50 protein-coding genes (2 of these 50 cut by a window edge) are annotated in these 57,671 nt (G+C 58.4%); 35 read left to right on the forward strand and 15 right to left on the reverse strand.

Features of this window, described 5'->3' with window-relative positions; translation table 11 throughout:
- The 4 genes from ACWGXE_RS02765 to ACWGXE_RS02780 form a co-directional block, all read right to left on the reverse strand.
- Positions 1-324, reverse strand: partial view of an ATP-binding protein gene (locus ACWGXE_RS02765; protein ID WP_447601131.1) — the 5' end (the start) only. The gene continues 2,220 nt to the left of window position 1, outside the view; only the first 324 of its 2,544 coding nucleotides appear in the window; the start codon lies at positions 322-324; its stop codon lies off the left edge, out of view.
- Between the two features lie 35 nt (positions 325-359).
- Positions 360-2,000 (reverse strand): c-type cytochrome, encoded by a 1,641-nt coding sequence (locus tag ACWGXE_RS02770; protein WP_447601132.1) that lies wholly within the window; start codon positions 1,998-2,000, stop codon positions 360-362.
- A gap of 174 nt (positions 2,001-2,174) precedes the next feature.
- Positions 2,175-7,538, reverse strand: a complete 5,364-nt coding sequence (locus ACWGXE_RS02775; RefSeq protein WP_447601134.1) for a peroxidase family protein — start codon at positions 7,536-7,538, stop codon at positions 2,175-2,177.
- 800 nt (positions 7,539-8,338) lie between these two features.
- The gene (locus tag ACWGXE_RS02780; protein WP_447601135.1) at positions 8,339-8,971 is read right to left on the reverse strand and encodes a helix-turn-helix transcriptional regulator; all 633 of its coding nucleotides are present in this window, start codon (positions 8,969-8,971) and stop codon (positions 8,339-8,341) included.
- A gap of 153 nt (positions 8,972-9,124) precedes the next feature.
- Here ACWGXE_RS02780 and ACWGXE_RS02785 point away from each other — a divergent pair, with 153 nt between their 5' ends.
- From ACWGXE_RS02785 to ACWGXE_RS02870, 18 genes are all read left to right on the forward strand, one after another.
- Positions 9,125-9,760 (forward strand): hypothetical protein, encoded by a 636-nt coding sequence (locus tag ACWGXE_RS02785; protein WP_447601136.1) that lies wholly within the window; start codon positions 9,125-9,127, stop codon positions 9,758-9,760.
- Between the two features lie 718 nt (positions 9,761-10,478).
- Positions 10,479-12,026, forward strand: a complete 1,548-nt coding sequence (locus tag ACWGXE_RS02790) for a GMC oxidoreductase (protein ID WP_447601138.1) — start codon at positions 10,479-10,481, stop codon at positions 12,024-12,026.
- A 42-nt stretch (positions 12,027-12,068) separates the two neighbouring features.
- Positions 12,069-13,556: an NAD(P)/FAD-dependent oxidoreductase gene (locus tag ACWGXE_RS02795; RefSeq protein WP_447601140.1), complete on the forward strand. Its 1,488-nt coding sequence runs from the start codon at positions 12,069-12,071 to the stop codon at positions 13,554-13,556.
- Between the two features lie 69 nt (positions 13,557-13,625).
- The gene (locus ACWGXE_RS02800) at positions 13,626-16,055 is read left to right on the forward strand and encodes a sigma 54-interacting transcriptional regulator (RefSeq protein WP_447601142.1); all 2,430 of its coding nucleotides are present in this window, start codon (positions 13,626-13,628) and stop codon (positions 16,053-16,055) included.
- A 214-nt stretch (positions 16,056-16,269) separates the two neighbouring features.
- Positions 16,270-17,406, forward strand: a complete 1,137-nt coding sequence (locus ACWGXE_RS02805; RefSeq protein ID WP_447601143.1) for an ABC transporter permease — start codon at positions 16,270-16,272, stop codon at positions 17,404-17,406.
- Between the two features lie 11 nt (positions 17,407-17,417).
- A complete protein-coding gene (locus ACWGXE_RS02810) occupies positions 17,418-18,194 on the forward strand; it encodes an ABC transporter ATP-binding protein (RefSeq protein WP_447601145.1) in 777 nt (258 codons plus the stop codon).
- A 19-nt stretch (positions 18,195-18,213) separates the two neighbouring features.
- On the forward strand, positions 18,214-19,299 hold the full coding sequence (locus ACWGXE_RS02815; protein WP_447601147.1) for an MlaD family protein: 1,086 nt from the start codon (positions 18,214-18,216) through the stop codon (positions 19,297-19,299).
- On the forward strand, positions 19,296-19,952 hold the full coding sequence (locus ACWGXE_RS02820) for an ABC-type transport auxiliary lipoprotein family protein (RefSeq protein ID WP_447601148.1): 657 nt from the start codon (positions 19,296-19,298) through the stop codon (positions 19,950-19,952). The genes ACWGXE_RS02815 and ACWGXE_RS02820 overlap by 4 nt, the downstream gene beginning before the upstream one ends.
- Before the next feature lie 281 nt (positions 19,953-20,233).
- On the forward strand, positions 20,234-20,503 hold the full coding sequence (locus ACWGXE_RS02825; RefSeq protein ID WP_447601150.1) for an STAS domain-containing protein: 270 nt from the start codon (positions 20,234-20,236) through the stop codon (positions 20,501-20,503).
- Positions 20,500-21,216: an RNA polymerase sigma factor gene (locus ACWGXE_RS02830; protein WP_447601151.1), complete on the forward strand. Its 717-nt coding sequence runs from the start codon at positions 20,500-20,502 to the stop codon at positions 21,214-21,216. Before ACWGXE_RS02825 ends, ACWGXE_RS02830 begins: the two co-directional genes overlap by 4 nt.
- A 58-nt stretch (positions 21,217-21,274) precedes the next feature.
- Positions 21,275-21,550, forward strand: coding sequence for a hypothetical protein (locus tag ACWGXE_RS02835; protein ID WP_447601153.1), 276 nt, complete (start codon positions 21,275-21,277; stop codon positions 21,548-21,550).
- 138 nt (positions 21,551-21,688) lie between these two features.
- Positions 21,689-22,168: a YkgB family protein gene (locus ACWGXE_RS02840; protein ID WP_447603856.1), complete on the forward strand. Its 480-nt coding sequence runs from the start codon at positions 21,689-21,691 to the stop codon at positions 22,166-22,168.
- Positions 22,169-22,257: 89 nt separating this feature from the next.
- Complete coding sequence (locus tag ACWGXE_RS02845) at positions 22,258-23,367, forward strand: glucose 1-dehydrogenase (RefSeq protein WP_447601155.1); 1,110 nt, start codon at positions 22,258-22,260, stop codon at positions 23,365-23,367.
- A gap of 69 nt (positions 23,368-23,436) precedes the next feature.
- Positions 23,437-23,709 (forward strand): hypothetical protein, encoded by a 273-nt coding sequence (locus ACWGXE_RS02850; protein ID WP_447601156.1) that lies wholly within the window; start codon positions 23,437-23,439, stop codon positions 23,707-23,709.
- A gap of 148 nt (positions 23,710-23,857) precedes the next feature.
- On the forward strand, positions 23,858-24,805 hold the full coding sequence (locus ACWGXE_RS02855) for a cytochrome b/b6 domain-containing protein (RefSeq protein ID WP_447601158.1): 948 nt from the start codon (positions 23,858-23,860) through the stop codon (positions 24,803-24,805).
- A gap of 35 nt (positions 24,806-24,840) precedes the next feature.
- Positions 24,841-25,614 carry a molybdopterin-dependent oxidoreductase gene (locus ACWGXE_RS02860; protein WP_447601159.1) on the forward strand — a complete coding sequence of 258 codons (774 nt, stop codon included), beginning with the start codon at positions 24,841-24,843 and terminating at the stop codon, positions 25,612-25,614.
- A 421-nt stretch (positions 25,615-26,035) separates the two neighbouring features.
- On the forward strand, positions 26,036-26,476 hold the full coding sequence (locus ACWGXE_RS02865) for an outer membrane protein (protein ID WP_447601161.1): 441 nt from the start codon (positions 26,036-26,038) through the stop codon (positions 26,474-26,476).
- 153 nt (positions 26,477-26,629) lie between these two features.
- Positions 26,630-27,232, forward strand: coding sequence for a hypothetical protein (locus ACWGXE_RS02870; RefSeq protein WP_447601163.1), 603 nt, complete (start codon positions 26,630-26,632; stop codon positions 27,230-27,232).
- Positions 27,233-27,271: 39 nt separating this feature from the next.
- Here ACWGXE_RS02870 and ACWGXE_RS02875 read toward each other — a convergent pair whose 3' ends face one another.
- From ACWGXE_RS02875 to ACWGXE_RS02885, 3 genes are all read right to left on the reverse strand, one after another.
- Entirely contained in the window at positions 27,272-27,646 is a 375-nt protein-coding gene (locus tag ACWGXE_RS02875; RefSeq protein WP_447601165.1) for a hypothetical protein, read from the reverse strand.
- Positions 27,647-27,744: 98 nt separating this feature from the next.
- Entirely contained in the window at positions 27,745-29,472 is a 1,728-nt protein-coding gene (locus ACWGXE_RS02880) for an MASE1 domain-containing protein (protein ID WP_447601166.1), read from the reverse strand.
- A 228-nt stretch (positions 29,473-29,700) separates the two neighbouring features.
- Complete coding sequence (locus ACWGXE_RS02885) at positions 29,701-29,991, reverse strand: hypothetical protein (RefSeq protein ID WP_447601168.1); 291 nt, start codon at positions 29,989-29,991, stop codon at positions 29,701-29,703.
- Positions 29,992-30,294: 303 nt separating this feature from the next.
- Between ACWGXE_RS02885 and ku the strand changes: the two genes are divergently transcribed.
- The 14 genes from ku to ACWGXE_RS02955 all read left to right on the forward strand — a co-directional run bounded on the left by ku (position 30,295) and on the right by ACWGXE_RS02955 (position 45,245).
- A complete protein-coding gene (gene ku, locus ACWGXE_RS02890) occupies positions 30,295-31,149 on the forward strand; it encodes a non-homologous end joining protein Ku (RefSeq protein ID WP_447601169.1) in 855 nt (284 codons plus the stop codon).
- The gene (locus ACWGXE_RS02895) at positions 31,146-31,958 is read left to right on the forward strand and encodes a tetratricopeptide repeat protein (RefSeq protein ID WP_447601171.1); all 813 of its coding nucleotides are present in this window, start codon (positions 31,146-31,148) and stop codon (positions 31,956-31,958) included. The genes ku and ACWGXE_RS02895 overlap by 4 nt, the downstream gene beginning before the upstream one ends.
- Positions 31,959-32,359: 401 nt before the next feature.
- On the forward strand, positions 32,360-33,895 hold the full coding sequence (locus tag ACWGXE_RS02900; protein WP_447601172.1) for an alpha-amylase C-terminal beta-sheet domain-containing protein: 1,536 nt from the start codon (positions 32,360-32,362) through the stop codon (positions 33,893-33,895).
- A gap of 284 nt (positions 33,896-34,179) precedes the next feature.
- The gene (locus ACWGXE_RS02905; protein WP_447601173.1) at positions 34,180-34,530 is read left to right on the forward strand and encodes a hypothetical protein; all 351 of its coding nucleotides are present in this window, start codon (positions 34,180-34,182) and stop codon (positions 34,528-34,530) included.
- 45 nt (positions 34,531-34,575) lie between these two features.
- Entirely contained in the window at positions 34,576-36,660 is a 2,085-nt protein-coding gene (locus tag ACWGXE_RS02910) for a hypothetical protein (RefSeq protein ID WP_447601174.1), read from the forward strand.
- Positions 36,661-37,447: 787 nt separating this feature from the next.
- Entirely contained in the window at positions 37,448-38,104 is a 657-nt protein-coding gene (locus tag ACWGXE_RS02915) for a glycosyltransferase (RefSeq protein ID WP_447601175.1), read from the forward strand.
- A 144-nt stretch (positions 38,105-38,248) separates the two neighbouring features.
- Entirely contained in the window at positions 38,249-38,932 is a 684-nt protein-coding gene (locus ACWGXE_RS02920; protein ID WP_447601176.1) for a response regulator, read from the forward strand.
- A gap of 105 nt (positions 38,933-39,037) precedes the next feature.
- Positions 39,038-40,141 (forward strand): deoxyhypusine synthase family protein, encoded by a 1,104-nt coding sequence (locus ACWGXE_RS02925; protein ID WP_447601177.1) that lies wholly within the window; start codon positions 39,038-39,040, stop codon positions 40,139-40,141.
- Positions 40,138-40,803, forward strand: a complete 666-nt coding sequence (locus tag ACWGXE_RS02930; RefSeq protein ID WP_447601178.1) for a DsbA family protein — start codon at positions 40,138-40,140, stop codon at positions 40,801-40,803. Before ACWGXE_RS02925 ends, ACWGXE_RS02930 begins: the two co-directional genes overlap by 4 nt.
- 43 nt (positions 40,804-40,846) lie before the next feature.
- Positions 40,847-41,125 carry a hypothetical protein gene (locus ACWGXE_RS02935; protein ID WP_447601180.1) on the forward strand — a complete coding sequence of 93 codons (279 nt, stop codon included), beginning with the start codon at positions 40,847-40,849 and terminating at the stop codon, positions 41,123-41,125.
- A gap of 21 nt (positions 41,126-41,146) precedes the next feature.
- On the forward strand, positions 41,147-42,583 hold the full coding sequence (locus ACWGXE_RS02940) for an aldehyde dehydrogenase family protein (RefSeq protein ID WP_447601182.1): 1,437 nt from the start codon (positions 41,147-41,149) through the stop codon (positions 42,581-42,583).
- Between the two features lie 187 nt (positions 42,584-42,770).
- Complete coding sequence (locus tag ACWGXE_RS02945) at positions 42,771-43,346, forward strand: pyruvoyl-dependent arginine decarboxylase (protein ID WP_447601184.1); 576 nt, start codon at positions 42,771-42,773, stop codon at positions 43,344-43,346.
- A gap of 83 nt (positions 43,347-43,429) precedes the next feature.
- Entirely contained in the window at positions 43,430-44,362 is a 933-nt protein-coding gene (gene speB, locus ACWGXE_RS02950; RefSeq protein WP_447601185.1) for an agmatinase, read from the forward strand.
- A 175-nt stretch (positions 44,363-44,537) separates the two neighbouring features.
- Positions 44,538-45,245, forward strand: a complete 708-nt coding sequence (locus ACWGXE_RS02955) for a pseudouridine synthase (RefSeq protein WP_447601187.1) — start codon at positions 44,538-44,540, stop codon at positions 45,243-45,245.
- 20 nt (positions 45,246-45,265) lie between these two features.
- On the opposite strand, the gene ACWGXE_RS02960 is transcribed toward ACWGXE_RS02955, so the two are convergent.
- From ACWGXE_RS02960 to ACWGXE_RS02975, 4 genes are all read right to left on the reverse strand, one after another.
- Positions 45,266-46,063, reverse strand: coding sequence for an MCP four helix bundle domain-containing protein (locus ACWGXE_RS02960; protein ID WP_447601189.1), 798 nt, complete (start codon positions 46,061-46,063; stop codon positions 45,266-45,268).
- Positions 46,064-46,147: 84 nt separating this feature from the next.
- Positions 46,148-47,818 (reverse strand): ATP-binding cassette domain-containing protein, encoded by a 1,671-nt coding sequence (locus ACWGXE_RS02965; protein WP_447601190.1) that lies wholly within the window; start codon positions 47,816-47,818, stop codon positions 46,148-46,150.
- Between the two features lie 122 nt (positions 47,819-47,940).
- The gene (locus ACWGXE_RS02970) at positions 47,941-49,443 is read right to left on the reverse strand and encodes a TolC family protein (protein WP_447601192.1); all 1,503 of its coding nucleotides are present in this window, start codon (positions 49,441-49,443) and stop codon (positions 47,941-47,943) included.
- Positions 49,444-49,509: 66 nt separating this feature from the next.
- Positions 49,510-50,946, reverse strand: coding sequence for an HlyD family secretion protein (locus ACWGXE_RS02975; protein ID WP_447601193.1), 1,437 nt, complete (start codon positions 50,944-50,946; stop codon positions 49,510-49,512).
- Between the two features lie 160 nt (positions 50,947-51,106).
- Between ACWGXE_RS02975 and purE the strand changes: the two genes are divergently transcribed.
- Together purE and ACWGXE_RS02985 are read left to right on the forward strand one after the other, a co-directional pair.
- The gene (purE, locus tag ACWGXE_RS02980; RefSeq protein WP_447601195.1) at positions 51,107-51,661 is read left to right on the forward strand and encodes a 5-(carboxyamino)imidazole ribonucleotide mutase; all 555 of its coding nucleotides are present in this window, start codon (positions 51,107-51,109) and stop codon (positions 51,659-51,661) included.
- Positions 51,658-52,836: a 5-(carboxyamino)imidazole ribonucleotide synthase gene (locus ACWGXE_RS02985; protein ID WP_447601197.1), complete on the forward strand. Its 1,179-nt coding sequence runs from the start codon at positions 51,658-51,660 to the stop codon at positions 52,834-52,836. The genes purE and ACWGXE_RS02985 overlap by 4 nt, the downstream gene beginning before the upstream one ends.
- Positions 52,837-52,852: 16 nt before the next feature.
- Here the strand turns inward: ACWGXE_RS02985 and ACWGXE_RS02990 are convergent, their stop codons facing one another.
- From ACWGXE_RS02990 to ACWGXE_RS03005, 4 genes are all read right to left on the reverse strand, one after another.
- The gene (locus tag ACWGXE_RS02990; protein WP_447601199.1) at positions 52,853-53,554 is read right to left on the reverse strand and encodes a rhomboid family intramembrane serine protease; all 702 of its coding nucleotides are present in this window, start codon (positions 53,552-53,554) and stop codon (positions 52,853-52,855) included.
- Between the two features lie 30 nt (positions 53,555-53,584).
- Positions 53,585-54,439 (reverse strand): phosphoesterase, encoded by an 855-nt coding sequence (locus tag ACWGXE_RS02995; RefSeq protein ID WP_447601201.1) that lies wholly within the window; start codon positions 54,437-54,439, stop codon positions 53,585-53,587.
- A gap of 83 nt (positions 54,440-54,522) precedes the next feature.
- Positions 54,523-55,578, reverse strand: coding sequence for an LOG family protein (locus ACWGXE_RS03000; RefSeq protein WP_447601202.1), 1,056 nt, complete (start codon positions 55,576-55,578; stop codon positions 54,523-54,525).
- Between the two features lie 110 nt (positions 55,579-55,688).
- Positions 55,689-56,399, reverse strand: a complete 711-nt coding sequence (locus ACWGXE_RS03005) for a CBS domain-containing protein (RefSeq protein WP_447601204.1) — start codon at positions 56,397-56,399, stop codon at positions 55,689-55,691.
- A 259-nt stretch (positions 56,400-56,658) separates the two neighbouring features.
- Here ACWGXE_RS03005 and ACWGXE_RS03010 point away from each other — a divergent pair, with 259 nt between their 5' ends.
- Positions 56,659-57,671: the 5' portion of a multinuclear nonheme iron-dependent oxidase gene (locus ACWGXE_RS03010; protein WP_447601206.1), read on the forward strand. It continues 472 nt past the right edge of the window; only the first 1,013 of its 1,485 coding nucleotides appear in the window; the start codon lies at positions 56,659-56,661; its stop codon lies off the right edge, out of view.

Genomic DNA, 57,671 nt, shown 5'->3' on the forward strand with positions numbered 1-57,671 from the left:
AATATCGGAACAGAATTGGGTGAAGAACGCGGAGAACTCGGCGGCATAGCTGTTCCAAGGGTTTTTGAGAAAATCTTCCGTCACATGAAAGGCGGGGTCCTGAATCCGAGCGTTAAGGCTTTGGACAAGTTCCTGCACCGCTCGTTTTCCCGCCGGGACGTCCTTCGTCCCGGTCACGTATTCCTCCAGATGTTCCACGCAGGCGCGAATGACGACACCGCTGAGGTCCCGAATAATTGCACCATCCGGTTCCTTTCCGAAGGGCTGGAACTCCATCATGCCCTTTTCGGTGATCGGGTGGTCTTTGGTCAGAAGAACCGTCATGACAGTTGGTCGTGATGGAGTTGTTTGCCCATGGGTTACAGCCTTTTCAGATACTCGATCAGATCTCTTTTGTCTGAATCGCCGAGGTCAGTTCCATATAAGTGACCGCCGTTACCGTTCCCCGGCAATCGGGTGTCGTAATAGTGGAAAGATTTGCAATGGTCCGTCTTGCCTTCCTCCCACTCGAAGCCCATATTTTTCCAGTCATACACATCGTTGCCACGACAAAATGTCGTCGGACGGCTCTCCGGCTTCTGCAATAAATGCCAGAGCGTGGGAACCGATCCGTTGTGCAGGTACGGAGCCCGCAACCAGATACCCGTGAGCAACATGTTGGCATAGCCGTGCGTTTTCCGGTAATCCTCGAGCCTCCACATGGAAAGGTGGCGGATTTCGTTCAGCTTGTCGCGCAGTTCCTCCGTGAATGCCAATAATCGCTCAGGATCAGTCCCGATGTACATTTCAGATTGGCCTGCGGCGCCCTCTTGGGCCGCTTGGCAAGCTGGAGCGCCGGGAGGCAGACATACGGGTTCAAGCGATCGTATGCGGGTCCCCGTTTCGCCATGGCAATCATAGCAGAGATTCTCGAAGATAGACTTGCCGCGTCCTTGGTCGTGGTTCCCCGCGAAGTCGTTCGGAGCCACCTCGTGATACGCGACAGGCTTCAAATCGGATTGTATCCACCGTCCGATTCTTTTTAAGCTTTCCCAATCCAGCGTGGCGGGTGTCACGCCCGCACCTAAGGCGGCGGTAATGTTTCGTTCGCCTGGCGCTCTCGTATTCCCGTCCCAATGAAGGGCGCCACCATCCACTTTTTCTCGCCACAGCGCCGGGAAATCGGCGAGCCCTGCGACAGGGCCTGCATCCATATCGATATAGGGCCCAAACCATTCAGGAAGATACTCCATGAACCAGACAGGCTCCTGAAGCGCCAAGACTTTATAGGCGGCCCACGTATCCACACGGCCGGGACCGAACGGCGTGGGTCGCCGATCCAAAAAGCTGAACGTGTGTTTCAAATTTTTGAGGCCTCGTATGAAAAAGGGGACGACGATCCGGCGTTGGATGAATCCTTGCCAATATCCCAGTTCTGGCTGCCTTTGTTTGATGCGCGCCATGATCTCTTCAACAGTGAATTGCGGATCTTCCGACACGTCAAAAAGAAAGCGAAAGAAGGCTTCCACGTTTACTGTATTGGCCGGCATGCCGAGAATGATCTCTTGCGAGCCCTCCGGAAGCCTGCGCACTGTTGAAACATGACAGAACGCGCAGTTCAGACCCACGACATCTCCTACGCCGAGATGCCAGCGTTTGGAGAATCCGATGGGGCGGTCTTGCTTGTCTGCCGTATCTGTGATCAGCCCAAACGCTTCATAGTTGTGCGGTTTGCCTTCGGGCAGGTGTTGAGGGAACATCTCCGGCAAGACTCGCCAGATGTCATAGGGTATGCCTCGCCTGAGATTGTCGGACCCGATTGAGCCGTACTTGAAATGCATCGATTCGTTTTCATAGGTCTGGGGGGAGCCCAGAACAACGAGGCGTAGGAGCCAGCAGCAGATGCCAAGAATGACGGCGACAAGGAGCCATCGCGGAATCGCCGGCGTCTTCTTGTCTTCTATTCCAAGACCGACATTGCCTTGGGACGATCCTTCCCATTCTTCCGTAGCTGCCCCCACGACAAGGTCCGCCTGTGGCCTTTCGGGCCTTGTCTCCAGGGAATCCTGTAGTAGATGCGCCGGACTCGAATCCTCCGATACCATCGCAGCCTCCGAAGCCGGAATAGATTGGAAGCAGTCGTGTGATCCACCGATCGTGTGTTTATAGGCACCTAGGAAACGTCAAACGAGATATCAGGCGTTGATATTTGCCTCCAGCATTCTGGGATACAATTTCCACACAGCCCAAGGTTTCTTTTCCATTTCCTTTTGCAGTGTCTCAAGATCTCGCCGGAACTCGCGGAAAGCTGCGGCGCCCTCGTCATCGAGCGCCAAATACGAGAAGTCTTCCATCAGAGACAGGCGGGTCACATTCAGGTTGAAATTCGCATTGACCAACCGCTGGTACACATCAAGGGGCTCACGAGTTCCCTTCTTGTAAACCCGGCACGGTTGCCGGTGCGACCAAAGTTGATAATTCCAAAGTGACGAGCCGCATTTGTCATGCTCGACGGTCACTAAATAGATCAGTTGGGCGAGCAAACGGGCAATCTCGGCCAGGGAACAGGGCTTGATGTGATTCTTGTGCGGCGGCATCAGGACACTAAGCTGTCCAAGCCAGTCCTGAAGGGCCTTATCCTCTTGCCACCGCGTTTTGTCGGCGGTGAGGGTCTGTTCAAGACCTCGGAACCAAGTCTCCAGACGCTCATCCCGCGCGATGCTTCCATCATCCGTATAATAGAGCAGGAGATATCGTTTTGCGTGTCGATGCATCACCTCGAAGAGGTCTTCCAGATTCTCCTGGCTCGTTTCGATTCCGGCCGACCGGAGGTAGTCACGTACCCCACGCCGCCTGGCATCCATTTCGGGATCGTTCACGATCAGATCGAAGTCACCGTAGGTTTTGCTAAAGAGGTCACACATCCCCTCATGAGTGAAACTGAAAATCTCCTCAAAGTCTCCTCCCTTCACCATCTGCCCGCGGGTCACCACCGTATTGGACTGCTGTGTCCCATAAATATGCGGCCACAGGAATCGGCAGAGGAAATGATCGGACGGCAGGGTTCTGCGCGTGGCAATGGCGAATGGTTCTCCGCCGGCCAGATGGACCCAATTAAAATGACGCACGAGCGACTGATGCGTGGTTACGGCGCAGAGAGCCAGCTTTTTGGCAAACTGCCAATCGGGCGCCGACGGTCTGCTAATACACGGATTGTTTTCGGCTGTTTGATACTCGATCTGATAGGGAGCCAGCCGGCTGATTGCTTCGATTGTGTCGCGCTTGGTCTTGAATAAGACCCGCACTCCGAGTGAATAAAGCTCGGGGTGGGATTCAAACCGATGCAGATCATCCCTGAGATCCCATTCGAAAAGCGGATCTTCATCAGAACTGTCCTTTGCTTGTTGCAGGAAGGCGCTATAGGGGCCGCGCACCGCAAGCGCTCCAAGGTCGGGGCTGCCCTCATATTCCGGCGGCAAGTCCGGAGCATCGAACGCGCGCCTGTGTAAGAATCCATACGCATGCGTCAAGGCTTTGTGCGGATCAGCGGAAATCGGAGGCAATTCTTTCGGCTGCATGGGTGGAAAGACGGAATAGAGGTGGACTTGGATGCGATAGAAAAGACTTTTCATCCGAGACCGCTCGTCCGCAGGAATCGCGCCCGAAACATGGATGCCGCGGATCGGAATGCCGAATTTCTCTGAAAATTCCATCAACGGAATCTTGTCAAGCCGGCGAGCCGAGCCCGAGCGCCTCAGGCAATAATCGAGCAGGCTTTTTAGAGATTGCCACCACTCTTCACGTGAGCTGCCGTTCTTATTCGCCGCCCGAGCTCGCCGGTCTGCGAACATTCGCAACCAGGTGATAATCTTCCACCACGCCCGCCGCCTGGGCGGTGCGACAGTGAGCGGACGATTGCCGATGAATTTGAACCAGCCCCACAAGCTCCAGAACGATCGCCGGAGAAGCCATGTAATCTCAGGCCCCTGGACCAGCCAAATAGAGCCGACCAAGAGTGCAGCGATGAGCGCCCCCCAGATAGCAGGCCAGCTTTTGGAGGCCTCAATTGCTGTTTCCAGCGCGTTCGCGGCTGAAACCATGTGCCAAAGATGATAAAAAGTGCCCAGGACAATTCCGATCACAGCACCGCGTAGGGCGCCTACAACGATCCAACCTCCTTCGCGGACGAAGAACGTCATCAGCGCCGTTCCCAAGAACGCGCCGATGACGGTGGCGGTTCCCGCGTCCGAAGACAAGACCGCAGTGGAGAACTCGCCCTGAAGAGAGTCAATACAAGAGATCACCGCGCCCAGTAGCCATCCGGCTGCAGCGGCGACGGTGACCCAGCCGCCTGTCCATAAGGCAAGACCGATGATTGAGCCGAAGGCGGCGCCGGCTGCGGCGTGAAAAGTCAACGCATCCAGTGCACTCCTTCCCGCCTGGAGTAAAGGGTTTATTCCGTCTGCCGGCCGGACAATGAACCATAGGAGCGCCGCAATAGTCGTTCCGATCAATGCATCGGCAAGCAGGCTATAAGCCCGTGGCCGTTCATGCCGATTCAAGGAGTCTCTCACCGCATACATCGTGATGCCGGCAATTAAGAGGGAGAGTGCCATAGCGGCCGTTACGAGAATGAACAGCGGATTCTGCGCCACTCCCTTAGAAAGGGCGATGAGAATTCCGGTTATGGCTCCGATACCGCCTCCGAACACGATGCCATAGGCTGCCCGCCAGCGCAGGCGCCGAACGGCGGCCGGAGTAGAAATTGCGCGGAGCTCCCCTTTCGCTGCATACGCGATTCCGATAAGCGCCCCTACAAAGGCCACGATGAGCGCCTCGCTGGTCCCAAGGGCCTTTCCCGCCAAGTAAAGATCGCGGGCTAGCGCGGCCAGGGAAACGCCCCCCTTGTGCCAGAGGTACCAAGCGGCGCCGACAACCCATCCCACAACCGCTCCGCGGGCTATTTGAGATGAAATTCGTCTCAGAATGGCACCGCTTCCGGCGCCGAGTAATGCTCCAATCGTCGCTTCTTTTGTGAGGAGGGAACCGGTCGTGGTGAGCGCCGTTTGAGTCAAGGACGGGAGTACGCTGTCTGTGCTCCAAAGATGATACAACGCGCCGATGAACCAGCCGGCCGTGGCTCCCCATCCGGCGCCGGTTTGCACTTTCTCACGGAGGGTCAGTTGGCGAGTGGCCATGTATGTGAAGGCATAGATACTCGCTAAACAGAAGCCGCCGATGATGGCGCCCATTGCGGCGCCGTGCGCCGCTCTTTCCGTAATCAGCGATGCAAAGAAATCGAAAAAACGGCCGCCCGCTGTCGATGTATGAAGAACGGCACCAAAGATCCATCCCACCAGGGCGCCGCCGAAGATAGGCATTTGGAATGCCGCCATCCGCCTCATGGCCGGTCGAGGATCATCGCTCATCGGCAGGCTTTCAACCGGATCGGGAGAGGGACGTTCTGTTCGCCGCCAAGGAGTGAAGGCATTACTCACGTCATCGAGAGCCGGCGCCAGGGAGGGATAGTGACGCAGTAATACGCTCTTGAAGTCGTTGTCTTCTATCCAATCCATTCCCGGCTGTGTATAGACATCCGCGTTAAAGTCGGTAGTAATAAAGCGATCACTTTTGAGGCGGCGAGGCGCCATCAGGACAAAAATCCGGAACGCGGTATCGCTGAAGCCGAATCCTTTCGGCCGATTCTCCGCAAAAAGACCCAACATCAGATCAAGATCTTCTTTGTCCGGATAAAGACGCCGAAGTTCTCGGGCCCAGCTTTTTCGTTCATCGATCTCTCGATTCGTCAGACCACTGAACCAGCGAGTAAAGGGAACTCCGACCAGCCGCTCGTACGAGATACAGGGCAGCAGCATGAGCATGCGGCGGAAGTTATTGTAGCGGGGGATCGCCCGCTCGCGGTCACGCATGATGTCCACGGAGGCGAGGTCGAGCATCTCACCTTCCGGAATGGCGCATTGCCCATCGTGCATTCTCCTGAACTGTTGCAGGGCGCGGGGAAAATTCCTGAGCGTGACGGCGCCGGGATGGCTCACCCCGAACGAGTAGAAGACGTTCTCAAACCCGTGTCGTCCGATGAAATCACGGGTGCGGTCCCCGTGGAGATCGTTCAATGTACAGGCGGCCTGCAGTTCGTCCTCCTCCACGGAATAAATGCGATACTCATCCGGGATCAGCGGATGCATGCGATAGACGGAAACAAATTCCTCGGTCATGGCGAATGCCGCCGCGTGATGATCCTGTTCCGATGCGGGAATTCCGGTGATCTCCTCCTGAATGTCCCGCAAGAATCTCAAGCGGCCGATAATCTTGTTAAAGCGCCTCGTCACAATTCCCCACCAATTGGCGCGCATGCCGATATAGAGCGTGGGATGGCCGAGGATGGCGGGAGTCCATTCCACTGTGTGGATCTTCGCCATCAAGGCGACGTTGATGAGCCGGGCGGTTTGGAACAACCGTTCGTCGTCCCAAACCGGGTGTTCCTCTTTCAGGCGGTCGCAAATGGCATTATGCTCCAATGCAAACAGCGTATGGAGAAGACTAAGTCCCGCCCAGTAATTATCGTTGAAGCCCGTGAGGTCGAACCCATGACGACCCGGCTCCCTGGGCAATCGCATATTCTCCATCCACAACTTGCCGTCGCCCTTGGGACTGCGCAGGGCTCTTTGTTTCGCGAGGCTGCTTCCATAGAGTTGAGAGCCGTCCCACCAATGGGTCTCCGTATTGCGATACAGCGGAAGGTCCTTCAGTCCGGCAGGAAAACTGTCGCTCTCTCGATCCACGCTGTCATCTTCTTCGGTTCGACGAATCCTCATGACGTAGGCGGCCGAATTATTGCGATCGGGTCTGTCGCCCTCCCGTTCTCTTCCGATGCAAGAGTTCGCAGCCTTCGGTACGGATTCCCTGCCCGGCCAGTCGTCGTCAGGGTCGAGCGGGATAGAGGGCAGGTAATCCTTGTCCGTCTTCTCCTCTGAAGGGGCCGCCGGCGGGCGCCGCCTGTGAGCGACCCAATCGTGAACCTGGAACTGGATCCAGGCAGCCGCGAGGAGATTCAAGGATGAAGCGGGCCTGAACCGATCCCGGGTGAGCAGGTCCTTGCTGATCTGGCGGGGATTGGGAGAGAGCAGCTTGGCCTCTTGTTTCTGTCTGGCGAAGAGCTTGGCCAGCCGTCCCAGCGGGAAGTTTCTGCCGAAGCGTGTCTCGGCCCGGCCCATCGACGGATCATGCAGATCGTTGAACGTGCCGTCCGCCGTGCGCGCCGTCCGCCACTGCGGATTCCATTGGATGCTTCGTAAGTCCGGCGGCTGCGGCTTGGTGGCCAGCGAGCCCGTGTCAAACAGGTTCCGCCTCCGCATGATGAAACGGAAGATGACCAGATTCCACACGCCGATATAGCGCCAGAGATGGTGCCATGAGACGAGCAGGTTCAGAACAAGAAAGAACGGGGTGAGCAGCCAGAATAGGATCGCCGCCGTAACCGCAAGGAAACCGAGAAGTAGCCTCAAAATCAGATCCCACAAAAAGACTGGGCGAGCCATGGGTCCCTTTCCCCCGGCGACGTCAACGATCCCTGGACGATCATCGTATCGCGCGGGCGAGGCTGCTTTCGGCGTTCATTAGTCCCCGACACGTACCACAACCGGCCGGAGTGGGATGCCCCGATCCGACGTTCGAGATGTCAGACCCTTCCCGGGGGCAGGCGATCCCTCTCAATCTCCTCTCAGCTGGTCGGTTGGTAGGAACATTTGCAAGTGGGAACACGGCCTCTGTGTATACACGCGATGAGCCGTTTAGCAGTATAGAAGCGGTGGTCCTCGGCTTTTAGCTTGCGAGGGGAACCAGGCTGGTTCATAGCTTCTGTTTCGCAGGCAGGCCGGCCGTAGGGTCTCCGATCATCCGTCCGACGCAGGCCATACATAGTGAATTTTTGTCAGGCTGCTTCCCTGTGCCTCCGTCCATCATGTCGTGTGGAGTTGAACCTTGGCGCCAAGGCTTGGTTCACTTCACCGACTATTTACGGCGGAAAAGCAAGGCTCGTGCCATTTGGCCCTATTGATAGAAGTCGTTCGTGAAAAAAGAGGCAAGGCCATGTTTTTTCAGCGTGCTGGAACAATGTCTGGGTTCTTCTTCCGATAAGCAAAATAATATCGTCTCTACGGGAACGTATCCTTTCTGTAATTGCTGTTATCTTCTTAGATACAGTCGGCGGGAAGCATAAAGGGACACGATCAGCAGACGGTCATCGGATGACTGACCGTGCCGACAGATGCTCGTTCAAATGATCAGGATGCTGTGTGCCGCGACCGAAAACCCGGACAGGGATGTGGCTGTAGATCCGTTATGATTGGCTGAACTTGAATCGGCAGACGTGGCCGCCCCGGACGATGCATTCGTCGTGCATGACAGGACGCCCAACAAACGTTGAGAGCAAGGCCAGATCAAAATGGCAAATTTCGGGAAACCGCGCGGCAAGGTGGTGGAAGACGCAGTTCGTGGCTTCAATCATGGGGAGCTGGCGGCCGGATGGCTCGGTCGAGGCCGCCTCATAACCTAACTCCTGCATGATAGTTGCCAGCCGCTTTACTCGTTCGGAAGTATTCTCTGAAGCCCGCTGAGCGGCCTGGAGCTGTACCGCGACATTGTGCCCGAGCTTCTCGCACCGCGCGATCAACGCGGCCTCCCCTTTCTCAGCCTTGAGAGAATCCAGCAACAATTCCGAGAACCATGAATATTTTCGCGGAAAACTTTCGCGTCCGGCTGCGCTCAGGACATACAATTGTTCCGGTCTTCCCCCGGTGGCTTGCACTGAGCCTTTTGTCACCGATCCCTCTGCTACAAGCGAAGTCAAGTGTTGCCGGACGGCGTTTCGCGAGACATGCAGGCGGCGTGCAAGTTCCACCACCGTGAGTCCGGTTTTCCGTTCCAGCAGCAATCGCAAGAGCTGTTCCCGACGAGTACCCTCAGAGCGCATAAGCTAGCGAACCTCCGAGCAGAGTATATCCGAATACCGTTACAAATGGCCATTGGTGCACTTATAACATAAAATACTTGACAAAGTGGTCTATAGAGCACTATTCTCCGCCCCGCCGTCTATGAGAGTACTTTTTCTAACCAGGAGGTTGCCATGATTCGATCCATTCGTTCATTTTCCGCACTCGTACTCGTTCTAGCCTCCGTGGCCTGTTCGCACAGTCCTCAGCCAGCTGCGTCGTTGGAGTCATCAGCCAAAGTGGCTGAAACCAAGGCGGCTCTTCGCGATCTCTGGCTCGGGCATATTCTGGCGATACGCAATGTGGCTGTGGCGACGATGGATAAAAATGTCGCAGCCCGAGCAGTCGCCGAGCGGGGTGTCGTCGCCAATGCCGAGCAGATCGCTCGATCCATCGAGCCGTTTTATGGAAACGCGGCTTCAGAGAAGCTCTTCACGCTCTTGGCGGGACACTATAGTGCTATTCGTGATCATCTGGACGCGACTGCCGCCGGTAATCCCGCCCGACAGAACGCCGCCATGCAAGACCTCACCGCGAATGCCGGGGAAATTGCCACATTCCTGAGCGGAGCAAATCCTTATCTCCCCAAGGATACCCTAATGGGGTTGCTCATGGCCCATGCCGCGCACCACATCACGGAGTTCCAACAACTGCAGGCAGGTGATTATGCGCAAGAGGCGGAGACCTGGAAGGGGATGAAGCAACACATCTATGTGGTTGCCGATGCCCTCACCGGTGCACTTGCCAAGCAGTTCCCTGACAAGTTCTGAGGAATTGATGGAATGATTGTTCAAGGGCGCCTCCCTGTGAAAGGGAGGCGCCTCCGATCAAGCCGACACCTCGATCGAGTTCTGGCGGTTTTTCTCCGACAGTATCCTCCTTCTTTTCTCAGTGGAACGCGTAAGGACCTTGGAGCGTGGCGCTGCGGCCTGAGATCTATCGGGATCGCAATGGCCGGCTCACGGGGTCTGAACCGCTGCTCACAGCGATCACGACGACGGTGGAATATCAGGTCTCTCTTTCGACCTTGCACTCGCGATTCTCGCACGTCTTCAATTGTGCTTCCTGCTTGTCCTCGCATGAATTTTTGTCCTCGACGCTGATGGCATTCTCCATGCACCTTTTGTATTCCTCGTCGGCCGCCTTCATGCATTGTAAACATGGGGTTGCGCGTCGGCCGGAGAGCCGGCTGATAGGAGTGGAAATAACATCAATGCGAGGACTCTCATGGCCAGACCTTCGGGAATACCCATCGAAGTCACCTTTTGTCCGCGCGGCACGAAACGAAATGGCATCCGTGCCGTCTGTCGTACGGATCGTCGCCCTGCTTCGAATCATCGTCACGTGGAGATACTCGGCTTCGATATGAGGGTACGTGTCGGCGGCCGACGTGTCAACGCGATGGATTATGGCGTCGCGGATGGCAACCAACCCTTGTAAGACCCCGCCTCCTTTCCCGACTACCTCCCAACTTATACGAGGTGGTCAATGTCCTCCTGCAGCCATTACGACGTCATCATCATCGGCACCGGGGCCGGCGGCGGCACCTTGGCCTACAAACTGGCCTCGTCCGGCAACAACATACTGCTGCTCGAACGCGGCGATTATCTCCCGCGCGAAAAAGACAATTGGAACTCGCGCGCCGTGTTCGTCGAGAGCAAGTACAAGGCAAAGACGAGCTGGCAGGACAAGCATGGCAACAGCTTCCACCCCGGCATCCACTATTACGTCGGCGGCAACACGAAGTTTTACGGCGCGGCGCTCTTACGATTTCGAAAGCACGATTTTGAAGAGGTGAAGCATCATGGCGGCATCTCGCCCGCGTGGCCGATCGGGTATGAGGATCTTGAGCCATACTATACTCAGGCGGAGCATCTGTATTGCGTCCATGGCAACCGAGGGGAAGACCCGACCGAACCGCCGGCCGGCTTGCCCTACAAATATCCAGCCTTGCGTCACGAGCCCCGGATCCAGGAACTCCATGACGATTGGACCAGACTCGGCCTCCGACCCTTTCATCTTCCGGTCGGCGTTCTGCGCGATGAAGACAATCCCGAACGCGGGGCCTGCATCCGCTGCACGACGTGCGACGGCTTCCCCTGCCTGGTCAATGCGAAGGCCGATGCCCAAGTTGTCTGCGTCGACCCGGCGCTGAACTATCCCAACGTTTCCTTGCTGACGAATGCGCTGGTAACCAGATTGGAGACAGGCTCATCCGGACGTGAGGTTACGAAGGTCCATGTGGAACGGAACGGCGCCGTCGAGACCTATCAAGGCGACATCGTCGTCGTGTCCTGCGGCGCCGTCAATTCAGCGGCGCTGCTCCTCCGCTCCGCGGACGACCGCCATCCCAACGGCCTGGCCAACTCATCCGATGTCGTCGGCCGGCATTACATGTGCCACAACAATTCCGTCATGCTGGCGATTTCAAAACGGCCCAACCCGACGGTCTTCCAAAAGACCATCGGCCTGAACGATTTCTATTACCGATCGGACGACTGGGACTATCCGCTCGGCCACATCTCGATGGTCGGGAAGCAGGACCTCGAATCGCTCCGCGCCGGGGCGCCGCCTTTTGCCCCTGGACTGGCGCTGGACTTCATCGCCAGGCATTCGCTCGATTTCTGGATGACCTCGGAAGATCTGCCCGATCCCGCCAACCGCGTGCTGGTCGATCGGCAGGGCAACATCTCGTTGCACTACACCGAAAACAATCTCGAAGGTCACCGCCGGTTGGCGGCCAAGCTGAAGGGCATGCTGAGTCATATCGGCTGCGAGCGGCATTTGGTTCCGCATCACGCGTACCTCGGTAAGAAAATTCCGATCGCCGGCACGGCTCATCAATGCGGCACGGTGCGTTTCGGCAAGGACCGGGCGACATCCGCCCTCGATATCAACTGCAAGGCGCATGATTTGGACAATCTTTACGTGGTGGACGCGAGCTTCTTTGTATCGAGCACGGCCGTGAATCCATCCCTCACCATCATCGCGAACGCCTTGCGCGTCGGAGAGCACATCCTCGGAAGGCTGAGCTGAGACAGAAAAGGCAAGAGTAAGAGGGACAAAGGAACCCGACCAATGAGCGACAAGCCACGCATTCTGATTCTGGGCGGCGGATTCGGCGGGATGTATGCGGCCCTGGAGTTCGAGCGGGCCATGGCCCGCGGGGCGGACCTGGACGTGACCTTGGTCAACCGGGACAACTTCTTTCTGTTCACGCCGATGTTGCATGAAGTGGCGGCGAGCGACCTGGACATCACCAATATCGTGAGTCCCGTCCGCAAGCTCCTCCGCCGGGTCACCTTCTTCCATGGCGACATCGAATCCATCGATCTTGTGAATCGGAGGGTCGGCGTGTCCCACGGCCATGAGCATCATTGCCATGCTTTGCCGTATGACCATGTGATTCTGGCGCTCGGATCCGTCACGAACTTCTTCAATTTACCGGGGCTGGCGGACCGGGCCTTGACGATGAAATCCCTCGGAGATGCCATCTTCCTGCGTAATAGGCTCATCGCCAATCTGGAAGAGGCGGACTTCGAATGTTGCCCGATGGTCCGCGCCCCGCTGCTCAACTTTATCGTCGCGGGCGGCGGTTTCGCCGGGGTCGAAACGATCGCCGGGATGAACGACTTTCTGCGCGAAGCCGTGCGGTTCTATCCGCATCTGCGGGAAGGTATGCTCCGCATCATCCTCGTCCACCGGGGAAAGCTCATTCTTCCCGAACTCGGCGAGAAACTGGGCGCCTATGCCCAGCACAAACTCGCGGAGCGAGGCGTTGAGATCCGGACGAACTGCCGGGTCACGGCGGTGACCGATCGTGAAGTGAGCCTGAGCGACGGTACCGTGATCACAAGCAACACGCTCGTCTGGACCGCCGGCACGTCGCCGAATCCCTTGCTTGAAACCGTGCCCTGTAACAAGGAGCGCGGCCGGATTTTGGTCAATGAATATCTGGAGGCGCCGGGATGGTCAGGCGTTTGGGCGCTTGGCGATTGTGCCGTCGTGCCCGACGGCAACACCGGAAAGGCGCACCCGCCCACCGCGCAGCACGCGTTGCGTGAAGGAAGGATCGCGGCCCGCAATGTGTTGGCGGTGATTCAGGGCGATAAGAAACGGCCCTTCGTCTTCTCGACGCTCGGCCAATTGGCGGCGATTGGGAAGCGGACCGGCGTCGCGAACGTACTTGGCGTCAATTTTTCCGGGTTCCTCGCCTGGTGGCTCTGGCGCACGATCTATTTGCTGAAACTGCCGCGGTTCGAGAAGAAACTCCGCGTGGCTCTGGACTGGACGCTTGATCTGCTGTTCTCGAAAGATTTGGTTCAGTTCCTGACCGTTCGTGCATCCACCATCTCAATGCCGGAAGGCGAATCGATCAAAACCGGCGAATCTCAGCTAGCGATGGCCGGCAACGGAAACTCGGTAGGCCAAATGAGTATGACGCGCCTCGCTCATGTTCACCGCGATCCAAGAAGTGAGAGAACCGCCGCCGGCCCCTATTCTCGTGAACGCCGCATCGATCCGTTCACTCCCGGGCTCATTGAAGGCCGTGGAGGACGGTGCTAGACTTGCCGCCTCGATCCTTCCCAGTTCGTGCGCGCCGGCAGGACGCCGGTATTGACAGGACAGGCGGGCATGGCAGAACAAGTGACGGCGCCGGACGATCCAAACGGCTTGGATGGGCTTGAGGAGAGTACGTTCCGGCACGATCCTGTTCTCAGCGCGCGGTACAAGGCCGACGAGTTTCTCCGGTCGCTCGTCGAAGGCACCGTCGCGTCCACCGGCGGCGACTTTCTGCGTGAACTCGTTCGGCACGTGGCGGCTGCGCTGGGCATTCGCTACGCCTTCGTCGGCTATCTCCTTCCCGAATCCCGGATCCGAACGCTCGCCTTCTGGAAGGGTGACGGATATCTGGATCAAGTCGAATACAACTTGGACGGCACGCCTTGCATGAAGGTGATCGAAGGCGACACCTGCCACTATCCGCAGGATGTCCAGAAATTGTTCCCGCGCGATCGGGACCTGGTGACGCTGGGCGTGATGAGCTATCTCGCCGTCCCGTTGAAAGATCCGAAAGGCGCGGTCCTCGGCCATTTGGCCGCGATGGACGTGAAGCCGATGCCGCTGACGTCCGAAGAAATCACGGTGTTCAAGTTGTTCGGCGAACGGGCCGGCGTCGAGATTTACCGCCAAGTGATCGAGGGTTCCCTCAAGGAGCGCGAGGCGACGTTACGCGCCATTGCAGAAGGAACGGCGGCGGATGTCGGGGGTGAATTTTTCCACTCCCTGGTGAGGAACCTCGCAGCCGCGCTTGTCGTCGAATATGCATTCGTGTCCGAGTTCTGCGTGGACCGAACCAAAGTCCGCACATTGGCCTTCTGGGCCGGAGACCATGCCAAGAGCAGCTTCGAGTATGAGATCATCGGGACACCGTGCGAGAAGGTGCTCGCCGGCGAGCTGTACCATTGCGCGGATCAGGTCGCCGAACGATTTCCGCTCCATAAAGAGGAGCTGGAGAAACTCGGAGTGCGGAGCTATCTCGCGATTCCGGTCACGAGCGCCGGCGGCCAAGTGTTGGGGCATTTGGCGGTGATGGACCGCAAGCGCATGGAGCTGGAGCAACTCGATCTCTCGGTCTTCAAGATCTTCGGGGCGCGGACAGGCGCCGAGTTGGAGCGCACGCACATGGAGCGCCTCCTGAAAGAGAACGAGGAGCGGTTGCGTGATTTGTTCGACGAGGCCCCGATCGCCTATGTAAATGAGGGCCTCGACTCCCGCTTTATCCGGGCCAATCGGACGGCGCTGAAGACCCTGGGCATCACGGCCGACCAGGTCGAAGGCACGTATGGGTTTTCGTTTATCCCCGATACGCCCGATGCGCAACGACGTCTCAAGGAGGCGTTCGATTCCATCGGCAAGGGCATCGATACAAAGGGCGTCGTTCTTGAACTGCGCCGCAAGGACAATGGGAAGCCGCTCTGGATTCAATGGTGGTCCAGGCCCGATCCGAGCGGCACCTACACCCGTACGATGTTCCTCGATATCACGGAGCGCGTGCTGATGGAGCAGGAGAAGGCACGGCTGGAAGCCCAAAATACGTATCTCCAGGAAGAAATCAAGGGCGCGCACAATTTCGAGGAACTGATCGGCTCATCCACCTCGCTCAAGCGGATCTTGAAAAACGTGGAGCGGGTGGCACCGACCGATTCGAGCGTCCTGATCACGGGCGAAACCGGGACCGGCAAGGAACTGATCGCCCGGGCGATCCATAATTTGAGCCCGCGGAAGGGCAAGCCGCTCGTGAAGGTCAATTGCGCAGCGATTCCATCGGGGCTCATCGAAAGCGAACTCTTCGGGCACGAAAAGGGGGCCTTCACCGGCGCGTTGACGAAGAAGATGGGTCGCTTCGAGGTGGCGGATGGGGGCACGATCTTTCTCGATGAGATCGGCGAATTGCCGCTGGATCTGCAATCGAAGCTGCTCCGCGTGCTGCAGGACGGTGAATTCGAACGAGTCGGCGGGACGCAGACGTTCAAGATCAACGTGCGGGTTATCGCGGCGACCAACCGGGATCTGGATCAGCTCTCGAAGGCAGGCCACTATCGGCCCGATCTCTACTATCGCCTGAACGTGTTCCCGATTCACCTGCCTGCATTGCGCGAGCGGGAGGGCGACATCCCGTTGCTCGCGCAGTATTTCGTGCGCAAGGCGGCCGCGAATCTCGGCAAGAAGATCGACCGGATTCCGGAACGGATGATGTCGGCGCTGCAACGCTATGCATGGCCGGGCAACATTCGCGAGCTGGAGCATGTGATCGAGCGGGCGGTAATACTGAGCGAGGGGCCGGAGCTCGAACCGATCGAATGGCTCCCGCAGTCGAGCGGTAAGATCAGGCCGGCCAAGACGCCGACGCTCGAGGAAGTTGAACGGCAGCATATCGTCGATGCCTTGGAGCAGACCAATTGGCGCGTCAGCGGCGACAAAGGAGCGGCCAAGATACTCGGCCTCAATGCCACCACGCTGGAAGCGCGTATGAAAAAACTGGGCATCATCAGACCGGCCTGAGGACTGGTTTTCGTGAAGCGACAAGCGCGCACAAATGCCGCTTCTTGCATCCCGCTTTCCGTATCTCGTATCTCGCGAGCGACGTTGCATGATTCACGGGATCCTGCTCTTACGAACATCTCTGCAAGGAAAAGCGGGCCGGTCAGTTCATCAGTTGAATCGCGGGTGACTCTTTCGTAGAATCCTCCTCGCCCCATCGGAGGCGCGCTCTTCAATGAGATCTGCAGAGACGGCACAGGGCGTCCTTCACGCGCATCCCTCCTCCGGAGACAGCCTCATCTTTTCCATCACCGGTTCGCTGGATTCCCGCACTACCGGCCGGGCCTGGCGGGACGCGCTCCGCTTGCTGCAACAGGCGAGTCCGCGCCGGCTGGTCGTCGATGCGTCGCGTTTGACCTATTGCGATGGAGCCGGCGCGGCCTTGCTCCTGGAACTTCGTCGCCGCCAGCAGGACCGCGGGGGCAGCTATGAAATCCAATCGCTTGGTCCTGCGTATCAGGCGCTGCTCGACCTGTATGGACGGTCGGACGATCAGAATCCTGAGCCGCCGACACCTGCTGTCTCGCTGGTGGAACAGATCGGCCGCGCGGCCGTCACGCTATGGGACGACATGGTGCTCTTGATCGCCTTCGTGGGAGAGCTCTGCGTGGCGTTGGGGCGAGCCGTTCGACGTCCACGTCTCGTTCGGTGGAAGGATGCGTTCTTGACGGCCGAGCTGGCAGGCGTCGATGCACTGCCGATCGTCTCTCTGCTGGGATTTCTCCTGGGGCTCATCATGGCGTTTCAATCCGCGATCCCCATGCGCCAATTCGGCGCGGACATTTACGTCGCCAATTTGATCGGCCTTTCCATGCTGCGTGAATTGGGGCCGCTGTTGACCGCCATCATTTTGGCCGGACGGTCCAGCTCCGCCTTTGCCGCCGAACTGGGAACAATGAAAGTGAGCGAAGAACTCGATGCCCTTACGACGATGGGATTGGAGCCGGTCGGATTCTTGGTCCTGCCTCGGGTGATAGCCGCGGTCGCGATGACGCCGTTGCTCGCGGTCTTCGCCGGATTCCTCGGCCTGATCGGCGGCGCGGTGGTCATGCTCTCATTGGGGTTTCCGCTCGTAACATACGTGATTCAGGTGGAGTCCGCCGTGACCGTCGGCGACATAATCGGCGGGCTCGGTAAGTCGTTCGTCTTCGGGATCGTCGTGGCGGCGATCGGTTGCTTGCGGGGCCTGCAGACGAAAAGCGGGGCCAGCGCCGTCGGAGAATCCACGACCAGGGCGGTCGTGAGCGGCCTCGTGTTGATCACGATGGTGGACGGCATCTTTGCGGTGGTCTTCTACTATCTCGGCATCTGAGGACCATTTTTATGTCGCCCGGCGCACGGACACCAATCATTCGGGTCACGCATTTCACGGCTGCGTACGACGGTACGGTTCTGCTTGACGATCTCTCGTTCGAGATCTATCGGGGCGAAGTGTTTGTGATCCTCGGTGGATCCGGCTGCGGCAAGAGCACGCTGCTCAAACATATCATCGGGTTGTACCGGCCGGCGCGCGGATCAATTCTTATCGAAGGCGACGACATTGTGAGGGCGGAGGGCGCGCAGCGCCTGATGATTTTGAGCAAGATCGGGGTGATGTATCAGCAGGGAGCGCTGTTCGGATCGATGACGTTGCTGGAAAACGTGCGCCTGCCGCTGGAAGAGTACACCGACTTGCCGGACGTCGCCATTGACCGGATCGCCCTCATGAGGTTGCAACTGGTCGGGTTGGGAGCCGCGGCGTACAAATTGCCGGATGAGATCAGCGGCGGAATGAGAAAGCGCGCCGCCATTGCGCGGGCGATGGCGCTCGATCCTCGGATAGTGTTTCTGGACGAGCCGTCGGCTGGACTCGATCCCATCACGTCGGCCGACCTGGATCAGCTCATCCTGAGCCTCGCCCGGAATCTCCACATCACGTTCGTCGTGGTCACGCATGAGCTCGCGAGCATCGACACGATCGCCGACCGGGTGATCATGTTGGACAAGCGCACGAAAACAATCATCGCGGAAGGCAAGCCACAAGAGTTACGCGACCATTCTGGAAATCCTTGGGTGCGGCAGTTCTTTAATCGGGAAGCGAGCCCGCTGGCGACGAAGTAGGACACGTGAAGCGGCGGTCGTGAAGCGACGGCGGCGCGGGGCAGGGACCACGGCGGACAAGGGTGAATCTATGAGGCAGGCTCATTACTTCAAAATAGGCCTCTTCGTCATCGCTGCGACGGGCTTGGCCGTCGCCGGTATCGTCGTCCTGGGGGCCGGCAAATGGTTCGAGAAAGTGACGATGGTGGAAACCTATTTCAACGAATCGGTCCAAGGGCTGGAGGTCGGCGCGCCGGTGAGGCTGCGAGGTGTCCCGGTTGGACGAGTCGAGTCCATCAGGCTCGCCAGGGAAGAGTACGGGCTCATCGTCAAGCCTGAAGCCGGCCTCTTTCCCTACAAGGGGGTCGTGGTCGTGAGGATGTCGGTTCGTCCGAGCGTGGCGGTCCATTTTCCGGAAGAAGACGCCATCACCCGGATGAAAATGGCGGCCGACGCGGGCTTTCGATTGCGACTGGCATCACAGGGCATCACCGGTGTGCTCTACATCGAGTCGGAGTTCGTGGACCCTGAGCGCTATCCTCCAATGAGTATTGCCTGGACGCCCAAGACTCCGTACATTCCGTCCGCGCCGAGCACCATTTCGGAGTTGGGGGCCGATTTGCGGTCGATTGCCAGGAAGCTGGAGCAGGTGGAGATCGACAAAATTGCCAAAGACCTCGACACGATGGTCGCATCGGTCACGCAGGTAGCACAGGACATTCAGGTTGAACATTTGGGACCAGAGGCAAAACACCTGATCGCGGACATCCGCGGGGCCGTGCTCGACGCGCGCCGGGTGCTTGGCAACCCTCAACTCGGCATGGCGCTTAACGATTCAGCCGCAGCCATGCAAGATATCCGTCGGACGGCGGCCGACCTGAGTCATACGGTCAAGGACGTGCGGGAAGCCATGGCGCAATTGCCCGACGTGATGGCTCGTCTGGATAGGAGTTTGCGCCGCGTCGATAACCTGCTGGCGGGGAAAGGCGAGGCGGTCGATGAATTACTGGAGAACCTGCGGTCGGTATCCGAGGAACTGCGGTATCTGACGAAAACCGCCGAGAAATATCCTTCGCAAGTCCTCTTCGGAGAGCCGCCGCCACGGACCAGCGCGGTGAAGCGATGAATGGACGAGTGGGAATCTTCCGGCTGGTTGCTGTCGCGTTCCTGCCGTTCGCGATTGCCGGCTGCCTGAATCTCAATAAAAGTTATCCGGAGAAACGGTCGTTCGTATTGGATGTTGCATCCGAGCCACGGGAGCCTGCTCCGGGAGCCGCCATGGTGCTCAAAATCAATAAATTGCACGTGTCCCCGTTGTTCTCCGGGAGAGCCATGGTGTATCGAACCGCGGACTTGCAGTATGAGAGCGACTTTTATGACGAATGGTTTGTCGCTCCCGGCGCGCTCGTGACGCAAGAGCTTCAGAATGGGCTGTCCAGGTCGGGGCAATTCCGATTTGTGCTGACAGGGAGCGACCACATCGAGCCGACTCATCTCCTGGAAGGCACGGTGACGGAATTTTACGGAGACTACAGGCTTGCCGCCTCGCCCAAAGCCATTCTCGGAATCGAGCTTCATTTGCTCGACGGGTTCCACGAACGGGAGGTGCTGTTCCGGCGGGTGTACCACAAGGAAGTACCGCTGGCCGATCGATCTCCCGGCGCCCTCGCGGGAGGCCTCACCCAAGCCCTGCGTCTCATGCTTATCGACCTTGAGAAGGATCTGAATGATCTTGGGGAAGTGCGGATAGGCTCGACTTCGCGGAGCACTTCTCGTTGACGGTAGGCGAACGCTTTTCTCCCGGGTCCTTGCCATTAGCCATACGCCATTAGCGATTGGCTCCTCTTTCCATCGGTAAGTCCCAACATTTCGTGACGGTCCCAATATATTGGGAACCGGTTCTCTGACCTGTCCCGGCTGTTCATCGTCCTCTCCCGTCCAAAAGGGCCTTTAACTGATCGTAAGGCCAAGGTGTTATGCCGGTAGGCCCTGCGCCTATCGCATCTGGCATCTTGGTTGCTCAAGAACACGGCATGACGCAACACACAGAGGATGCAGAGATGCTCAAGATCACGAAGGTCCAAGAGAACGGACGGACAGTCACGCTCAAATTGGAAGGAAAGGTCACGGCACAATGGGCGGTCCTCCTGGACGGAGAATGCCGATCGTTCTTGAAAGATGGGAAAACGCTGCTGTTGGACTGTGCCGGCCTGGATTTTCTCGACGAGGAAGGGATCGAAGTCTTCCGTAATCTCTCAGTGAAGGATGTCACTCTCGTCAGTGCTCCGGGATTTGTGACGGAGTTGCTGCAGACAGGAGGTCGCTCATGAACTCGGTTGCCACCACCTACGCACATTCAATAGAGCGGAGCGCAGCGCTTGGCGAGGCGACGCCGGCCGAAAGCAGGCTGGTTCCGTCAACGGATGATCACTCGGTAGTTGAGCGACTCATCCGGGGCGATGAGCCGGCGTTCGACGAGCTGGTCACCAAATATCACGGGCCGCTGGTCCGTATCGCAATGGGCTATGTGGCGGATCGTGACGCGGCCGAAGAAGTTGTGCAGGACACCTGGATGGCCGTGATCGAGAGCCTTAGCCGTTTCGAAGGCCGGTCCGCTCTTCGGACCTGGATTTTCGGCATCCTGATTCACAAGGCCAAAGACCGGGGCGTGCGGGAAAAGCGGCACGTCACGTTTTCGGCATTCGAGTCTCTCGACGACGAGAACGACGAGGCGGTGGATCAGGCCCGCTTCCATCAATCAGGCGAGTGGGCCGGCCACTGGGTTTTTCCGCCTCAGCGCTGGGATGACCAGACACCGGAGAAGCTGCTGGCGTCCCGGCAAGCGACCGATTGCATGCAGCAGGCGATTGCGGATTTGCCGCCGATGCTGCGCGAGGTTTTGATCCTCCGCGATGTTGAAGGACTCGAGTCACAAGAGGCCTGCGAGCTCTTGAATATCACCGAGACGAATCTCTATGTCCGCTTGCACCGCGCGCGAGAGCGGGTCAGGCGAGCGATCGAATTGCATTTGGAAGAGACGTAATAAAGCTCTGTAAGAACGGCCGGTCTCGATCGACAGAGGGAATGGAGGCAATGACACGATGGCTGCCATTCGCGTCGGGAATGTTTTTGGCCGGCTCATTTCTCGGATCGATACGTGCCGGGATGTGACAAAACTAATTGCGGGTGAAGAGGGACTTGCTCTGTTGGAGCGATTCAGACTTTGGCGTCATCTGGCTGGATGTCGGGGTTGTTCATGTTATCGCCGCCAGATCCGGCTCACCGTGAAAACGCTCGCCCAACTTCCATTTCCCGAGATATTCCCCTCTACGAAGCGGTTCTTGCTGCAAGAATTTCACGCCCGCCGCAACGGCTAGTCGGCATGTAAGAACTTTTCTCGTGCCGCGACTCTGAAGCAACCGGCTGCCGATAACCCCATGACAGGCACAATGTTTCGATCATTCATCATGACAGGAGAAAGGAACCCCACCATGATCAGAACCGCCACCGCCGATATGCCGATCACCGATGACATTGCCGCCACGGATAAACTACAGACTCTTGGCCTTTTCATCACCCGCTATGGGCTCGTGGCGGTGTTCGAGTGGATCGGGGCCATGAAGTTTACCGCCTACGAAGCCACGGCGATCCAGCCGTTGGTGGCCCACAGCCCGCTCATGAGCTGGCTCTATAGTTTCTTGAGCGTCCAGGCTTTCTCCAATGGCCTCGGCGTCCTGGAGGTGGCCATCGGCCTGATGATTGCCGCAAGACCGATCTCGGCCACGATCTCTGCTGTCGGCAGCGGCTTGGCCGCCGTTTTGTTCCTCGGGACCCTGAGCTTCATGCTCTCGACGCCTCCCGTGTGGGAAGCGAGTCTCGGAGGCTTTCCCGCTCTCTCGGTCGCGCCCGGTCAGTTCCTGTTGAAAGATCTGGCGCTGCTGGGAGCCTCGATTTGGACGGCCGGCGAAGCGCTCGAGGCTTGCGATCACGAATAGGAAGATTTCCGGCGTAGGGGCCGGCCCTCGTAGCGAGTGGCCGGCCCCTCAGGCTCTACGCAGGACACCATGTGAAAGGAGCACGAACGATGAAAGCCGTGGCGGTGATTCCAGGACGATCAAATTCCATACACCTTGCCGAACTGCCGAAACCCGCTGTCGGCGATATCCCGCGCGGGCGGGGCGTGCTCGTGCAAGTCATCCGGGTGGGGGTCGACGGAACGGACAAGGAAATCAACGCGGCCGAATATGGCGAAGCGCCGTCGGGATATGAGTTTCTCGTGATCGGACATGAGTGCCTTGGCCGAGTCTTTGAAATCGGTCCGAATGTATCCGAACTCGCGGCGGGAGACTATGTCGTCCCGACGGTGCGCCGGCCGGGCACAAGCTTCTACGATCAGATCGGCCAATATGACATGACGACAGAGGACACGTATTACGAACGGGGTATTAATCTACGCCATGGCTTTCTCACGGAATTGTTCGTGGAGGACCCGGAATATCTCGTCAAAGTTCCCCATGGACTGAAGCACGTCGCCGTGCTGCTGGAACCGGCCTCGGTGATCGAGAAGGGGATCATCCAGGCGTACGAAGCGCAACGCCGGCTGAAAATCTGGCGTCCGAGACGCGCGGCCGTGCTTGGAGCCGGCACCGTGGGCCTCCTGGCCGCGCTCTCGCTTCGCATGAGGGGGTTGGAAGTGACGAGCTTCGGCAAGAACGAGAGGGCATCAAAAAATGTCGAACTTCTTGGGCGGCTGGGTGTGCGGTACGTCTCGACCACGGATCAACCTATCAAAGATGCGGCCGCTCGATACGGGCCGTTCGATCTGATGTTCGAAGCCACTGGCTATTCACCGCTGGCCTTTGAGGCCATGGAATGTTTGGGAAAGAACGGGGTGTTGATCCTCGCCAGTGTGACGGGAGGAAATCGGTCGATTCAGGTTCCCGCGGATCTCATTAACCTGGGATTTGTCCTGGGCAATAAGGTGGTGGTGGGGACGGTCAATGCGAACCGCGAATACTTTGAGGCGGGTGTCTATGACCTGTGCCGCGCTGAATTGGAATTCCCCGGCTGGCTGTCGCAATTGCTCACACATCCCGTGTTCGGGCTCGAAAACTACGAAGCCATGATGACGACCCTGACGACAGAGACCGACGCCATCAAAGTCTTTGTGAACGTGGCGCCGGACAAGCCATAGAGGCCGTGACGTTCAGCGCGCAAGCCTGCACTGTCGCAGGCTTGCTACTATTAAAGGAGGAGGGTTCCGATGAAGACCATTCTTTTCGCTGCTATGACGGTGTTGTGTCTGTCCGGCTCCAGCGGCCTGTCCTACGCCGATGAGATGGGAAAAATGAAGGCGGAGACCAAAGGGGCAATGAAAGAACACAAGGATCCCATGAAAGAGGAGATGAAAGCCGGTCACGATGAAATGAAAGGCGACAAGACGATGAAGCCGGATAGTATGAAGGGGGAGACGAAAGAGAAGCACGGCGACATGAACGGCGAAATGAAGGGACAAATGGGCGCGATGGGCAAGTAGCGCTGCCGGCGACAGGTTTGGATGCTGCGGCCTGCGTTTGCGTCGCGAACGCAGGCCGCGCCTCTGTGTACTACCCCCGCAGCTTGTAAGGATTCTTCTGAACCGGCGACCAAGGCGCAGACAACAATTGTCACAGGAGGCAACAACGATGATGACCTCGTGGACTCATGAGAAGGCAGAAAACGGCCGAGCCACGGGCATTGTGGAAAAGCCGGCCGCTGGCCTCGAATCTTGCGCAAGCAGCGAAACCGGCGACGCAACATCGTCCTACAAGACCTCGGTAGACAGCGTCGTTTCGCTCGAGAAGGTCTACCGCCATGCCTTGCCGGTGCGGCTCGGACACTGGCTCAACGTCCTTTGCCTCTTCATCCTGATTATGAGCGGGCTACAGATCTTCAATGCCCATCCGGCGCTCTATTGGGGAGACCGGTCCGATCGCGAGCGACCGCTTCTTTCTATCCGGGCGGTCAAGACCGATGAAGGGATCAAGGGCGTCACGACGATCCTGGGACATCAATTCGACACCACCGGTGTCCTGGGGTACTCGGGGCATTCCGTGCGGGCCTTTCCGGCCTGGGCCACGATTCCAAGCGCCAAATGGCTGGCGATGGGGCGGCAATGGCATCTTTTCTTTGCCTGGCTCTTTGTCATCAATGGGCTACTCTTCGCCGCCTACGCGTTCATCAGCCGACATGTCACGCGTGATCTTGTGCCGACAGCTCGGGACGTGCGTGGCATCGGCAAGGCGATCAAGGATCATCTCACGCTGCGGCATCCGTCCGGCAATGAGGCCAAGCGGTACAACGTGCTCCAAAAGCTGGCTTATCTCGGGGTAATCTTCGGGTTGGCGCCGCTGATCGTGCTGACGGGACTCACGATGTCGCCCACACTCGATACGGCCTTTCCTTGGCTGTTGACCGTGTTCGGCGGCCGCCAGTCGGCGCGGACGATTCATTTCATCGCATGTTTTTCGTTCGTCGCCTTCATCGTGATCCACGTCGGGCAGGTCATGCTCACGGGATTCTTCAACAACATCCGCTCCATGACCACCGGGTGGTTTGTAATCAAGCAGGACGAAGCGAGCCATGAAGCGTAGGCTGATAGTGCTCAATCTGCGAAGCGGAGGAACTCATGAACCGGAATAAGCGGACAGTGGAACGGCGTCAATTATTGAAAGGCGCGGTCGGCGTGGCGGGATTGATAGCCTCGGCCGGCTGCGACAATCTCACACAGAGTCAATGGTTCCCGGGCCTGTTGAGTCAGGCGGAAAAGCTCACCGATCTGGTTCAACGGGCCGTAACCCCGGCGAAGGCGTTGGCCAGGGAATACCGCGAAGCGGATATATCGGCCCTGTTTCCCGCCAACGGCAATACCGATCCGGGCATGGACGCCTACGCTGCGATGGCGGCTGCAGGGTTTACCGATTGGACGCTCGCGGTCGCCGGATTGGTCCGGACGCCGGCTCGTTGGTCATTGGGTGCGCTCAAGGACCTGCCCGCGCGAACGCAGATTACCAGGCATGATTGTGTCGAAGGCTGGAGCGCCATCGGCAAGTGGACCGGCGTGCCGCTTGGCGATGTGATGCGGAAGGTGGACCCGCTGCCTGCCGCCAAGTACGCGGTCTTTCATTGCGCGGACGTGGACGACGAGGGCGTCTCCTATTATGAAAGCATGGCGGTCGCGGATCTCTATCATCCGCAGACCATCCTGGCCTATGAGCTCAACGATCGGCCGTTGGATATTCCGCACGGGGCGCCCCTCCGGCTGCGCTTCGAGCGGCAGCTCGGCTACAAGCACGCCAAATACGTCACGAAGATCGAGTTGGTGGAGTCGCTTGCCGGGTTCGGACAAGGAAGGGGAGGATATTGGGAAGATCAAGGCTACGAATGGTACGCGGGCATCTAGCCCGCATTATTCATGAACGATTCTACTGCAACTGCGTATACGCCGCTACGACAAGCCTGGCCATGAATTTACACGGCCAGGGGGGCGGGCTCGCCGCTCGCCCTTCAACATACTGTTTCAAATGTGCTTCGGGCCCTCGCGCCTCCACGCGCCCATCTCGCCTGGCGTCTCCGCAGTTTCGTCACGAACCGCCATGAATAATGCGGGCTAGAAGTTCTGGCAAGGAAGCCGGCCGCCTCCGCACTTCTCGGAGCGGCCTCCAGGGCTCGCCGTGCGGAACCGTGCACGCTCCTTCAGTAAATGTCGGCGTCCCAGCTTCCTTGCCTGGCCGGTACTACTCGATCAAAAAATATCCGGTGAGTCAGGGGATGGCGCCGAGCTGGAATCAGGAGGCCTTTGCCGTCCTATCTAATCTGCTAAGATGGCGGTCAGAGACTTACGGTGGCTTGGAACCGAATTGGAGTTTTATCACAGCGATGCCAACATTGAACGCCAGAACATCACGGCGACTGTTCCTATTCTGGGCAGTACGCAGCAAAACGGTATGACGCCCCGGGTGGGACTGACGACGAACAATCTGGCCTTCAATCTGATTGCGCGCTATCCGGGCGAGCGCTGGCAGCCGTATGTGGGGATTGGCGGAGGGCTGGGCTTTTCTCTGCTACGGACCGCCCCCGACCAAGACACAAGTTATTATCCGATCTTCAATGTGATGGCGGGCCTCAAACTATTTGTGACCTCCCACGTGTCGCTCTTCACCGAGTACAAATACACCCGCGCCGACATTGAATTCGGCGGCCAGCAATTCAAAGCAGACCTCCGCACGAATTGGTTCATGGGAGGCGCCGCCTATCATTTTTGAAGCTCGGCCGGCGCCGATAACATCGGCTTTGGATTGCTCTCCGGTTCAGGCAACCGCTAGGTCTTTGCCGAGTAGGACGCCGACGCCTTTCCCCGTACAGTGATGCGCATGACCTCGATAAATATTGTCCGGAACACTCGGACGACGCTCAACATGATTGTCTCGATCTTCCTGTTCGGCCTGGCATTGCTCGGCCTATCTTGCCAATCGACCGAGCAGGGATACTGGACGAAGCATGGGGTGTCCCAGGCGCTGACGAATCAGCAGTACCCGGCCGATTCTCAATATTGCGAGCGGCTCGCCGAGCGGACTGCCGGCGGTTCAGAAAAGACGAGATCTAATCTCTATACGAAATGCATGCAAGGGCGCGGGTACGAGTGGATTGTTGAAGAGTCCCGGTCGCAACCGGCCAAACCGACCGCCAATTCCACCACCAGCGTCGAGCCTTGTCCGACCGGACGAACGATCATAGATTCATTTGGGTTTACAAAATGCGTTCCATTCGGAAAGAAAAGTGGAGGAGTGAGTCCTGAAATCTCAGGCACCCTCACTCACAAAGAAACTCAGGCGGAGCCTAAACGCGATTCGTCGGCAGCAGTAGAGGGGACTGCTGTGGAAGTTATGCCTCCGCCGGAGAACCGCTGGCGCGCCGACGACCGGGCTTGTCGCCAGCACGCACAGACCACGCTGTCCAGCTCCTATGGCGTGTACGCGGCCTGCATGCAAGAAAAAGGGTGGGCTAACGGCAAACCATGAGGGGCAAGGAGGTGTCTTTCCTTGCCCCACGGGATAATCCTACTGGTTCCCCTTCGATTTTCCGCCCATCATCTTATCGCTGCCGCTCTTATCGTGTTCCATGGGGGAGCCGCCCCCTTTCATGCCTTGCTGGCCTTGCGAGCCGGCTTGGGATGGCTCTCGCTGCATCTTCTGGCTGCTTTCCTGCGAGGCTTTCGTGCCTTGTTGTCCTCCCCCTTGACTTTGAGATTGGTCGCCGAGGATCTCTTTCATGCGCTCCTCATACATCTGCTCTTGCAGGATTTGCGATCCCGACGACCCACCATAATTTCTGTCTCCGCCCCCCGCGCCCATCTGGGCTCCCGCGGTCCCGGTCATGAGAACCAGGCCCACCCATCCCGACACGATCAACCCGGAGTGTCGCTGAAGATTCATAGCATCCCTCCTTATGGTAAAGACTCTCATAGCGTTCACCCTTCATCAGGCCACATGAAAGAACGTTAAGCAATGGCGGGCTGCTCCGAGTCAGTCCGTCAGTCCGCAAGTCCGAATGAGGGTCGGTCCGTTGAATGATTGTACGGCAGCGTGAAATAAAACCGGCTTCCTTTTCCCGGCGCGCTTTCCACGGCGATGGTGCCTCCATGCAGTTCGATGAGGCCTTTCGCAATAGCCAAGCCCAAGCCGGCGCCGCCGGTCCCGCTCGGATGGGACTGTACGCGATAAAATTTGTCGAAGATCTTCGATACATGTTCCTCCGGTATGCCGCAGCCGGTATCGGACACGCCGACGGTGATGCATTGGTGATCGAGGACCTGTGCCTCGATATGGACCCGCCCGCCTGATGGCGTATACTTAATGGCATTCTCCAGAAGGTTGGCGGCCACTTCGTACAATTTATCCCGATCGGCATGAATGGCTGGGATAAATTCCATACAGGTCATCTCCATGGTAATCGATTTTTGCTGGGCAAGGGGCTGGAACTCCTCCAGGAGATGAGCGAAGAGCTCGTGAAGCGATAGGATCGTCGGGGCCAGCTCCATTTTGCCCGCCTCGATCCGGGACAGGTTTAGCAGTTCATTCAACATGCGGGTCAGCCGGTCCGCATTGAATTTGACACGAGAGAGATAATATTGCTGCTTGTCGGTCAACGGCCCGGCCAATTCATCCAAGAGGTTCTCGACCAATCCCTTCATCGAGGTGAGCGGAGTCCGCAGCTCATGCGAGACGATCGTGACGAACGCGCTTTTCAGCCGGTCCAATTCCTGGAGTTGCTCCACGGCCCCTTGCAGCGTGCTCGTCCGTTCCACAATCCGTCGCTCCAACGTGCGATTGAGTTGATCGAGCTCCTCCTCCGCGCGCCTTCGTTCGGAAACGCCGACCGACAGCGCCAACGCGGTGACTGCGACTACCGCCGTGAAGGCCTGCAACAGAAGCAGGGTTTCATTGAGGTTGCCGCGAACAAAGGGGCCGGCTCCTTGCAAGGTGCTCCAGATGGCGATGGCGACGCACAGCAGGATGGCGGTAGCCGTTTCACGGGGGCCAAGCCGGACGGCGACCCAGATCAGAATCGAGAACGTGAGAAAGGCCAATGGATAATTCGGTGCGGTCATCGCCTGGCCGCTCTGGAAGACGACCAAGGCCACCAGGCAGAGCAAGGTCAGCAGCGCACCGACCTCGACGAGCCGCTCCCGAGTCCACGCGACGGTCGGGTGCGACGCCCACAGCACGATCACCGGCGTGACGATCAGCGCACCGACGGCATCGCCCAACCACCAGGTCATCCAAATCACTCCGTACGTCTTCCACTCGGCGTACTCGGTCAAGGCCAAACTCGTTACGCCCAATGTGGCGCTCACCGCCGTACTGAGGACTCCCGCCAGCACGACGAATTTCAATGTGTCGCGTTGCCGGGTGAAGACGTTCCGTCCCCCGGCGAATTGATTGACCAGAAAGCCGGCCAGGAGGCTTTCCAATGTATTGCCCGTGGCGATGCCGAGCGAGGAGGCCACCGAACCGGCCGTCGTGAGGTTGACGGCCAGCGCGCCCACAAACACCGCCGGCCACACCCAATAGCCCAAGAGAAGAATGGCCGCCAGGCTGAGGCCTGTCGGAGGCCAGACCGGCGTCGCGCTCGGATGAAATGCGGCCATCGTCAGGCCGAATTTGCCGGCAAGCACATACCAGGCGGCGAGGGCACACAGCACGGCAAAGCGGTAGCCAAGAGAGCGCGGCGGGCGTTGCTCGACTTCGACTGAAAACATCGGCCGGCCCCATGATTGTGTAGAAGGGAGCTACGTAGCAATCATAGGAAAAGAACCGGGTTTAAACAACTGGCCCGGGACGGGTGGATCGACAGGAAGCATCGGTTCGTTGGAGTCTCGGAGGGCAATGAGGCCATGAGCCGGGGCGCACGTCAATGAAGGAGAGGAAATGGCACCGGCTCGTCGGGGTGCATAGAGCGTGAACCTGCCCGTTGTGCGGGCGCTATATTATTGAGGAATCTGCTGCCGGATCGAAATGGCGTGCCCGTCGCGCGTCACCGTGGCCTCGATCTTGTCGCCGATCTTGATCACCCCGTCCTTTTTCGTCTCGGGACTCACGTGCACCCGTATCTCATGACCGGTGATGTCCTTGATGATTATGTCGTCGCCCTCCTTCAGAAGCACGTCACCCTTGACGACCTGCTCGGCTGCTCCTTGAGGAGCATTTTGTGCCATTCCTATTCCCGCCGTTCCCATGCTCAACAATACTTGGATGGTGACAATCAGCAAAAGCTTCATGATGCGAGGTCCTCCCTTCTGTTGGGGCCGCGCGTCACAACATGCCATCAAAATGTTGCGGCCGGTGAGTAACTGTACCAGAAAGCGCCGGTGGTTTTCAGCGGCGATTCTCGCGAATCAACCGTAGGGGTGCTTCTATGCCCAAGTCATCCAGCATGAATCTGTAATGGAAGCCGAACTCATGACCGGAACATAAGCTGCCGAGCCGGGCGACTTCCTCAGCATCCGCCCCTTCTCCATTTTCCCATTGCCTGCTCAAGGTCTTTTCCCTAGAATAATGTCTTCTTGCCTTTCGGAGGGTCTATGGCACGCAAGCTTGAGACCGCTCACATTTCCTTCGGCCTGGTCACCATTCCGGTCGGAATCTATTCGGCCATCGACGAGCAGGATATCCACTTCAATCAGTTGCACGGCCCCTGCGGCAGCCGCATCAAGCAGCAGCGGTTTTGCCCGGTCTGCAAGCGTGACGTGAGCTACGACGAGCTGGTGAAGGGATACGAAATCGCCAAAGACCAATATGTCCGCATCACGCAAGAGGAACTGGATGAATTGCAGGCGGCGGAGTCCGAGGCGATGGAAATCCTCGAGTTTCTGCCTCTCAGCGCGGTGGATCCGATCTATTTTGAAAGCACCTACTATCTGGGATCGGAACGGCAGGGAGAAAAGGCCTATCAACTCTTAGCTCAGGCGATGGACGAGATGCAGCGTGTCGCGCTCGCCAAGTATGTGTGGCGAGGCAAAGACAGCCTCTGTTTGATTCGCTCGTCTCAAGGCCGGCTCTTGCTGCACCGGATGCACTATCACGATGAAATCCGAGAATTTGATGTGCTGCCCAAAGACGGCCAGAAGGCGGGAGCCGCGGAGCTGAAACTGGCCACGCAGCTGATCGAATCGATCTCGAACAGCACGTTCGAGCCGCAAGGCTATCGTGACGAATATCGGGAACGGGTCATGGAGCTGATCGAAGAGAAGTCGAAAGGGAAGACGATCAAGCTGCAACCGAAAGCCGCCCCCGCCGCCACCGACGTGGTGGATCTCATGCAGCGACTCAAGGAAAGCGTCGCTCAGTCCGCTCAGAGAAAGGCCGGGAAGCCGAGGGCCCTCCCGGCGCAGGGAACCCGCGAGGCTGCCAAGAAGGCGAATGCCGGGAGACGATGATCGGCGACTATTCGGCAGCCGAGTTATGCCGGATTCTTCGCATCGACGATAAGGAACTGCGGTCCTGCTTACGGGCGGCTCTGCTGCCGGCCTCCACCCGAACCCGCCCTCGGGTGTATTCCTTCCAGAATCTGGTCGCCTTGCGTACGGCCAAGGGGTTGCGCGAGGCGGGCATCTCCACGAATCGTATTCGCAAAGTGCTCGACTCGCTCAAGCGGCAGCTTGGGGAAGGTCGGGCGATCTCCAGCATCAAAGTCTATGCGTCGGGTCAACGGGTGGTGGTCTGGGATGGCGCGCTGCGTTGGCAACCGGACTCGGGGCAGTTCTTGCTCAACTTTGACACGACCGACATCTTGCCGACCAAGCGTCTTGCGTCACGATCCCGATCCATGCCCCCCGGAGAGGACCATGCCGATTCGTGGTTCGCGCGCGCCGTCGAACTGCAATCTGATTCGCGCGAAGAAGCGGAACGTGCCTATCTCCACGCTATCCGATTGCGGCCGTCATTTTTCGAGGCGCATATCAATCTCGGCCTGCTCTACCATCACGCGGGAGACTTGGACCGGGCTGAGGCCTGTTATCGGCGGGCGCTCGAGTATCGGCCCGACCTGGCGTTGGCGCATTTCAACTTGGGCGTCATTCTGGAAGACCGGCAGGATGACGCCGGAGCAGTGACGGCGTACAAGGCAGCGATCGCGCAGGATCCCCGGTTCAAGGAGGCCCATTGCCACCTGGCCGAGCTGTACGAAAGGTTGGGGAAACAGAGAGACGCGCTGCGCCATTATGCCGCCGCCAAGCGTTTGAAATGAAAGCAGCCACCGCCGAATGCTGCTCGTTTTTTCCTGCGGCTTGCAGGTCGTATGGGAAAAGACTGCCTCACCGACTGCCTCGACTATCCGAAAAGATACTCTTCCGTATCGGAACCGATACAAATAAATCCTCTCAACCAAAGACCTGTGATCGACAGGACGCCTGTTCTCTCCGATAGTTGAACCACTTACATTCGATCTATGGGTGGTCCGAGCATGGCGCGGGACTTGCGACCTGCTCGCACCAATATGAGGGATGAGAGGCTCACGCCAAGCGAATGAGCAACGATCATTCCCTGCGAAACTCTGAACGATGATGCAACTGTCGGATGAGTATGGCGCCGAATATGGAGGTGGGTATGTGGAGTACTAACGGAAGGCCAGACGGACAACCGGTGTCGATGAGACCTTCGGTCCAATGGTTTAGTTGGATTGGCATCGCGGCCGTTGTCTTGATGATCGGTGTTACGCCGGTATGGGCCCAAAGTGGATTCGAGGACGACCGCGTGATGCTGCAAGGCTTTTATTGGGAATCGTATCGCCACGGCCATCCCGAGCGATTTCCTCAGTATGGAGATAAACAATGGTATGACATTGTGAAGGATCAGGCGGCCGCTATCCAGGACGGCCGTTTCGATTTGATATGGCTTCCGCCTCCGACCTATGCCGGACAGTTCAGCGCAGGATACAACCCCAAGGAATATTTTACATTCGAGAACAGCTATGGGAGCTTTCAACAGCAGCGATCAATGTTAGAGTCGCTCCTACAGCACGGTATTGAGCCGATTGCAGACATTGTCATTAACCATAGAGATGGGTCTCAGAAATGGGCTGATTTTAAGAACCCGGCGTGGGGAACATGGGCCATTACCAGGAATGACGAAGCCTTTAGCAATCAGGCGTCAGAAGTCGTCAATACGCCGGTGGAACAGCGCGGCGCGCCGGAGGAAGTCCCCTCTGAATATGCCGGGCAGCGGGGACCAACATACGCGTATGATAGCTTCCGGGACATTGACCATACCAACCGACAGGTCCGGCTCGACATCACGAAATATTTGCTGGCGCTGAAGTCTTTGGGCTATCGAGGCTGGCGATATGACATGGTCCATGGGTATCACGCTCGATGGATCGCCTTTTACAATAAGATGACCTCGCCCACATTTTCCGTCGGCGAATATGATTGGGGCGCCCATAACGAACAACGGGGGTGGATGTGGTACTCCGCGACGGATGCGAGCATTGGCGGTGAAGACCACCTGAAGACATCCAGTTCGGTTTTTGATTTCTCCACATTTTTCACGCTTAAAGATAATAAAGGCGCCGGTCGTTATTTCGTTTGGTATGGATTTGGGAACGGCATTGGCATGGTGGGGGATACGACGGACAATCTCAGATGGAAGAACCGCGCGGTCACATTCTTAGAGAATCACGATACGGGTTATCGAACCAATGAGGACGGAACTCCTCAAGAACATCATGTATTCGATAGCTTTGCCAATACATGGGAAGTGGAACAGGCCTATGCCCAAATCCTTACACATCCTGGTGTTCCTACCGTCTATTGGAAGCACTATTTTGATTGGGGTGGAGATCTTCGGAATAAGATTCGCGCACTTATTAATGCACGGAAAATTGCAGGGGTACATGCAGGAAGCGCGCTTTACCTGCAGGAGAATGCACGCGCTCACGGTGTGTATGCTGCACGAGTCGACGGCCATCATGGAGAACTGTATGTACGAATCGGTGGGAGCGATGACGATTGGCAGCCCAATTTATCCAATTACCAAAACTATAGAGAATATGCGCAGGGGGCGGGGTGGAAAGTGTGGGTCAAAATTCCCGGCAACCCTGAAGTCCGACAGGCGTCACTGAAAGACCCGCTGCCGGTGCCGGAATTTACGGATCCGGAGCACATTGAGCCATCCATTCCGCCGTAATAGCTTCGAAAAAGTATATCTTCGAAATATCGCATCACGGAAGAAGATCGTTCAGTTCCGTATCGCTTCCGATACGCGGGTATCTCATCCGATACAGTGCAACAGGTCTCCTCTCCACGTGAATCAAAGGTAACTGCTTGTGTTTCTTCATCATCCCTTTTCATGACGGCAAGGCATGGTGATTGCGTGGCCTTATCTGAGATGAGAAGCCGTCGAAGGTTTGAGCCGGACTCACATTTCACGAAAAGGCGAATCGGCATCGGCTTAAAGAAGGTTGTGACGCAATGAACGAGGAACAACTCATGCCGGAGGCTCTGATCGTCTTCAAGGAACCGCCGAGCCAACGAACGATGGCCGATCTCAAAGCGCGCTACCGCGTTACCGCGCTCATGCCTCCGCGGCTGGCGGCCCTTGATCTGCGGGAGGGGCAGTTGCCGGAACTGCAACGAATGGCCGGCGTGGAGGCAGTTCTGACCGGACCTGAGAGCCCGCTACCCGCGTCCCTGACGGAACAGGAACGCCTGTTCATCATGGGATGGCTCCAGCGCCGGCAAGGCGGCAAGCGACGAAAAGGTGAAGGGCTTCCCTGGGATGCGGAAGGCTATCTTCCCCCGGACAAGCCCCCGTCACGATGATCCGCAGCGTCACTCATTGCACTACACTTTCACAAGGGGGACCAGATGGCAGGCGACCTCAACACAACTGAATATGCGATGATTTTGGGAAAGCGGACCCGGGCCCTGGAAGCGGTTCCGGCCGAAACGATTCCTTGTGTCCATCGATATGGGGATCGTGTCCTCATCGGCCCGACTCCGCCGCCTGCTGCGTCGCGCGCACGGACAATGAATCCGGCGGTCGATGAGATTCCCGCGTCCTTACTCAACGAACTGAGTATGACTGAGCGTATGGGCTTGGAAGCGTTGCGGCAACGGGTGCGACCTGACTATATCCGGTCCAAGCAACACCGTCCCAAAGAAGGCCAAACTTGGAATATGGACAGGTGCGCGCATGGTCCTCAATCCGGGGCGAGCGAGGCGCTTCGAGGCGCACGGGCGGCCGCTCCGACCAGTTCCTACTTGGAAGGCAGTGTGGCGGTCGGTCTGGTCATGGTTGAAGGTCCGACCCCGGCGCTTCAATTCAGCGCCCAGGAGCGCACGAAGGTCACAGCGGAGGTGCAAAACGGTTTGAGCTGGCTCGCGTCGATGAATCCGTCGGCGGGCATTAGCTTCACGTATGACATTCGGGTCGTGACGCTTCAGACCCAGCCCGATCCCACCGCGCCGGATCTCGAAGCTCGTTGGCGTGACCCGGCCATGGCGGCGCTGGGTTATGAGGCGTCGCGGAACGGCGTTCTGCAATACGCGGAAGCGATCCGCCAGCAATTCGCCACGCAATGGACGTACTGTGCGTTCTTTACCAAGTACCCGCTGAGCTGGTTCGCCTATGCATTTATCGGCGGCCCATACCTTGTTATGGATTACAACAACGACGGGTGGGGGCCGGATAACATCGATCGCGTGTTCGCGCATGAGAGCGGCCACATTTTCGGTTGTCCCGATGAATATGCCTCCAGTGGATGTAATTGCGGCGGCTCTTGGGGACGGTTCGGACGTCCGAATACGAATTGTGAAAATTGCGCGCCCAATGGCGGCGTCGACTGCCTGATGCGAGCCAATACCTGGGCCTTGTGCGACCCGACGCGCGCGCACTTTGGCTGGGCCGATGTCGTCGCCGATATGAGAAACCCGGTCTTGATCCAGAGCCGGTTTGGAAAGAAGGGCAATTTTGAATTGACGGTGCCCGTCTCCTCCACCGGCGTGTCCTTCACCTGGCGCAACAACGACAATCCGGCGTTGCCTTGGTCGGCGCTGTCGGGATTCGGCAAGGCGATGGGCAAGGTAGAGGCGATTTCCATGATTCAAAGTAACTTCGGCTCGCCGGGCAATTTGGAATTGGTCGCGCGGGTCGGGCAGCAACTGCAGTTCATGTGGCGGGACTCCGGCCCGGCCTTTCAATGGAACGGGCCAACGCCGATCTTCACGGGGGCTCGCGGGAATCCGGTCTTACTTCAGAGCCGCTTCGGCACGAAGGGCAATTTCGAGTTGGTGGTGCCGGCGGCCACGGGTGGCGGGCTGTTCTTCCTCTGGCGCAACAATGATAACCCGTCGCTGCCTTGGTCGGCTCCAGTGCGATTCGGGCAGGCGTTGGGCACGGTGGACGAAGTGACCATGATTCAGAGCAACTTCGGCTCGCCGGGCAACTTGGAATTGATCGCGCGGGTCGGGCAGCAACTGCAGTTCATGTGGCGGGACTCCGGGCCGGCCTTTCAATGGAACGGGCCAACGCCGATCTTCACGGGGGCTCGCGGGAATCCGGTCTTACTTCAGAGCCGCTTCGGCACGAAGGGCAATTTCGAGTTGGTGGTGCCGGCGGCGACCGGTGGTGGATTGTTCTTCCTCTGGCGCAACAATGATAACCCGGCGCTGCCTTGGTCGGCCCCAGTGCGATTCGGGCAGGCGCTGGGCACGGTGGACGAAGTGACCATGATTCAGAGCAACTTCGGCTCGCCGGGCAACTTGGAATTGATCGCGCGGGTCGGACAAGAACTGCATTTCATGTGGCGGGACTCCGGGCCGGCCTTTCAATGGAACGGGCCAACGCTCTTGTTTACGATCCCGGCGGCCGCGCCGGCGCAGCCAGCAGGGATGCCGGAAACCCGGCGCGAATCGGAGATGCTGGTCGCGGCCGGCGCTGTCCACTCCTGAGCGAGGTCTCTTCAGGCTTTTCGAAAATGTCGGGAGACATGCCGGAAGTGAAAAGGAGTTTGGAGCGTTGTGTGATGAAGGGGGGCGCCGTCTACGAGTGACTCTCCCTTCTGGTATGTAGCTGAGTCCGCGGGAACGGTGATCGACGTTCACCGCACCCCGCGGGCTCATGCCGGTTGTCTTGCCGGAAGGAAGCTGCGTCATGGATCCATTTAGTGCCGTGGAAAACCAGAACCGTAGGTTTCGAAGGATGGCTTGGATCAGTTTAGTGGTCTCCGCCTGCGTCTTGTCCGTATATGTATTGCAGACGATGGGTCTCATCCCGGTGAACATGTTCTGAATGATTGAATTACGACCGGGAAGCCGGCAGCAATCAGCTCGCCACGGTCGTGGATGCCTTCCCCGGGGGACCCCAATTCACCTACGATTGCAAGGGCAACGTGCTGACGATTGAGGACCCGACACACACGACGACCTTATCTACCAAGCGAGCTACAACCGACTGGCGTATCGAATCATAGCACCCCCGTCTTATTGAAGTTTCATCCGTTCTTCGACAGATTTTCATGTTTTCCCCGTACCCTTCGCGCATGCACCCATAGGACGTGAATCGACAGGTTCCCGTCGTAACCATTTTCATTGCGTCGATGATGGCTTGACCGGCGAATCCGAAAGTCGGCTCAGGTATGTCGGCCATGGCATCCGCTCAGGACGAACATCGTAAGGAGAACGCTCGGTGTTTTCAGTGACGGGTCTGCTAGCTCGACGCGTAATAGGAAGGACAATTATGCGGATTGCCCACATCGGTTCGGTGTTTCATGAAGTATCATTTGAGAGCGAGAGCCAAGAGGGGCGGGAAATCGCTGTTCTGGCGGCGGGGTTGGTTCGTGCCGGCCATGACGTAACCGTGTTTGCAAGCGGGGACAGCAGGACCGTGGCCGCCCTGGTTCCCATGTCCCAGCGGGCGCTCCGGCACCACCCGGCCCCCAAGCGCAATTTATCCGAAGGTCTCATGTACCTCGCGTTGGAGAAGGCCTTTGCCGCATCGCCTGCGTTCGACATCATTCACGTCCATGCCGGTTTCACGGCCTTTCCCTTGATGCGCCGCAGCCCGGTTCCCGTTTTGGCGACGGTCTATGGATTGTTGGACACACCCGAAGTGGCTCAGGTGTATCGCCAATTTAAAGAACTGCCGCTGGTGGCGACGGCGATCGAGCAAATTCAACAATGTCCCGATTTGAATTGGCAGGCGATCATACCGTGGCATGTGTCGTCTCACCAACGGACCAGATTTGCGGCCCGAGTCGGAGCGGTTGAACAACTCGCAGGTGCGTACGGAGCCGTGTATGAACAAATGATACCGGCAGAAACTCCTCGCCGGCGATCGTCATGGCTGGCCCATTCACGATCCGGCACGGTTACTGCCGAACACACTGTGCTGTAACGAGGTCATTGCGCTGCCAACCCCTCTCTGAATGCATCCGGCCATGGCTCACCGCCTCGCGATGTACTATGATTGAAACAAGTGACGGCCTGTCCCCGGGCGCATCGATGATGCGCCCGGGTTCTTTCGGAGCGACGAACTTCCATGCGGATTCTCCTAGTCGAAGATGATACGGACCTTGCTCAATTTGTGGGTAAGGGGCTCAAGGAAGAGCGGTATGCGGTGGACGTCGCCGCCGACGGGGAGCAAGGGCTGCAGCTTGCCACGGAGCATCCTTACGGCCTGCTCATCCTCGATATCATGCTGCCCTTGCTTGACGGGCTCACGTTGTGCCGCCGGATGCGCGCCGAGGGCATTACGGCGCCGGTGCTCTTGCTCACGGCCCGCGATACGGTGGAGGACAAGGTTGCGGGGCTGGACAGTGGAGCGGACGATTATCTGACGAAACCGTTCGCCTTCGCCGAACTCCTGGCGCGCGTTCGGGCCTTGCTGCGCCGCGGCGGCCCGCAGCAACAGACCCGGCTCAAGGCGGGGGATCTGGAACTGGACCCGGCGACTCATCGGGTGTGGAGAGCTGCAAAAGAGATTGTACTGACCAATAAGGAATATGCTCTGCTGGATTTTCTCCTTCGCAACAAGAATCGGGTCCTGACCAGAACCGCCATCATCGAGCATGTCTGGGACATCAGCTACGATCCGATGACGAACATCGTGGATGCGCATATCCGCGCATTGCGGGCGAAGGTCGATCGGGATTTTTCCCCGCCGCTGATCACGACGGTGCGAGGGGCGGGCTACATGCTGGAGGACACGGAAGCGGCGGCCTGACAATTGTTGAATGCCGGTTCCATTGTGCGGATGTCAATTGACCCCTGTCGGGTCGGTTGTGTATAAAAGAATCGTTCGGTCGGTTCGGAACGAAAGATTATGATCATGGCTGCACGAGAATTTCATGACGGAGCGAAGGATGGGCTGGAAGCGCTGGAGCCCCTCGATCCGGAGAATATCCATAGCTTCGGAGAGTTGCTGAGCGCCATGCGGAAGACCGCCTTCGGTGGCCGTCGCGTCGGCGAAGCCTTCGAAACGCTGTCGGCCATGATCGAGGACCCCGAGTGCAAGGTGGTGCTCACACTTTCAGGTGCGATGACGATTGCCAAGATGGGCAAGATCATCAGCACGATGATCGATCGCGGCATGGTGCATGTCATCGTATCCACGGGAGCGCTGATTGCCCACGGCCTCACCGAATCGGTCGGAAAAGTGCATTACCGCCATCCGCACGGGACGCCGGACGAAGACTTGTTCCGAAAAGGCTATAACCGGGTGTATGACACGCTCGAAATGGAAGCCAACCTGAATTATGTCGAGCATGTCGTATCTCAAACCCTCAAGCGAGTCGATACCGACCAACCGCTCTCCTCTTCCCGATTGACGCGTGAACTCGGCAAAACGCTTGCGGAAGAATATGACGGGACCGGTATCCTGAAAAGCGCGTATTTGAAGAATGTCCCTGTTTATATTCCCGCGTTCACCGATTCCGAAGTGGGCTTGGATGTCGGCACCTGGGCCATGGGCCGCAACATCGATGCGGCTAGAACCGCGGCCAAAGGGGAAGGCGACCTCGGCGTCTTGAAAGCGCTCCACCGAACCTGTCCCACATTTAACCCCTATCTCGATCTCCATGCCTATACCGAGGACATTTTGGCGGCGAAGCGCCTGGGGATCTTCACGATTGGCGGCGGGGTCCCTCGCAACTGGGCGCAGCAAGTCGCTCCATACATCGAGATCGGCAATAGCCGATTGGGCCTAAACGTCAAACCGCCACGGTTTTACTACGGCGTGCGCATCTGCCCGGAACCGGACTATTGGGGAGGCCTGAGCGGCTGTACCTACCAGGAAGGGATCTCGTGGGGAAAATTCGTGTCGCCGGCGGAAGGCGGAAGATTCTCCGAAGTGTTGAGCGACGCCACGGTGGTGTGGCCGCTGCTGCTCATGGGTTTGCTTGAACGGGCCAAGGCGAAACATAACGCCACATGACGATCCTGCTTGCCGGTTACCTCCGTGCGCTCCTGTCTTGCAGCCTCCTGCTGGTCTTTGCGGGTCACGTCGCCGCCGCGAACACCTCCGTCACGATCGATCAACGCGTGCGGGGCCAACTCGATGCTCCGGTCACGATGATCGAATATTCGGATTTTACCTGCGGCTACTGCTTGAAGTTCTTCAAGGAAACGTGGCCGCGCATTCAATCCCGCTACGTCGAGACCGGCAAAGTGCGATTTCTCTATAAGGATTATCCGCGCGCCGATCAGGGACCAGGGTTGGATGCGGCGGTGGCCGCCCGATGCGCGGGCGATCAAGGGGCATACTGGCCGATGCATGACCGGCTCTTCGCGGAGCGTGCGCGGTTGGATCAGGAATTGTTTCTTCAGCATGCCAAGGCTATCGGGCTCGATCAGAAGGGCTTTTCTCAATGTCTTCGCGACGGCCGCCACGTCGGGGCGATTTTCCAAGATCGCCAAGAGGCGAATTCATGGGGATTTCGGGGCACGCCGGGATTCGTCATCATGCGATCTGCGCAGCAGCCCACGACTAAGGATCCGGCGATCGCGATTCCCGGCGCATTTCCCTTCGAGTCTTTCGCCGAAGAAATCGATCGCCTGCTGGAAGGTTCCGGGAGAAGCGCTACGAAACCGAAATGATAGGCCCCATACACGAGTCCACTCCAAGCAAGAGGTGCTACCGATGAGCGCTAAACAGGCTTTCTGGGATGTTTCGACGAAGCAAGGAGAGCCGGACCTTTGGGTATGCATGTCCTGTCTCAATGAAGTGTTCTTTCGCAAGGTCCCCATGCCCGACTGTCCCACATGCCATGGCGTTTCCACTTACGAAGCCTTTACCTTGGACGCGGTTCGCGACTGGGGAACGGACGAGTTGATCGCCAGAGCACAATCGGCTCAGCAATCGTCTGAATCTCCGCAACCGGCGACGGTTGTCGAGGCGCCCATCGAAAGCGCTACTTAGATTCCGACTGGAGACCCCTCCGTGGCAACGGCCCGACCATTTCTCAGCGCCGGCCGATGGCAGCACACCGCAACCACAGCGAAGATCTTCAATCCGTTTGACGGTCGCCTCCTGGCCGAGGTGTGCCAGGCTGGTTCCGGCGAGATAGAAGCCGCGATTCAATCAACCATCGAAGGCGCCCGGCTGATGCGGAATCAGCCAAGCCACGCCCGTTCGGCGCTGCTGCATAAGATTGCCGATCTGCTGCAGGCGCGCCGGGACGACTGTGCTCGGATCATGGCGGAGGAAGCGGGGAAGCCTATCACCGATGCCCGCCGAGAGGTGGGGCGTGCGGTCCAGACCTTTACCGTTGCGGCGGAAGAAGCCAAACGAATTGGCGGAGAAGTGGTGCCTCTCGATTGGACGCCGGGAACAGAGGCCTACTGGGGCGTCACACGCCGGTTTCCGCTTGGAGCCATCCTCGGGATTACGCCGTTTAATTTTCCGATCAATCTTGTCGCTCATAAGGTAGCCCCGGCGCTTGCGGCCGGGAACGCCATTCTGATCAAGCCGGCCCCCCAGACGCCGCTGACGGCGCTCTTCCTCGGCGAGCTGGCGTTGGAAGCCGGTCTTCCAGCCGGCGCCTTGAATATCATCCCCTGCGGGAACGACATGGCGGGGCGGCTGGTCGCCGATGCCCGCTTCAAGCTGTTAAGTTTCACCGGCAGCGCGCAAGTTGGGTGGATGCTGAAAGGCAAATCCGGAAAGAAAAAGGTCGTGCTCGAACTCGGCGGCAATGCCGGCGTCATCATAGAACCGGATGCGGATGTGGACTTGGCTGCGCAACGCTGCGCCACCGGCGGCTTTGCCTATGCGGGGCAAACGTGTATTTCGGTGCAGCGCATTCTCGTGCATGAATCGATTGTCGAGGCCTTCACCGCCAAGCTGTTGGCGCTGGTGTCCCAACTGAAGTCGGGGGACCCGTTCGATGAGGCGACCGTCGTCGGTCCGCTGATCAACCCCGGGGCGACGGAGCGGGTAGAAAGTTGGATCAAGGAAGCGGTGGCGCAGGGAGCCACGGTATTGGCGGGCGCAACCCGCACCGGTTCCGTGTTGGACGCGACCGTCTTGACTCATGTGAATGCGACGATGAAAGTATCCTGCGAGGAAATCTTCGGCCCGCTCGTCACCGTGACGCCCTATGCCAAGTTTGAGCAGGCGCTGGCTCTGCTCAATAATTCACCTTACGGCCTGCAGGCGGGAGTCTTTACTCAGGACATCAATCGGATTTTTTCGGCGTTTCGCGATCTGGAAGTCGGCGCCGTGCTGGCGAACGACATCCCCACATTTCGTGCCGACCATATGCCCTATGGCGGCGTGAAAGATTCCGGCATGGGGCGCGAAGGCGTTAAATATGCCATCGAAGAAATGACCGAACCCCGCCTGTTGGTGCTGAACCTTCGACGGCCATCTTCATAGCGGAACGGAAGAGTCGTCGTCACGGAAGCGCCTGCCAAAAAAATCCCGCGAGCATATTGCGGATGCGCCGTAAACTTGATACAACTGCGGCCCGTGTCAATTGGTTTTGTGTCGGCGCGCGCGCTTGTGTATCGGCGAAAGCGACGCATGTGGCGTTGGATTGTGGTGTTGAAGGGAGAATGGAACGATGGTGCCAACACATATGTTTCTCACGAGGGGCGTCGGTGTGCACAAAGAGAAGTTGGCGTCTTTCGAGCAGGCCCTGCGCAGCGCCGGTGTTGCGTACTGTAATCTCGTCAGCGTCTCATCCATCCTGCCGCCGAATTGCAAAATCATTCCTCGCAAGCGCGGGGAAGGCCTGCTCCATCCGGGAGAAATTACCTTTTGCGTCATGGCCCGCTCCGATACCAATGAGCGCAACCGGCTCATTTCCGCTTCGATCGGGCTGGCGATTCCCACCGACCGCCACACGTATGGGTATCTTTCCGAGCATCATGCCTACGGCGAAACCGACGAGGAATCCGGCGAATACACCGAGGATCTGGCCGCTCAGATGCTGGCCACGACTTTGGGTGTCGAATTCGATCCCAATGTGGCCTGGAAGGAACGCGAGCAGGTGTTCAAGATGGGCGGCAAAATCGTGCGCACGTTGAACATCACGCAATCTGCGATCGGCCGGCCCAATCGATGGACGACGGTGGTGGCGCTGGCCGTGTTCATTCCATCAGAAAATCTTCCGAAAAGCGCGCGCCGCCGTTCTTAATGTGCTCTATAATAATGCTATAGCTCAGTCTATCTATAATTCCTCACTCCGTACTTCTAACTTTTTACTTTTTACGTTTAGCCATGTCTCTTCCCGCCGGCTGGCTCGGCCAGGACGATAATTTCCTCGGCATCGACGAACCGTGGTGTGATCCGCAACAGGCCGGTGTATATGTCTTGCCGGCTCCATATGAGCACTCATCGAGCTATGTGTTAGGGTCTGATCACGGTCCGTCCGCTATCCTTGAGGCTTCCCACCAGGTCGAGCTCTACGACGAAACGCTGGGCACGGAACCCTATCGCGAGTGGGGCGGTGTGGCGACGGCGGACTCGCTCGACTTGCAGGGACGTGTCGATGCGGCCGCGGTCGAAGCGATTCATGAGTTCGTCCATCCCCATGTCGGCAACGGCCGATTCATTGTCACGCTCACCGGCGAACATACCGGCGCCTTGGGAGCGATCCGGGCTCATGCGGCCCGCTATCCAGGGATGTGCGTCGTACAAATCGATGCGCACGGAGATCTCCGCCACGCGTACCAAGGCAATCCCTATAGTCATGCGAGTGTCATGGCCCGGGTCGTGGACGACGGCCTCCGGCTTGTGCAAGTGGGCATACGATCGATCAGCGCGGAAGAGGTGGAACGGATTCAACGCGATAGCAGGATCGCGACCTTTTTTGCTGCGCGTATTCTCGATCCGTCCGGCCCTTATGAAGGCAAAGCCTCTCGATGGGTGCCGGAGGTCGTCGCGGCCTGCACCGGACCCGTGTATCTCACGTTCGATTGCGACGGCCTCGATGCGTCACTGGTTCCGGCGCTCGGCACGCCGGAACCCGGCGGGCTGGGATGGTACGATACGTTGGCGCTGGTGACGGCCCTGGCGCATGGACCCGGCATCGTCGGCATGGATATCAGCGAGATCGCCCCTATCGAAGGATTCGTGGCTCCGCAATTCAGTATCGCGCGATTGATTTATCGGATGTTGGGCCGGATTCGTATGGGCCGCCGGGTCCACTGAGGCGCGTCGAAGGGCGGCCGGCTGATTGCTCGTGATGTGACGCGTCAAAGTGCGAGTTGGTGATGTCGTCATTTGGTGAAGTGCCTACCTTGCGAAATCACTGCATCCCAGAATCCGACTTTCTTGGCCTGCCTCATTAGGAACGTTGTGCTGGTCTATTCGGTGCACAACAACCATGCGCATCAACAAATTTTTCACCCAGCAAGGCATTTGTTCCCGGCGTGAAGCAGACCGCCTGATCCAGGACGGCCGGGTCACCATCAACGGACGAACTGCGCAGCTGGGTGATCAGGTGGGCCGCCATGATGTCGTCGCCCGCGACGGGCAGATTATCGAATGGGGCAATACGCCGGTTTATATTAAGTACCACAAGCCTGTGGGGGTGACGACGACCAGCGAGTCCCATGTCCGCCGAAACATCATTGACGAGATTGGGCATCCGGCCCGCATCTTCCCGATCGGCCGGTTGGACAAGGATTCATCCGGGCTGATTCTCCTGACGAACGACGGCGATATCGTCAATGCCATCCTGCGTGTGGAGCACGGCCATGAGCGGGAATACCATGTCGAAACCGATCGTGATTTTGACCGGGCCTTTTTGGCGCAGATGGCGGCCGGCGTGTTGATTCTTGGGAAGAAGACACGCCCGTGCCGATTGCACCGGCTTGGCCCCAAGCGGTTCAGCATTGTGCTGACGGAAGGACGGAACCGGCAGATTAGGCGTATGTGCCGGAGTCTTGGCTATAGGGTGACGGCTCTCCATCGCGTCCGGATCATGCATGTGACCATAGAGGGGCTTGAACCGGGGAAGTGGAACGATTTGCGGGATGACGAGCGCAATGGGCTATTCGCCGCGTTGGGAAGGAAGGGGGAGCAAGTATGATGTGGTGATCGTACTACGATCTATTCGTTCGTCAGCCTGAGCGCGGGGGATGGACCCGCCGCGGCTCCCGCCGAACGCGGAGCCGGTTCGGCGCGAACCGGCTCCGAACGGATCATGCGCGGTTCCGAACCGGATTGAGAGGATTGGCGTGATAAAAACAGGTTCAGCAGGGCGATGAAGAAACTTCCTCCGACCAAGATCGCGCTGGTCGTTCGAATCGTCCTTGTCCCTTCATCCCGCATGTCCTTGGCGACTTCAGCCACCGTCTCCAATAAACGGTCCAACGCAAGGCTGATCTGAATGATCTTCGGGCCCGCATTGTCGGCTGCATGGATTTCGGCTTTGCGGCGCAGCTCGGCTCGCTCCGACGGGGATGTCGCGTTCCACTCCTGATTGAGCAATTGGATCGTCTTGCTCGCGGCGTGGAAGTATTGGTCGAGGCTCTCGCGAACGGCTTGGATATCCTTTTCCTCGCTGCGGCCGCTTCGGGATACGCGCAGGCTGGCGGCGGCATAGCGATCGACCGCATGTTGAATTCTGGCCCGCTGCGCGGGCAGTGACTCCGTGATCCGTTCGAACTCCTTCTTGCTTTCCGCTTCCAGCGACCGGATGATGATATTGCGATAGCGCATGGCGTCGGCGGAGATATGGGCGATGTCGGCCGCGCCGAGGGTATATTCGGTGTGGATGATTCGGAGGTCCTGATCGATCTGGCTCAATGCTTGGCCGCTGATCCAGCCGAGCCCCGCGATCAACAGGCTGATGATGAGTTGAGGCGTGCGCGGCCAGGTGAACCGAAATCGCGATGCGAGTTCCACGGAAAGTTCCTCAATGCTGCCCAACCGGGCGGATCCAGAGGCCCAATTAGTGTATCAGAATGGTACGGGAGAAAGAAATCGGCCTCAATCCAGAATAATCCGCCGGTCCACATGGGGAGAAAGGTTCGGATCATTGGAGACGAAAATCACCGACCAAGGCTCTTCCTTGCTGCAGACCCGTCTCAGGATCGTCTCGCGCATGGCGGGCTGCATGTTATGGAGGAAACCGTCAAAAATAAGCAATTGCGGGCGCCCCAGTATCGCGCGGGCTACGAGAATGCGGAGAATATGGGTCGGGGCAAAAACCTTTCCCGATGAACGCACGTCTGTCTTCAGACCTTGGGGCAGGGAGTCCACCTCTTCCTCCAGCTCGGCAAAGCGCAACGCCCATTGGACGTCGCTGTACGGGACATAGGAGCGGCCAAGGACGATATTTTCTTCCAGCGTACCTTCGAACAACGACAATTGGGTATCGAGGATGTACCCCCGATATCGGTTCAAGGCATCCAGATTGAGGTGCCGGAGATCGACGCCGTTGTAACGAATGACGCCGGAAGTCGGCGACTCAAGCCCGCCTAGCATCCGCGCCAGCGTGGTCTTCGCCATCGCAGAGCCTGCATAGATGGCGATTTTCTCCCCCGGAGTCACTTCCAGGTTGAAGTTCTCAAAGATAGGCGAAATCCCGGCCGGCGCAAATGTGAGGTCCTTGCATGTTACTCTGATCCCATGGACGGTCGGGTCCGGAAGAGACAAGGATAAGGTGGCTGCATCCTGATCTTTCGGCAGCGAGAAAAAAAAGTTCAGTTCGTTCAAGGCCGTCATGAAATAATAAATGTGTCCCATGCGTTTGACGATCCCGTCGAAGTTGATCAGGATGCCGCTGACCACGACCTCGGCCGCGACAAATTGACCGAGCGTCAACTGGCCGATGCCGAGCAGCCATCCCGCCGTCGCAATCAGTCCGCCGTGCGCGAGCGCCTGCCATCCAAGGGATCCGATGTATTGGCGGAGCAGCACCGCGAATCTCGATCGACGGGTCTCCAGATAGGTGTCGATCAGCTGGTCGGTCTTATTGATCAACAACGATTGGCTATCCGTCGATTTGAAGTGCAATAGGTTGTAGGAGATTTCTTGCAGCCAATGGAGCATGTCGTATTTGGCGTGGGACATGCTCAAATCCGCTTTTAACCCTCCCTGGTTCAAGAGAAAGAATACAATATTGAAGCCGGCCAGCAGCACCGCGTTATAGAGCAAGAAATACGGATGGTAGAACACGAGGATGGTCATGCCCACGAACCCGCCGACGATGACGTTGATGAAATCGATTAGGAGGACGGAGACGGCCCGCTGCATAAAGATGGTTTCGGCGAACAAATTGGCGTAGCGAGGTTTGAAGCCATGGAAACGCAGCCGCGGCAGCTGCTGCGTCATCGCAATGGCGACCCGGGCGAACAGCCGGCGCTGCAGCACATCGACGGCATAGTATTGAAGCGCGCGGAATGCGCCGACCAGTAACAGGGCCAAGATCATGATCACGGCGAGCGTGACGATCGTGATGGGCTGGATCGCGAAGGCGAACGTGTTGACCAGTTCTTGTACCGTCAAAGGAACGATGAGCGAAAATAACCCGATGGCAATCGAATAGGAAAAGATCAATCCCAGGACATGCCGTTCAAGCCGGAAAAGAAGGCCGACAAAGCCAAGGCCCGCCTGAAAAAGATTTGAAGGAGGACTATCGGGTGCCGTTTGTGCCATGTCTCATGCCAAGCGACGCTCGCGCCCGCTTCATTCGCGGGCTAAGCAAGGCCAAAAAAACGGGCAGGGCGAGTGGTCTGACCCGACCCATCAACCCTATCAGAGCGACATGGAAAATACCACTATTTGGACACGTTAGTGCCGATTCGATAATTCACCGGGACTGCGGCGGGCATGGCTTTGGCCCATGTTCCTCTTGCCCACTGGTACAAGGCCAGGGCTTTTTGATAGTCCGCTTTTGCGCGCACCAAATGGATTTCCGAATCGACGGAGTTTCGCTCGCGAAGATTGACGAACAACACACTCGTCGCGCCGAGCGAGAATCGGAATCGTTCGCCATCCTCCAAGGTCTTGGCCATTTTCAGTGACTCCGTGGCGACGGCGACCCGTTCCTTTGCCCGTTCGATGGCGGAAAAGGCATTATCGACATCCACCACGACCTGCTGTTCCCGGAATTTCTGCACCAAGACCAACCGATCGGCTTGGGCTTGGGCTTCCAGGACTTCGCCCCGGCTGCGGCGTTGGAGGATCGGGATCTTCAGTTCCAGCCCAAACCGATAGCCGAGGCCGAGGACGAACTTCTCGGGATTGCGGGCCGGAGCGGCTTCCGCATCCAAGCTCGGCAAGAGATTATTCTTGGCGAGTTCCAGATCGATATTGTTGACCTTGGCTTCAATGTCGATTTCCCGGATCTCTGGCCGGTCCATTTTAGCCTGGCGTTTGTCGGCCGACACCATCTCCGCATTGAGACTCGCCGACTGCGGAGGAAAGTCCGGTGCGCGTTCCAGTTGAGGCATGGTCGGCGCATGGTTTTCCCATAAAAACATCGAGAGCTTGTACTGCTCCTGCTCGACGGCCCGCTGGGCGGCGATGTAGACCTCGCGGCGTCGCTGGACTTCCTGTCCCGCTTCCACCACGTCCAAGGGTGCGACGGCGCCCGCTTTGGCGCGGCCTTCGACCTGCTTATACCGGTCATCGGCCACGGTCATGGCGCGCCGTTGCACATCGGCATACTTCACCGCGGCAACCCAATCCCAGAACTGCGTGGCCGCCGCAAGAAAGAGATCTTGGCGGGTCTGCGCGATTTTCACTTCCGCCCGCGGGTCCGCCAACTCGGATCGTTGCAGCTCGGCATTCTCGGGATTGATCATCAGGCCGCGGAGCAAGGGGAAGAATCCGCCCACCAGCACTTGATTGTTTCCGTTATTGAAACCCAAGTCGGGAATTCTGGCCGGGCCGTTGATGACTTCACGAATTCCCGCGCTGCCTCGGAAGCCCCAGGGGTGTCTGGCTTCGATCAGCGTATCGTTGAAACCGACCGATCTCGTTTCCTGTGTTCCGGTGCTGGGAATAAATCGCTCGATCTCCGTATCGTTGATTAAGATCGGCTCAAAGGCGCCCAGCGCTTTCAACATCTTGCCGCGGGCCGCTATCTTTTCCGTCCCCGCTCCTTTCAATAAGGGGTGCGAGCGGTCGATCCAGGCTAAGACTTCGTTCACGGAAAGGGGAATCGGCGGGAGGCCTCTGGTTCTCGATTCGTCTGCCGCGGCGGCATGAGCCGGTGCTCCTTGCCACAACATGAACGTGACGCCCATGCACAGGGCGAGACACACCATTCTCCTCATAGACACCATCCTTTCTGATTGCTGGAGATATGTTGGAACAGCGGGATACCCGTCGCCGACAGGCGATTACTTCGCCCCTCGCCCTGCTTTGGGCAAGAGCGTATCGATCAAGCTCGGCGGTCGTTCCTGGTAATCGGGCGGGAACAGGTTGAACCGTCGCCAGAGTTCGTACCAGAGCGGCACACGGTTGAGAATGACCCACCCCATGGCCTTGGTCCCCTGGCGAACATGTTCTTGCGGTGGCCAAGGGCGCTCCTCAGGATCCGGCACGACCCAGAAACGGAAGTTCCCCTTGCCGTCATCGACTTGGTCGATGACTTTAATGACACCGCCATAGGTCCCGGCCATGAGTTCCGGCCAGGCGGGCAGGGGAATGGCCGGAATCCCATAAAAGAGAATGCGCACTTTGCGACCCACGTTCAGCAACGGCGCATCCAGGCCGTCCGCCACCATTTCAATCGCTTTGTCCCCGCTGGTCGGCGAGATTCGGACGAGCTTTTCTCCGGGGCGAACCGTCTCGCCGACGCCGGCTTGAGACATGCGCACGACGGTGCCGTCGGTCGGGGCCAGAATCCGGCCGGCCATTCTCCGCTGGGTCGCGTTGGATTGGCGAAGCGACACATCCGCCAATTGATCCGCTGCGCGCGCGGCCTCGGCAAAGGCGCCTTCGCGGGCGGCTTCCGCGTCGAGCAGCCGTTGGAGCACTTCCGCGTTGACCTGCTCGCGTCCGAAGCTCAGGGACTTCATTGCCTGCTCGGCCCCCTTCAGATTCGCTTGAGCTGCGCTGAGATCTGCTTTGGTCGCGATTGCGCCCTGGATGCTGACCTCCAGTTCGCGTTGCGAGACCAGCCCCTGTTCGGCCAGCTGCCGGTGGCGGTCTACGTTGAGTTCGGCGGTCGCGACCGCGATTTGCGCCGCTTCAACCTTCTGGCGGGCTTCCCGGATCTTATTGTCCGCTTCCTGCACCTTGGCGCCTGCCGATGGAACCGCCGCCTTGACGAGGTTTTGCATTTCCTTGATACGTTTGTCCAACTGATCGGCGCGCGCGAGGGCGGCTTTGCGATTGTCTTCCAGCGCCTTTTTTCGTTGCTCGAGAAACGCCAGCAGATCGGGTGCCATGTAATTCGGATCATAGTCATCCAATTCGAGGATGATATCTCCCTGCTTGACGCGCACGCCTTCCAGAATGTGCCATTTCTTGATCCGCCCGGTGATCTGCGCTTCCACGTCCTGCGGGCGTTCATAAGGTGTGTAGGCGGACAGCTGGCCGGTGACCGTGATGGTCTGCGTCCAGGGCACAAAGGCGATGATCAAGGCGAACAGCAGAACGAGCTTAATGGCAAGACGCGAAGAAAAGCGCAGGCGTTCGGGGATTTGGACCGCTTCCCACGACCGGAGCTTGCTCGATGTGGCGAGATCGTCCACCGCGATCTCATCCAGCCCGGACGGCTGGCTGACGAGGGATTTCACTTTCGTCCTCAAACCGTCGCCAAGCCGTTGCACGCGCCCCTCCAGCAAAGTGTCTCGGCGAAGAAGCGAATCTATCATAGTCATTTCCGTGAGGGCGGTCAATTGAATGTCCGCTTGCGTCCGCAATCCCGCTTGACCCATGGGTGGAGAAGGTCTAAGTTCACCGCCACGTACAGTCTACAATGGGAGAGACATGACGGATACGAGCCGAATGGGACGGCCTTTGGTCGGCGTAGTAGGAGGGAGCAAATCCGACTTCCCTGTCCTGGAGAAGGCAGTCGGGTTACTAAATGAACTCGGAATCGCCAATGAATTACTGGTGGTGTCGGCCCATCGCACGCCCGATCGCTTGTTTGCCTATGCCGAACAGGCTCCGGATCGCGGCGTGCAGGTCATCATCGCCGGAGCGGGGGGCGCCGCCCATCTCCCCGGCATGCTGGCGGCGAAGACGCATGTGCCGATCATCGGCGTGCCCATTCCGACCGAGCAACTCCGCGGGCTCGACTCCTTGCTCTCGATCGTCCAGATGCCGCGCGGGATCCCGGTTGCCACGGTGGCGATCGGCGGAGCCGAGAACGCCGCGCTTTTGGCCGCCCAGATTCTGGCATTGAGCCATGAAGACATTCGCAAGCGTCTTGTCGTGTTCCGCGAAACGCAAACCCGGACGGTGCTCGAGCAGCAGGATGATTCCCGCCTGTCTCCCCCTTTCCTCTCTACCGGATCAGCGCGGAAGAGTCACAAGTTGTGATCGTTGCTCCTGAACAGGTCGTGGGAATGCTCGGCGGCGGGCAACTGGGGGCCATGTTCGCTGCGGCGGCTCGAAGGATGGGTTACCGAGTGGCGGTCTGGGATCCGGACCGCGATGCACCGGCCCATCGATGGGCCGATCATTCCTTTCCTTCCGCATTCGATGATGAGGTCACGTACGAGCGATTCACGAACCTGGTCAGCGTCGTGACATACGAATGGGAGAATATCCCGATCCGGCTCTGCGAGCGGTTGGAAGAACGGAAGCCGGTCCGACCGGCCGCGCGGATTCTGCGGGTAATCCAGGACCGCGTTGAACAGAAGAGCTTTCTCCAGGCTCATGGGTTCCCCGTCCCGGCCTTCAGGGTGATGACCTCACCGGAACAACTGGCCCAAACTGTCGGGAATCTGCACTATCCCTGCATCTGCAAAACCGCTACTTCCGGGTATGATGGCAAAGGACAATGGAAGATCGCCGACGAAAAGAACCTCCGTCTGGCTGAAGCCGAGTTGCGCGCGACCGCGCGTCCGGGCTCGCGATGGGTCGTTGAACAGTTTCTCGATTTCGAACGAGAGCTTTCGCTGCTGGTGGTTCGAGGCGCCGGCGGCGACATACGAGTCTATCCGCTGGTGGAGAATCGCCACGAGGACGGCATCCTGCGGCAAACAACGGTTCCAGCCGACCTGTCCCGCGGCGTGGCGGCGAGGGCGACGGCCCTGGCGGAGCGGCTCGTGTCGGCCCTGGAGGGTGTCGGCCTGTTTTGCCTGGAGCTGTTCCTGATGGGGGACGGCGGGCTCTTCATCAATGAAGTGGCGCCTCGACCTCATAACTCCGGTCATTACACGCTCGATGCTTGCACGGTGTCTCAATTCGAACAGCAGGTTCGAGCCGTGTGCGGATTGCCGCTGGGGGAGGTCCGTTTGTTGAGTCCCGCCGCGATGATCAATCTTATCGGAGATGAGGTGGAGAGAGTGCGGGCGGAGCCGGAGCTAAGGGAGCTTCTCGCTGTGCCGGGGGCGGTGCTGCACCTCTATGGGAAACGGACGGTCCGCGCGAGACGGAAAATGGGCCATCTCACCTTTCTCGCTTCCTCGCGAGAGATTGCCGTCGCTCAAGCCGATACGTTTTGTGCCCACTTGGCTCGCTCTGCGGCCCTCTCCTTGAAGCAGCCGTAAGACGTCCGTGTAAACATCAGCGCCAATGGGTATGCCGGGCCGGCGCAAAATAGCGGACATCCGGACGTTTGAAAAACCCGATCAAGGCCATCCCGGCGATGAATCCGCCCACATGCGCGAAGAATGCGACTCCGCCTCCTTGCGATCCCAAGCTTGCGCCGCCGCTTAAGACCTGCATGACAAACCAGAATCCCAGGACAAAACCGGCCGGCACATAGGCCGTCCCGATGAGCGGTGCCAGCAGGAGCACCCGCGCTCGGGGGAACAACAGGAGGTAGGCTCCTAAAATCCCCGAGATGGCGCCGCTTGCTCCCACCATCGGCATGGCGGAAGCGGGATCCGTCACCGCGTGGGTCAGCGCCGCAAGAATGCCGCATGCAATATAGAAGAGGATGAATTTGCCGTGTCCCATCACGTCTTCAATATTATTGCCGAATATCCACAGGTACAGCATATTGCCGAAGAGATGCATCCAACTGCCGTGCAAAAACATGCTCGTCAGCAACGTGGCGGCGGGAGGAGTCGGGGCCCATTCGCTCGGCGGAACCGCGTGGCCGAACAGCAGGGCTGGGATCGCTCCGTATTGGAAGACGAATAGTTCCCCGAGACGGGGCGGCAGCGAACTCTGGTAGAAAAAGATCACCACGCAGGCCACGATGAAACTGATCGTGACGACCGGGGTGATTTCGGTGGGGTTGTCGTCGTTCAGCGGCAGCATCGGGACATAGAGTGCAAGATGCCGGTGCAGTTATGTGACGAGGTGCGGGAGCCTCGGATTGTCCGGAAGAGACCCATCCGCCTGCAACGGAATTGAAAACCCGGCCGCGTGTGTGTGGCCGCCTCCACCGAACGACGAAGCAATCGCCCCCACATCCGTGCCGTCTTCCCGCGATCGCATGCTGTAATAACGCCGACCGTTGCGATCATGCCAGATGATGCAAAACGGATGAGTCGCGGACAGGCGTTCGCCGATCTGGCTCGTGAGAATCGCGCTCTGTACGGCAGGCACGACGGCGCCCTCGAAGCTGACAAGGCGCGAGTGGGCGGCGAGTTTGGTCACCAACTCGTTTTCGTAGCGGAGGATCGCGCGGCCTTCCCGCTCCAACTCACGCTCGTTGAACGAGTTCCACAGGTCAAAATCATACGGATAGGAGGCCAGCGCCGCGCTGATCTCCCGGCTGGCGGGCAGCTTCCAATGCCAGAGATCCTTGTCCTCGATATATTGCAGCAGCCAAGGGACCGGTTCGTCGTGCGCCCATTGCCAGGCCAGAACCGCCCCGGATCGTGTCTGATCGAAGTAGGCGTAGGGCAGATCGGACAGGGCTTGCTCGGCCGTGATGTGATGATCGAGAACCAGCAGGCTCGTCGCTTCTTTGGCGAGGCGTTCAAGCACCGAGCGCGGATAGCTGAAGTCAACGATGACGATTCGCTCTCCGCCTACGTCTACCGGCGGTGGTTCGCCGTGTTTGACCGCCACGAATCGAGAAGCCGGATACCGTTTCCAAATGGCCCAGGCTGCTCCGAACCCGTCGGCGCATTCGGCGTGGTAGAGCACGAGCGTGGGCGGGTCGGGGAAAATCCGGCGGCATCTTGCGGCGGTCATCGGCCCAGCATAGCACGAGCGACGGCGCGGACTAAAGGCGGAAGCGTGATGAAAAAGCCGCGGCGTGGGAAACAGCCGGACCGTCAGGCTGCGTCAGGAAGCTGATTCAAATGATCGATCAACTGCCGCAACCGTCCAGCGCTGCGCCGGTTGAACGAAAACACGACGCGCGACAGGTCTTTCAGCGCCGGTTCGTCGAGCTCCTCAGGAAGCGGTCCCCGCTGTTCGAAGGCGCCCTCCGTTAACAGATCCTTAAACTCGCTCTGCAAATTGTCCAGTTGCCGGTCAGAAAGCGGATGCTTGATCCGGATGGTCAGTTGCCGGCCCACGAAGCGGATCGAATGGTAGCGACTGTAAAAGGTCCGGATTTCTTCCACTGCTTCTTCAACGTCGCGCACGATCTTAAACAGGCTCAAGTCTTCCCGGTTGATCAAGCGACGCTCGAGCAATTGTTCCGTGATGAAGGAGTACCAATGATCCCAGTAATCGCAGGTCGGCGCCTGGAGGCACACGATGGGCTTAGGGTCGCTTTTGCCCGTCTGGACCAGCGTCAGGATCTCGAATCCTTCGTCATGGGTACCGAACCCGCCGGGAAAGAGAGCGATCGCATGGGATTCTTTTTGAAACATCAACTTCCGCGTAAAGAAGTATTTGAACGTGACGAGTTTCGGATCGTCGGCAATGATGGCATTGGCGCCCTGTTCGAACGGCAGCATGATATTGACCCCGAAGCTATGTTCGCGGCCCGCTCCCTCCTGTGCGGCGCGCATGATGCCGTCCGCGCCGCCCGTGATCATCATGTACCCTTCCTCGACCATCCGGCGGGCGAAGGTGAAGGCCATCTGATAATTAGCATCGTCCGGGCTGGTCCGCGCGGAGCCGAATACGCTGATTTTGGCGCGGTCCCGGTACCCGCGGAACACCCGAAACGCGTGGCGCAGTTCCTTCAGGGCCCGGTTGACGATCTTGAGGTCCAGCAAGTCCAACTGGGTATCCAACAGGCGGAGAATTCCGCTGAGCATTTCCTTGACGAGCGCGGCTTGCACGTCGTCATCGGGACGGTCCAGGAGGAGTTTCACTTGGCTGAGAAGTTCGTCTTTGGTAGGAGCGGGCCGATTGCGGGACGGCACGGTTTTCATACAGGTTCCCTCCAATGTGGGCGTTTCCGAGCTAAAATTCTACCAGTGAGGGAAAGTGAGGTCAAAACGGCTCTGCAACGATCAGCCCGCATGGGTCATACAGAAGCGGGCTAGGTGAGGTCGGTCGTCCGCGATGAATGCTGGAGTACCCAGGCTCGGATTTTGGCTTCTTCCGCGGACGGAAGCGGCGCGAACTGAATATCGAGAGCGGACGCCAGAGAGCCGGCCTCCCCGTCCACCAAGGGCTGCGGTTCGTATCCGCTGTTCACGATCGTGCCGCGCACAGAAAACGGCGTCGGAATACCGCCGAGAGAAAAATTCAGGATGACGCCGGTGCCGGGCAGCAATACCGTGCTGCTTTCCACCAAGGCGCCGATGGGGCTCAACTGTTTGATGACGGCTGCGTGTTTGGCGCCTTTCCCGTCCCCGTCGCCCACCCGAAGCGTGGCGTCCAGGCAGGTGTCGCAGCGCTTGGCCGCCAACATCACATCGCGGGCCGTGAGAATCCCTACGGGCTGATTCTGCTTGGTCACGATCAGGAGTGAAGCTCCGGTAGACGCCATCAGGCTGGTGGCCTCCTCCGTAGCCTGATCATATTCGATCGAATGGACCGGCTGGGACATGATGGAGCGCACGGCGGTATCGTGTGGCTCAAGCCCATGCGCGACGACTTTCGTCACAATGTCCGCGGAAGTCATAATGCCGAAACTGACGTCGCTGTCCTTGACGAGAAGGCAAGGGATATGCTCCCGTTCCATCACGAGTGCCGCCTCGCTGACCGACACATCACCCGGGATTTGAACGACGCCCGGCGTCATCATATGCGCCACCATAGAAAGTGAAGAATGAGGCATTGTGCCACGCGGCATGTAAGCGACCTTGCTCATGGCTCAGCGCTTGGCTCCGCCGCGAGAGAAGCTGCCGGTCTCGCTCACCAGCCAACGCATTGTAACGAAGTATACCAGATAGGACACGGCGCCTCCTTCAGCCCTACGGCCTTGTCAAACCTTAGCGCAGCCGAATAGACTACACAAGCAATCGACTCGTATGGTAGGTCAAAATTAGTCCAAGATGGCGGATGTGCAAAGTGAATTCGAAGAACGTGGCGGATTGATCGCGCCGCACGGCTTGGGCCTGTCGGTCGACGTGTATACTCCGGATCTCGTCGAACTCGATACGGCGCTGCGCCGCCGTGGCCTCGCAGCGGATTACTATGAGATCTTCCAAGCGGCGATCCCGGCCTTAGCGCTGATCCGGGATCGCCTCCCAGATCGCCGGCTGGCCTACCACGGTGAAGGCCTCTGGATTACCCAGCCGGACTTTTCTTCGAGAAAAGGCCCCGCGTCCTTGGTGCCGGAGGTCTGCGCTCAGCTTCGTACCATCCGGAGCGGCTGGCTCAATATCGAATGCGCGGCGAAACAGATGGCAGGCCGCTCGTTCGGGACTTATCTACCTCCTTTATATACCGAATCCGGCGCCCTGGTTGTCGCCGAGAATGCGGCGATATTGCAGCGGCAACTGGATCGTGATTTTTCAGGTTGCGGCCTTCAATCACCGCTCTTGCTCCTGGAAATGCCGCCGCTCACCTATTTCTCCTGCGGCGCTCTACCCATTCCTGAATTTTTTTCGAAAATTGTGGGCCGCACGGCCTGCGGCCTGGTCCTCGATATTGGCCATCTTTGGACCGTGTATCGTTACACGGGCGCCTGGAGATATCACTCAGTCGAACGCTATGTCGGCGAGTTTTTAGCCGGTTTCCCCTTGGAACGAGTCGTTGAAATCCATGTGGCAGGTTTGGCGCCGCATCCATGTGAATCGGACGTCGGCGACCACGAAAAACCGGCAGGCATGCTGCCGAGATGGATCGATGCTCATGGAGCCCCGATCCCGGCCTTGTTGTTTGATCTCTTGGAACAGGTATTGAGCACCGGGCGCTTTGTCAATTTGAAAGGAATCGCGCTTGAGGTTGATACCAAAGACATTTCGCTTGTCATATCCGAGTACCAAGACTTTCGTAGCCGGTTTGGATCGATCGCAGCCGGACTATTCTCGGAAACGTCCTCCACCGGAACTATGGCTCGTGCAGTCGATTC

The organism is Nitrospira sp. Nam80 (assembly GCF_965152575.1).

Coding starts and splice junctions, on each gene's coding strand:
- ACWGXE_RS02855 (WP_447601158.1), top strand. CDS start 23,858: ATGATGACCTCGTGGACTCATGAGAAGGCAGAAAACGGCCGAGCCACG.
- ACWGXE_RS02875 (WP_447601165.1), bottom strand. CDS start 27,646: ATGAATCTTCAGCGACACTCCGGGTTGATCGTGTCGGGATGGGTGGGC.
- speB (WP_447601185.1), top strand. CDS start 43,430: ATGTCTCTTCCCGCCGGCTGGCTCGGCCAGGACGATAATTTCCTCGGC.
- ACWGXE_RS02860 (WP_447601159.1), top strand. CDS start 24,841: ATGAACCGGAATAAGCGGACAGTGGAACGGCGTCAATTATTGAAAGGC.
- ku (WP_447601169.1), top strand. CDS start 30,295: ATGGCACGCAAGCTTGAGACCGCTCACATTTCCTTCGGCCTGGTCACC.
- ACWGXE_RS02930 (WP_447601178.1), top strand. CDS start 40,138: ATGACGATCCTGCTTGCCGGTTACCTCCGTGCGCTCCTGTCTTGCAGC.
- ACWGXE_RS02840 (WP_447603856.1), top strand. CDS start 21,689: ATGCCGATCACCGATGACATTGCCGCCACGGATAAACTACAGACTCTT.
- ACWGXE_RS02885 (WP_447601168.1), bottom strand. CDS start 29,991: ATGAAGCTTTTGCTGATTGTCACCATCCAAGTATTGTTGAGCATGGGA.
- ACWGXE_RS02995 (WP_447601201.1), bottom strand. CDS start 54,439: ATGACCGCCGCAAGATGCCGCCGGATTTTCCCCGACCCGCCCACGCTC.
- ACWGXE_RS02915 (WP_447601175.1), top strand. CDS start 37,448: ATGCGGATTGCCCACATCGGTTCGGTGTTTCATGAAGTATCATTTGAG.
- ACWGXE_RS02880 (WP_447601166.1), bottom strand. CDS start 29,472: ATGTTTTCAGTCGAAGTCGAGCAACGCCCGCCGCGCTCTCTTGGCTAC.
- ACWGXE_RS02925 (WP_447601177.1), top strand. CDS start 39,038: ATGGCTGCACGAGAATTTCATGACGGAGCGAAGGATGGGCTGGAAGCG.
- ACWGXE_RS02780 (WP_447601135.1), bottom strand. CDS start 8,971: ATGCGCTCTGAGGGTACTCGTCGGGAACAGCTCTTGCGATTGCTGCTG.
- ACWGXE_RS02795 (WP_447601140.1), top strand. CDS start 12,069: ATGAGCGACAAGCCACGCATTCTGATTCTGGGCGGCGGATTCGGCGGG.
- ACWGXE_RS02965 (WP_447601190.1), bottom strand. CDS start 47,818: ATGGCACAAACGGCACCCGATAGTCCTCCTTCAAATCTTTTTCAGGCG.
- ACWGXE_RS03000 (WP_447601202.1), bottom strand. CDS start 55,578: ATGAAAACCGTGCCGTCCCGCAATCGGCCCGCTCCTACCAAAGACGAA.
- ACWGXE_RS02895 (WP_447601171.1), top strand. CDS start 31,146: ATGATCGGCGACTATTCGGCAGCCGAGTTATGCCGGATTCTTCGCATC.
- ACWGXE_RS02800 (WP_447601142.1), top strand. CDS start 13,626: ATGGCAGAACAAGTGACGGCGCCGGACGATCCAAACGGCTTGGATGGG.
- ACWGXE_RS02810 (WP_447601145.1), top strand. CDS start 17,418: ATGTCGCCCGGCGCACGGACACCAATCATTCGGGTCACGCATTTCACG.
- ACWGXE_RS02870 (WP_447601163.1), top strand. CDS start 26,630: ATGATTGTCTCGATCTTCCTGTTCGGCCTGGCATTGCTCGGCCTATCT.
- ACWGXE_RS02900 (WP_447601172.1), top strand. CDS start 32,360: ATGAGACCTTCGGTCCAATGGTTTAGTTGGATTGGCATCGCGGCCGTT.
- ACWGXE_RS02935 (WP_447601180.1), top strand. CDS start 40,847: ATGAGCGCTAAACAGGCTTTCTGGGATGTTTCGACGAAGCAAGGAGAG.
- ACWGXE_RS02990 (WP_447601199.1), bottom strand. CDS start 53,554: ATGCTGCCGCTGAACGACGACAACCCCACCGAAATCACCCCGGTCGTC.
- purE (WP_447601195.1), top strand. CDS start 51,107: ATGACGGATACGAGCCGAATGGGACGGCCTTTGGTCGGCGTAGTAGGA.
- ACWGXE_RS02905 (WP_447601173.1), top strand. CDS start 34,180: ATGAACGAGGAACAACTCATGCCGGAGGCTCTGATCGTCTTCAAGGAA.
- ACWGXE_RS02820 (WP_447601148.1), top strand. CDS start 19,296: ATGAATGGACGAGTGGGAATCTTCCGGCTGGTTGCTGTCGCGTTCCTG.
- ACWGXE_RS02835 (WP_447601153.1), top strand. CDS start 21,275: ATGGCTGCCATTCGCGTCGGGAATGTTTTTGGCCGGCTCATTTCTCGG.
- ACWGXE_RS02790 (WP_447601138.1), top strand. CDS start 10,479: ATGTCCTCCTGCAGCCATTACGACGTCATCATCATCGGCACCGGGGCC.
- ACWGXE_RS02910 (WP_447601174.1), top strand. CDS start 34,576: ATGGCAGGCGACCTCAACACAACTGAATATGCGATGATTTTGGGAAAG.
- ACWGXE_RS02825 (WP_447601150.1), top strand. CDS start 20,234: ATGCTCAAGATCACGAAGGTCCAAGAGAACGGACGGACAGTCACGCTC.
- ACWGXE_RS02775 (WP_447601134.1), bottom strand. CDS start 7,538: ATGGCTCGCCCAGTCTTTTTGTGGGATCTGATTTTGAGGCTACTTCTC.
- ACWGXE_RS02945 (WP_447601184.1), top strand. CDS start 42,771: ATGGTGCCAACACATATGTTTCTCACGAGGGGCGTCGGTGTGCACAAA.
- ACWGXE_RS02830 (WP_447601151.1), top strand. CDS start 20,500: ATGAACTCGGTTGCCACCACCTACGCACATTCAATAGAGCGGAGCGCA.
- ACWGXE_RS02785 (WP_447601136.1), top strand. CDS start 9,125: ATGATTCGATCCATTCGTTCATTTTCCGCACTCGTACTCGTTCTAGCC.
- ACWGXE_RS02955 (WP_447601187.1), top strand. CDS start 44,538: ATGCGCATCAACAAATTTTTCACCCAGCAAGGCATTTGTTCCCGGCGT.
- ACWGXE_RS03005 (WP_447601204.1), bottom strand. CDS start 56,399: ATGATGACGCCGGGCGTCGTTCAAATCCCGGGTGATGTGTCGGTCAGC.
- ACWGXE_RS02850 (WP_447601156.1), top strand. CDS start 23,437: ATGAAGACCATTCTTTTCGCTGCTATGACGGTGTTGTGTCTGTCCGGC.
- ACWGXE_RS02805 (WP_447601143.1), top strand. CDS start 16,270: ATGAGATCTGCAGAGACGGCACAGGGCGTCCTTCACGCGCATCCCTCC.
- ACWGXE_RS02865 (WP_447601161.1), top strand. CDS start 26,036: ATGGCGGTCAGAGACTTACGGTGGCTTGGAACCGAATTGGAGTTTTAT.
- ACWGXE_RS02920 (WP_447601176.1), top strand. CDS start 38,249: ATGCGGATTCTCCTAGTCGAAGATGATACGGACCTTGCTCAATTTGTG.
- ACWGXE_RS02970 (WP_447601192.1), bottom strand. CDS start 49,443: ATGAGGAGAATGGTGTGTCTCGCCCTGTGCATGGGCGTCACGTTCATG.
- ACWGXE_RS02845 (WP_447601155.1), top strand. CDS start 22,258: ATGAAAGCCGTGGCGGTGATTCCAGGACGATCAAATTCCATACACCTT.